Consider the following 55,509-nt stretch of genomic DNA (forward strand, 5'->3'; position numbering starts at 1 on the left):
GTTGAGGACTGGCACCGCCTCGGCGTACAGCTCGACCTCGCGCACGGTGTCAGCGGCGTCGAGTTCGAAGCGGTGGTGGGCACCGCGGCTGGCCAGTCGACGCAGGATCAGATCGGGTGCGGCGGTGAGGAGGACAGCCAGGTCGGGCAGGGTGACGCCCGCGTTGATGGCGAGGATGAAGTCCAGGGGGACACCGTCCAGGCGCTGGAGGACCAGTGAGGAGGGCAGGTAGCGGTCGCAGAGCACCGTATTGCCCTGTGCCAGCGCCGGGCCGACCTCGACCGCCAAGTGGTGGCGGCGGTCGGAGGCGACGAGGAGGGCAAGGGCGTGGCCGTGGATCTCGTTGGCGTTGGCACGGGTGAAGGTGCCGATGAGGCCGGTGGACGGCTCGGTGGTCGGGTGGACGGCGTGCCCGGCTGCGCGGAGGGCGGCGGTGGTGGTGTCCCGTGCCGTGCTCTTGCCCACTGCGCCGGGGCCGTCGAGGGTGATGAAGACCATCAGACTGCCACCGCTTCCAGCGCGCGTCCGCCGGCCTGCCGCGTCCGCTCGTACTGCTGCCGGGAGAGGTCGGCAAGGTGCTGGCGGATCACCGGCAGCGGCGACGCGGAGAACTGGATGCCCACGGAGAAGTTGAACTCGTCCCGGCCGCGCATCGCCTCGTCCGCGCCCTGCCCGCTGAGGTCGACGGTGCCGTACCGCATCATCTCGGCCGGGTCGTAGCCGTCTGCCAGCAGCCGGTCCCACACCGGGGAGCCGGGGTAGGGCCGGAACTCGAACACGGAGGCGCGGAGACTGGCGTCGGGCATGGAGTCGGCGAGGTCCCAGAGCCGGTGGATGTGGTCCACCGTGGCTTGCAGATCCTCGGCCCGCTCCCCGGGATAGCCGAGGATGAAGTACGACTTCACCGAGATCCCGCGCTCCATCAGGCGACGGGCGACGCCGATGGTCATCTCCGGAGTGATCCTCTTGTCCATCGTCTTGAGGACGCGGGCGGACCCGGACTCGACGCCAAGGGCGACCTCTTCCAGGCCGTTGGTGCGCAGGGTGTCGAGCATGGTGTCCGGAAGGCGGTCGAGGATGTTGATCCGGCCGGTCGCGTCCCACACGAAGCGCTCGCCGACCTTCTCCGCCTTGAACACCGCCGAGTGCTCCTCGATCACCCGACGGACGCCGAGGAAGAGGTCGTCGACGAAGCGGAAAGCGGTGCATCCGTGGAGGTCGTGGAGCTGGTAGAGCTCGGCGAGGATGTTGCGCGGGTCGCGGGTGCGGATGATGAGGTTCGGGTTCTTCGACGCCGCCGCGCCGCAGAACCCGCACTCGTACGGGCAGCCGCGCGAGCCCACGATGTTCGCCCGGCGCCGGCCGCCCGACGTCATGTAGGGGTCCTGCGGCATGAACCTCCGGTCCACGAACGGCAGCTCGCTGATGTTCGGGGACATCCAGCGGACGTTGTCGCGTGGGTCGCAGATGCCGATGCCGGTGGTGCCGAGCAGCCGGTCACGCCACTGCACCCCCGGTAGCTCCCGGCGGATCTGGTGGTCTTGCAGGAGGGCGGCCACCCGCGTCTCGCCCTCGCCGAGGATGAGAGCGTGGAGGTTGGAGAAGCGCGGGTCGGACAGCACCAAGTCCGGTACCGCCTGCGCGTGGTGGCCTCCGGCCATGACACGGATCGAGGAGTCCAGGGCAGCGGCGATCCGCGCCGACAAGTCGTAGGTGGGGGCGAGGAGGTTGAAACCGACCCATCGGGGCTGGAGTTGGTTGAGGAGAGCAGCGACCTCCTGGACGCCGAGACCGTACGCCTCGGCGTCCAGGACGCCCACGTTCATCCCCGCCACCTGCTCCGCGTACGTGGCGATGTAGGCGAGGCCGAGGACCGGGAGGGTGTAGTCGTTGGTGCGCGGCGTCAGGGCGTAGTCGCGGAGCGGAGCGTTGACGAAGACGGCGTCGAGGACGCGGGTGGGATCGCCGCCACTGATCAGGTCATGCGGATTGTCCGGCTGGGCAAGGAGCATGAATCCCCCAGGCGAGTGTGAGAGAGGTCAGGGTGTGGAGCTGCCGCGCGCTGCCGGCGCTCGCCTCCCACTCCGCCCCGAACACCTTGTCGTCCTCCGGCCACTGCACTCCGGGCGCGGCCTTGCGGGCCCAGGTGCGCACGGCGAGGTCACTGTGCGGGTAGACGGAGTAGTCGCCGGTGTAGTCGGCGGCGGCCGCGCGGGCGGACCAGGGGCCGATGCCGGAGACGGTGGTGAGGGCAGTGACGAGCTCGGCGGCGGGCAGGTCGTGCCAGCCGTCTCCGCGCTCGGCGTAGTCGGTAGCCGCGGAGCGGAGCTTCTTACGGTTGAAGGCGACGCCCACGGCGTCGAAGGAGTCGTCAGAGAGCTGGAGGACGACGGCCGGAGAGGGGACGGTGTGCACCGTCCCGGCGGCCGAGGCGTAGCTGATGCCGTAGGAGGTGGTCCAGCGGCGGTACTTCGTCTTCGCGCTGCCGGCCTGCACCACCTGCCGCAGGATCGCGGTGGTGATGGCGTCCCAGAGGTCGGGGTTGGTCAGGCGGCGGACGGGCCCCCGCTCCGTGAGGGCGGTGCGGAGTTCGGCCGGGGTCTTCGCCGGGAGGTCTTCGGGGTGTGCCTCGGACATGGCAGGCTTCCGGTCCTCCGCGCCGTCGAGGCAGCGGAGGTCGAGGACCCCGGCGTTCCAGGATGCGAGCCAGACGCCGGGGCCGGAGCGGACGACGCGGACGAGGCCGTGGCCGGGCCGCTCTTCCCAGGCGGGGTGGTCGGTAAGTAGCACGGTGACGCTCCTGACGTCCGGTGGCGGGATGTCAGGATCGTACGGTGGGGCGGCACAAGATCACTCCCACGGTGAGTAGTTGGCAGGATGCTCACCGTAGAGAGGTGCAGGTGCCCGGTTCGCCAGGGATTTCGGCCAAGTCCAGACCGCCTCGACCCCCAGCTCACCTGATCCGGCCAGCCCCGCACGGTCCGGCGCGGCTCCTGCTCGGGTCGCCACGGTGGCCGTGATCAGCGGCGGGGCGGTCGCGGCGTCGGGCGCAACCGGAACCGTGGCAACGGCTGAATCTCGCCGTCCCCAATTCGGTTAGGCGGCCGTGCTGCTAGCCGCGCGGAGCCACCTCCTTAGGCGGTGGGACCGGTGGCCGGGAGCTGCTGTTCCACCTCATCGAACTCCCCGTCTGCGGCGCCGGCCTGGAACGCCTCCCACTCGGCGGGGGTGTAGACGAGGAACGGGGCGTCGTGGTCCGCGCCGTGGCGCATCACCACGTTGCCGGTGCCGTCCTCCGGGAACGCCACCTGCGGCCCCTCGGTGTCACCGGGTGCGCCGTACCAGGTGACACAGCTCAGCTCCTCCCGTGTGTACTTGGGCTTCGCCACCGGCGCGCCCTCGGCCGGGGTGTTCTCCGACATCTCGCCCTCCTTCAACTCGACGGTGGCCGACTATCGGCCGCCCTCCAGAAGGTGGTGGCTGGCGAAGCCGTCGTCACCCGCCGAATCCTCCCAGACGACGGCCCGGCCGCGGTCAGGGGTTGCGCTGAGCTGATCGTTCGCGCTCGCAGTGGCTCCGGCGCGTCAACCGCCCTTCTCCAACTGGTCGAGCAGGTCAAGGACGAGGGCGTGGTGTTCGGTGGTGAGGCCGAGGGAGCGCAGGGCCCGCGCGACGGCCACCGGCTCCCGGTCGGTTACGGCGGCGGCGAACGCCCGCTGTTGACGGATGGTGGCCCAGGTCGACAGGTACTCGGGGGCGAGCTTCGCGCTGCGGCGGGCACCGACGCGGCGCCCGTCGACCTTCGCCGTCGCGGCCGCGTTGGGCGCGAGGCAGGGGGTGCAGCTGACGGTCGAGCACCCCGGCCTCTCCACGTCGGTGCCGAGGATGAGGAAGCCGCAGCGGGTCCGCTCGTCCTTCGCCGCGTGCGTCGCCGCGTGCCTGCTCGGCGCGATCACTCGCTTCGGCCACTCCTTCAACGCCTCGGTCCGCTGCCGGTTCAGCCGGGCGATGCCCGGGGAGTCGGTGTATATCGGGCAGGTGCAGTCGGGTGGGTGGCCGAGCCTCATCAGGCGGATTCTCCATGTGGCGGGCTGGTTCCCCAGTTGGGGAACCAGGGTCCGGGGCGGGTCAGGGGGGATCGGGAGGTGGGAAGCCGTAGTCGGGCAGGGCGTCCAAGCGGACCAGGCAGTAGAGGGTGAGGCCGTTCGGGGTGTAGGTGCGGCGGTAGAGGAACGCGGTGTCGCTGCCGGGCGGGACCGTCACCCCCTCCACCACGATCGCCTCGCCGGTGAGGATGGCACGGAGGACGAGGTCGGCCCCCTTCTCCACATCGTCGGAGCACGGGTTCGCCGGCCTTCGGTGCCTGCCCACTGCCGCACCCCCTTCTGTTACCTCGTCACGGCCGCAGCGACCGACCGGGCGGTGGGGTGGCGGCCGGGCGACCGTCCGGCTCAGCGCCCGTTGGAGGTGGGGCGGACGGCGGACGGGGTGTCGAACGCCTCCGCCACGCTCAGCCACCGCTCGGTGGGCTCGTGCTGGAGGAAGTCGGCGGTGCGGCGGGCGGCCGCGCGCGGGTCGAGACGGGCGCGGGTGGGCCCGGTGGGCAGGTACCCGCCGGACGGCTGCGCGGGCGGCGTCTTCCAGTGGGTGCCGGCCTGGCGTCTGGGCAGCGGATGCTCAGCCGCGGCGGTCTCGTCCTCGGGGGTGGCGCTTGCGGTCTGATTGGTCGTCACGGCGTCCTCATCTCGGTGTACGGCGGGCGGTGCCAGGGGCGGTGGTGCAGGGGGATGGGCTCGCGGGGCGGGCGGGGGACGGCGGCAGGCGGGGCGAGGAATATGGAGCCGCCCGCCCAGATGCGGGGCGCGGGCTCGGCGGTGGGCCGCGTCGGGGCGTCGGGGATCAGGAGGCCCGGGTCCTCCTGCACCCGACTCCGTGCCCTGCGCCGGGCCGGGGCGGGCGGCGGGTCCGAGCGGGCCGGGGCGGGCGGCGTGGCCGAGCGGTCCGGGGCGGGCGCGGCGGGGCGCTGCGGCACCGGCGGGCGCTGGTCCGCCATCCCGGTCCAGGCGCCCGGCCGCCACACCCGGCCCACCTCCTCGGTCACGACGCCACCGCCCGGTCCAGGTCGGGGGCGCCGAGGTCGACCATCGGCACCGTGCTGGTCACCACCTGCACTCGGTGGCGGCGGGCGTAGGAGGCGAGGGCCAGCGAGACCTTTGGCTCCGCATGCCCGGCGTGCCGGGCGGTGGCGGCCAGGTGGTGCAGCAGCGGCGGGGTGATCCGCATCCGGCCCTGCAGAAGCCGGAGGCGGTCCGGGCCGTGCTCGGCCACCAGCCGAGCTGCGTTGACGAAGTCCGGCTTCTCCACCAGGCGGGTCATGGTGAGCACGGGGCCGGTGCCCGAGCAGATGACGACGCCGTGGGCGGAGGCGCGTTGGATGTCGAACGGGGAGGTGAGGACGGCGGGGTGCTCGGGGTCGGTGGCGTCGATCAGCTCCGCCAGGGCCCGGTGCGCCGGGTCGACATTGTCGGAGAAGACGAGGGCGAGGTTGCCGGTGCGCAGGTGCTCGGAGCCGTTGAGGGCGGAGGTGACGTCGGCGTACTGCCCGCGCTGCGCGATGAAGTCGACATGGAGGCGCGGCTGCTGGCCGCCGGGCTGCTGGGCCAGCTGCCGGTAGCGGGAGGTGCCGCCCGGGCCGAACACCTGGTTGCTCCAGTCGGCGAGGCCGGCGTAGTAGGGGTGGTGGACGACCACGGCCCGCCGGGCACCGCCCGCCTCCGCCTCCTGGAGGACGTGGACGATGCCCGGCTGTCCCTCGACCGGGCGAAACTCCTTCGGCATGAAAGTGGACCACCCCGCGACCCTGGTGCCCAGTCCTCCGGCGGCGATGACCACGGCGGTGCTGCGCTGCGTCTTCATCAGATCGTCTCCGTCGACGAGTTGGTGGGGAGTACGGTGCCGGGATGCATACGCGAGTGACCGGCGTGGCCGTGAACAGTGATGGGCAGCTGCTGCTGCTGAACCAGGACACCGAGGGCGAGCGGACGTGGTCGCTGCCCGGTGGGAAGGTTGAGGACGGAGAGACCCTGGAAGAGGCACTCCGGCGGGAGATTCTGGAGGAAACCGGCCTGGAGGCGGAGGTCGGCACCCTCCTGTACGTCTGCGACGTCGTGGCGGCGCATGTCGTCCACATCTCCTTCGAGATCAAGGTGGTCGGGGGTCAGATCGGGCAGGTGAAGGAGGGCGCGGACACCCGCCCGATCCGTGGCGTGGAGTGGGTGGCGCTGGGCGAGCTGCCCGCCCTCGGCTTCACCGAGAAGTTCGTGCAGCTGGCTCGCGACGGGTGGCCGGGTGCCGGTTCCTACATGGGCCCGAAGTCGGCCATCGGCCTCTGACCGCTGCTACTCCTCGCTCTCACCAGCCCCGGCTTCGGGGCTGGTGAGAGCGGTGACGAGGGCACGGTCGAGGTAGCCGAGGGGGAAGCCGGTGGGGTCCAGGGAGTTGACCCACTCCCCGACGCGCGCCGCCAGTTCCCACGCCCCGATCTCGTCCGCCGCCCTGATACTCGGGTCACGCACCAGACGGACGCCGACACCGCGTGAGGCGCCGAGGAGGAAGCGCGAGCGGTCCTCCGCCACCGCCTCCCGCGTCGCGGGGGTGTTCCAGGCGGCGCCGACCAGGTGGCGGCGCAGCGGGAGTTCGAGACCGGCGGTCTCCCCCGAGTCCGGACCGTCCTGGCACCACACCTGCACGTTGCCGACCAGGTGGTGGATGTCCCCGGGCTCGCGGCCTGGCTCGACCACTGGGCTGGCGTCGCCGAAGCGGTAGTCGGAGTTGTAGACGGCGGTCGAGGCCGCCGCGGCTTCCAGAACCTCGGCCCGGGTGGGGAGTCGGGCGCCATGCCAGGCGGCAAGGGCGGCGGCGCCGAGCCAGGTGACCCAGTAAGCCGGGTGGTGCTCGTACCCCGGGGTCGGCCGCCAGCGGCCGTCCGGGTCGCGGTGGAGGCGGCCGCCGCGCTGCATCCTCATCGGGATGACGAAGAGGTTGACGCCGTCGCGGCCGTTGTCCATCCCCGCCTCGCTGAGGATGTTCAGGAGTTCGGCCATCTCCTCGTTGCTGACCAGGTGGGTGCGCCACGCCACCGTGCTGCCCTCCACCGCCGGGCGGTAGGTGGCGGGGCCCGGCCGCCGCTCCTGACCCTGCGCTGTCCCGCCCCGGGGGCGGGGAGCCGACGCGGCGGGCTCGCGCACCTCGTACAGCTCGTCGCCGGTGAGCCAGTGGCGGACGGTGTTGACCACTTGGCGCTCCACCACGTTGCCTGCGCGGGCCAGGGTCTCGGCGACGTGGTGGGGGACGAGGGCGGCGGTGCGCGCGTCCAGCTCGGCGACCAGCTCGCTCTTCTGCTGCCCGGTGGCGAAGGTGATGTCCGCGCCGCGAGCGCCGGCCTGCGCCCGTCCGGCCGGAGCGGGCTGGGTGCTCAGGGGGATGTCGAGGTAATCGGCGAGCTTGGCGCGCACCGCCTCGGGGGCCAGGACGTGGCGCTCGTAGGCGAGGTGGGCGTAGGGGCGGCCGATGCCGCCGACGTCCTTCCTGATCGCGTGCGCCAGGAGGAGGGAGTTCAGGGCGATGAGCCGGCCGAGGGCGACGGCGGGCTCCGGCTCGTCCTCGGGCAGCAGCTCAGCCCAGGGCGCCCACTGAGCGGACTTCCGTGCCGCGCCGCTCAGCATCTCGTAGCGGCTGGCGTAGTGCCAGCGCTCGAAGAGGTTGCCGCGCGCGAAGCTGCTGGCGATGCCGAGGGGGGCGCGGGAGAGGACGAGGAGCGGGGAGTTAGGGAGGAGGTTGGCGACGGCGCCGGTAGCGAACCAGAGGTTCGTCTCCTTCACCATGTGGCGCCGGCCGGGGTCGTAGAGGTCGGCGAGGGCACAGGCGAGGTGGTGGGCGGGGAGGCCGGGGAGGTCGGCGTCGGCCGGGCCGGGCAGGCGGCGGTTGTTGGGGGAGAGCGGGTGGTGTCCGCCTAACTGCTGCCGAAACGGCTCGTTGTGCTGGGGCAGGTGGGGGCGCAGGGTGTCGCTGACCCAGTTGCTCCCGACCCTCTCGAAGGTGCCGAGGGTGAGGAGCGGGGCTGCCTGCGCCTCGAACAGGGCAGCGACGTGCTCGGCGATGTCCACGGCGCTGCGCGCCGGATCTTCCCAGTCCTGATCGGTGTCGCTCCACGTCTGCGTACTCACCCTGGTCTCCAATTCTCGTCCCGTGCTGGTGGGTTGACGGTTCGCCCCGGGTGCCACCTTCCTCGCCCTTGGAGGCTGGCACCCGGGGAGCCGGTGGTGCCGCCGCCCGGGTCCGCGTGGGACGTGCGGGCCGGCCGGCGGCAGTGCCGCACCCTGTGAGCCACTCAGCTGGCCCCGGGCACGGCGGTCTACGACGGGCCCGCCCCGTCATCCCCGCCTGCCCTGCACGCGGTCTGCCGGTCGCGTGCGGGTGGTCGGCGGGGGCGGGCCCGTGGGTGGCTACCTGGGGCGCGAGGGGAGGCGCGCGCCGGGGGGCGTGCCCCGGCGGCCGGGGAGGGGCCGGGGCGTTGGTGGTGGTCTAGGCGGCCGCCGCGCTCTTGCGCCGGTCGTGCAGCCCGCGGCGTGCGGCGCGGAGGGCGGAGGCGAGGTTGCGAGGGTGGGTGAGGGCGCCGGTGCCGTCCGGCTCGACCAGCCAGCGGCGCCCGTTCACCGGTCCCTTCCCCGGCGGCGGGCTGCTCAGGACCGGGAAGACTCCCTGGACGGGTGCGCCGGTCAGGAGCTGGGAGCCGTTCATCTCCCAGAAGGCGGTGGAGGAGGGGACCAGGAAGTCCACGCAGCTGCCCAACTCGTCGGAAATCGCGGGGCCGATCGGCCCGATCTCCTGCACCACCTGGTGCAGCTGACCGAGGGCGGCGGTGCCGAGGCGGTGGTTGGTGATCCGCACGACGTAGAACGTGACCCCCACCCGGATGTCCGCCAGCTCGTAGCGGGTCCAGGCGGCGAGCACGGAGCGGTGGTCGTGGTTGGCCCGAGCCAGCCAGTGTGCACCGAGGACGTACGGTGGGGGAGCACCGCGCCTCACGGACATCTGGCTCTCGCTGCCCGTGCTTGCGGCTCTGGCGTGCTTCGCCATCTTCCCCGCTCCTCCCGTCCGTACGTCCTCGGTGCTGTCCCCCGTGGGTGGGTGGCCGCACCGGTTCGGCCACCCACCCCGGCACCTGCGCCGCCCCGGAAAGGGGCGCTGAGTGAGGCGCCTGGGTGCCGCCGGACCCGCGCTTGCTGTCCATCTGATTGCGAGGCCGGCGGTCTGTGCTCGGGCCGCACGCCGTTGTGCGGCCCGCTGGCCCCCCGCCCCCTCCGTTGGCCCGATGTCACGGAAGGGGCCGGAGTTGTGCCGGGGGCGGGGGTGCCGGGTTGCCCGCCCCCGGGATCGCAGGGCGGGGATTGGTTCCGGCGGCACCCCGTGTTCCGTAGCAGGGGTGCCGCCGGAGGTCTATGCGGCGGCGGTTATCGGCCGGGCACCGATGGTGCCGACGGTGACGGCCGGGCGGGCGTCCGCGATGCGGGCGGCGAGCGCGACGGTGTTCACCGGCCGCACCGGTTCCGGATCTGAGGAGCTGCCAGCCGCGGTGCTTTCCTCCTCCTGGTCCTTGTCGACGGGGCGCAGCGCGGCGATGTCCATCTCGAACCAGGAGATCCGAGTGCCGGCCTCCCAGTCCCGCTCGCTCCCGTGGTCGGCGGCCAGGCGGGAGATGATGAGCAGCCCCCGGCCGCCCTCCCATGCCAACCTTTTCCCCTGCACCCGCACGGCCGGGAGGGCCGGGTCCGTCACCTCCACCCGCAACCGTCCGCCGTCCGCGACGGCGACCCAGATCCCGAGGTCGTGCCCCTGCCGCTTCCGGCAGCCGTGGAGATAGCCGTTGGTGACCAGCTCGGACAGCATCAGCTCCAGGTTCTCTCCCTCCTCCTCCGTGAGGCCGAGGGAGAGGACGAGGAGCGGGACAACGGTCCGGCGGACCATCCCAACTGCCTCGGGAGAAGCGGGAATTGTGAAGTCGATGAGGGGCATGACAGTTCCTCCGGGTGTGCCGCTACGGACGGCATTGGGGGTGGTTCCGGGGAAGCGGCCGTGGCGGTCGCACGCATGTCAGGGCCCGGCCGAGAGCGACACGGCGGCGAGCTGGTCTGACGGTGAATCAAGATCACTGTGAGCAGGCAACGCTGGCGAACTGTCTCCGCAACCACCAACTCGTTGCGTGCAGTTCGTTACACACAGCATGGCCTCTGGTGCGATCCAGCGCAACCACTTCCGCCATCTGTGCAAGCTTGCACAGTCGTACGCAATGTCGAGGCATATGCCGTTCGAGGGCGGTAGCGCGCACCGCCAGCGGACAGGCACACTGTGCTGACGATCGACACAGGAGGGGCGAAGGTGGCATTCCAGCGGACCGTGAGGCGCATCCAGCTGGGCAACGAGTTCCGTCGCATCCGCGAGGAGCGCGGGCTTCTGCCCGAGGACGTGGCCAAGGCCCTGCCGAACTGGAGCGTCTACAAGATCAGCCGTGCCGAGAATGCGAAGGGCGCGGTCAAGGTCGAGCACGCCGCCGAACTCCTCGACTTCCTCGGGGTGGACGACGGCCAAAAGGCTGGCCTTCTCGACATCGCGAAGAACGCCCCGAAACAGGGCTGGTGGCTGCCGTACACCGGCGTGGTCGACGAGCAGACCGTCGACCTGGCCTCGCTGGAGAGTGAAGCGTCGGTGATCAAGACCTACCAGCCGTTCTTCATCCCGGGGTTGTTCCAGACGCCCGACTATGCGCGGGCGATCTTTACCGAGCTGGGCGGGTTCTCCGATGAGGAGGCACAGCGCCGGGTCGATGTGCGGATGGCCCGGCAGGCCGTCCTGACGCGCCCGAAGCCGCCGGAGATCTGGGCCGTGATCCACGAGGCCGCGCTGAGCGTCAAGGGTGGCGGCCCAGACGTCATGCGAGCGCAGATGGACCGGCTGATGCAGGTCGCCCGCTTCCCCAACGTCAACATCCAGATCATGCCGTCAGGCTGCGCGCTGAACCCGGCGATGAACGGCGCGCTGACCATCCTCGGATTTCCCTACGACCCTCCGCTCGACGTCGCCCTCGTCGTTGCGCAGCAGACCGAAGTGTGGATTGAAGAGCGGCAGGCGGTAGCGGAGTTCCACGGGACTTTCCAGAAGATCACGGCCGAGGCCCTTCCTCTGGACAACTCACTCGCATTCATCACCGAGAAGAGAGACAAGATCAAGTGAGCACCTACTACCCAAACATTGCCGAACTCGGCGTCACCATGCGGAAGTCGAGCTACAGCAACCAGGGCGCCGACTGCGTCGAGACCGCCGGCCTGGCCGGGGAGGTGGTTGTGGCGGACAGCAAGAACCCGACTGGCCCGGGCCACCGTCACCAGCCGCAGGCGTGGGCGGCGTTCGCCCGGGCAGTCGGCACCGGCACCCTGACCCCCGTCACGGCTTGACCCACAGTTCCGGCACTTCCGTAGCGTGCCGGCCTGCCAAGCTCATTCATGGGTTCCGAGCCGGGGCCCGGTAAATCCGCACACGCCTGTGGCCCCGTCACTTCCGTAGGGTGCCGGGGCCACAGCTGTGCGGTTGTTGATCGTACGCATCGGCCCCGACCCGGCGCTACGGAAGATTCCATACGATTCGCCGGAGGCAGCGCACCTAGAGCGGTGGTGGGTCTGGTGTTTCCGGTGAGGCGGTGTACACCGGATCTGTCGCTCCGCGGTATGCCGTACTTCGCGACTTCTCCGCACCCCGAGACCCAGCACAGGGTGTTACGTCTTGCTGGGGCCCGGAGCCCTGTTGCGCTACGGCCCTCGTGAGCACCTGCTCGGCGCGGTCGAGCGTCAGCCGCATCGCGCCGAACCGCCCCACTGCGTATCCCGCCAGATGCCCGTGCAGGTGTAGCTGCTCGACTGCCTGAACCCCAGCGTCAGCGTCCGGTGTGTCGGCCGGCGGGACCAGGGCGTGCAACTCCTCCTGCCACTCCCACCCGAGCTCGCGGAGTACGGCGCGGGCCTCCTCTTGCTCCCAGCCGCTTCGAGCGACCAGACCGTGCCGCGGGTCGGCGTAGAAGACGATGTTCGGGTTCGGCATCATCACGCGGAGCCTCCGGCGGTAGTCGTGGTTGACCGGCCAGCGGGGGCAGCAGCTGGGGCCTCGCCCCAGGCAGCGAGCTGGAAGCGCGCGGGGCGGTCTTCGTGCCGTCCAAGGCGGCATTCGTCGCCAGCCTTGCCGAGGGCCTTGTTCATGCGGCTGAGGAACCGGTCGTACTGCTCGTGCCACACGACGGTGGAGCCTGCGTCGGCGTAAGCGTCGTCCCGGGCGAAGGCCAAGGCGGCGATCTCGTATCCCAGGCCCTCGTGCCTATTCCAACAGGGAGGGATCACGTCCTGCGGCTGCCAGGCGTACCCCTCGTTCAGCCAGCGGCACACCGCGTCCAGCCACTCGGGCATCGGCTTGATCAGCTCGGCCGGCAGCGCGCCGAGGTCCCACGGCGGGGGGCCGTCGACCACGGACTCCTCCGTGCTCCGCTCCGCGATGTACTCCAAGATCAGCGCGGGCGGCTCGGGGAAGGGCTTGAACTGCGAGAGCAGGTTCGTCATGCAGCCGCCCCCTGTACAGCCCATGCAGTGGCGTGCGCCTTGATCTGTTGCCTCTTCGCCGTGGCCTGTCGAAGTCGCTCTGCCTCGTTCGCGGCCCGGAGCTGGCGGACGTTGCCCTCGATCTCCGCCCATTCGTCCCAAGTCCACATACCGTTAAGGCGGGTGATCACCGGTGGGAGGTTGTCCGCGAGCACCAGGGCGTGGCCTTCTGGCAGAGACTTGATCTCGTCGCCGCGCAGGACAGGCTCCAGGGCCATGTGCGTGGCGGTCGAGTGGCTGCCGCGGTCGCCGCCGCTGGTGGTCTTCGTGGTGCGTTCCCGTTCGACCTGCCCGCACAGGTCGGACATGTCTTTGAGGAAGGCGGGGTCCTTGGCTCCGCCGAAGACCACGACGTTGTTGGTGAACGCCGCCAGCTCGTTCGCGGTGTCCTCGCCGAAGCGGGCGCGGGCCGATGCCCAGCCCTGGAGACCGTAGATCACCGTGATGCCCCGACCCCGGCCATCTGCTACCCGCTGGCGAAGGCTGGGGATCGGCGCGATATTCGGTGCCTCGTCCAGAGCGGCGAGGAGAGCCGGGTCGAGCCGCCCGGCCGGGGACGCGAGTGCGTGGGCCTCGGCGACGTCGAGCAGGTCCTCCGTGATCGCGGTAGTCAGCGAAGCGACGCTGTTCACCTCCGAGTCCTTGCCGAGGAGGTAGATCGTGCCCCCTGCGTCAAGGAACTCGGTGAAGTCGGTAGGCACTTCACCGTCCCCTTGCAGGGCGCGGATCACCGATTGGTGCATGAGGGGTTCGAGGGCTGCGTCGAGCGTCGAGGCGGTGTTGCCGACGGTGCGGCTGTCGCCCGAGGTGGCGGTGCGGAGCATGTCCGCCCAGCCGGGGCCGGCGCCGGGGTGGGCGTTGAGGATGCCGACCGGCGCCGGGTCGGTCAGCTTGCGTGCCCACTTGAGCACCTGGTCCAGACTGGCGCCGTCGAGAGCTGCGGCGTGGAAGTACGCCGCGAGGATCTTGGACGCCTGTCCCTTGTAGAAGGCGGCGCCTTCGCTGGACTGCGCTGCTGCCCCCGGGGCCCGGGAGCCGGCCACGAACGCCTTGCCTCGCATCATGGCGACCTCTGTCTCGTCGGCGCCGGTGATCGGAGTCCACCGGAAGCGCGGGAGTGAGGGAGCGATGTTCTGCGGGTCGAAGACCATGACCGGTCGGCCGTCGCGTCGTCGTGCGTCGAGGGTCAACTCGACCAGGTCCGGCTTGGTTGAGGTGGCGAGGACCGGACCGGCCCACTTGCGGATGGTCGGGGCGAAGAAGCGCGTTGTCTTCCCGCTGCCCATGGGACCGATGACCCGGCATGCCTTGTCGGCGCGGGACCACAGCTCGATTCCTTTCGGGCGCTGCGAGGTCCCCAGCGAGTAGCCGAAGTCGTAGGGATCAAGGGGGTTGCGCATGACGTGCTCCGGAATGGGGGGAGGGACGGGTCAGGAGGTGGCGGAACGTTTTTCCGAGAGGTTCGCCGCCGCCGTGCGGCTCGGGTGGTCCTCGCCGCGGGTGAGGGACGGGCGGATCTCCGTGGCCTTGAGGACGGCTGCGGCCGACAACTGCCGCTTGAGCAGAGCCTTGTCCGCGAACCCGGCGTGGCGGGCGACCCGCTTCATCAGCAGCCAGACGGTGGCCATCGCCACCGCGCACACGGCGGTGAGGGCGTACAGGGCCAGCGACGTCCCGGCCGGCAGGAAGTTCACGACGCGGCCCTCAGCGCAGCACGCACGGCGAGGTAGCGCATGCGCCGGCCGCAGAGCTGAGACAACGCTGCGTCAGGTCCGGCACAACGCGGCGGTGCCGTGTGGAACGCACTGTGGAGGTCTTCCGCTGCGCGCCAGATGTGGGCGACAGCAGTGCGGACGCAGCCACCGGCGGCGGAGTAGTCGCCGTGGTCGAGCGCGGTGGCGAGCGCCTTCGTGCGCCGGGCGAGTTCGAGTGCGTCGGCGTGCAGCTGGTCGATGTGCTGTCGGACTGCGTGTTCGTCGGTGGGGAGCGTGGTCTCGGCGGTGGTGCTGGTCATGGAGGGACGTTCCGAATCTGTGCGGGCTTGGTCGACGGCAGCGAGGTGACGGGCGGCGTTCACGCGGCGTCCGGTTGGGTGCTGGTGAAGTCGGTCATCGAGCCGGAGGAGAAGCAGAGGTGCTGCTCGGCTTCGACCAGGAGGTGTTGAACAGCGGGGTAGATGACTTCCCCAACCACCCACAGAGCGATCCCGCGGCGCAGGCGCGTGATGTGGTCGGCCGTCCACGACGGCAGCCCCAGCCTCTCGACCGTCGCTTCCGCCTCGGCCTTCTTCTGGCTGTAGATCACGATGGTGTCCGCCATCTTCAGCGCGGCTTGAGTCTCTGGGCTGTCGTCGATGTCGGACAGGTGATGGACGAGACCGACGAAGCTCAGCCCGTAGCCACGGGCGAACTTGAGGAATTTCTCCAGCAGGGCGGCGAGTTGGGGAACCCCGAGGATGTGCCACGCCTCTTCGCAGATGAGGATGCGCTTGCGCTGGGTGTAACGGCGGCAGCCCGATTCGCGGTTCGGCCCGAGTTCCCAGGCGCCGGAGCCGGCATCGACCACCACGCGTTCGTGTCGGCTCGGCTCCGCCCCGCATTCGCACAGCGGCCGCAGCCAGACCTCTTCGAGGAACACGGCGATCACCGCGACGAGGATGGTCATGGCGACGCCGCCGGACGGGACCTTCGTCAGGTCGAAGACGATCATGTCGGCGTTGAGGTCCACACCGAGACTGGTGGGTCCGTCGAGCATCCCGGTCAGGTCGCCGGTCGCGTCCTCCTCGCTCCCGCAGAGCCGGTCCAGGACGTAGGACGCCTCCAAGCCGTCCCCGAGGAGTTCGTCCCGCGTCCGCTGTTTCGCCGTCGCGTCGGATTCCTCCGGCGCCCGGAGTGCTGCGGCGACGTCTGCGAGCACGGCGATTCGGCCCAGGTCGCCGGCCCGCTGGTGGGCCCTGCGGATCGCGATGCGCAGGGCGGAGCCTGCGAACTCGTCCAGCGTTCGGCCGAGGCCGAGTTCAACGATCGTCCGGACGAGTTCGACCTGCCTCCGGCCCGCGATGGCTGGGTCCATCGGGTTGATGCAGGAGGCACCAGGCCCGCCGCCCGGACTGAACTTCACCGGGGACTTGCCGGTCAGCGAGCGGCCAAGCGCGGCCCACTCGCCTTCCTCCCGCTCCTTCTGCTCCTTCGTGTCGAGGACTACCACTTGCCGTCCGAGCCGGATCTGCCGGGCCGCGTAGGTCTTGGCGAACGCCGACTTCCCCCTGCCCGTGTCCCCCATCACGATCATGTTCCCGCCGGGCAGACCGTCGCCGAATGCGCTGAACGGGCAGTAGATGAATGCCTTTCCGCTGTACAGCTCACGGCCGATGATCGCGCCCGCACTGCCCAGGGTCGGCGGTGCCACGGGAAGGTACAGGGCCTGACTAGTGGTCGTCTCGGTGTAGAGCGGACGGCGGACCGTCTCGTACATCGGGGAGAACGGGGTGAGTTCGAGGAGGTCAGTCACTTGATGCCCCCCGCGAAGGGCAGGGTCGTGGCGAAGGCGCGCGCGTGTTCGAGGTCAAGCCACTCGATCCGCAGGAGTGCGTTGCGGGCCCGGGAAGCGGTCGTGCGCTTCGTGCGCTCCAGCTCCTCGGCGCTGCGAGCGGAGATGGTGATGTAGCCGACGACTCCGGCGCCGGCCGCTCCCGAGGAGGCCAGGGCCATGCCGCGCGAACCCGTGGCGCTCGCCGCGATCTGGTCGCGGGGGTCGATGTTCTTACCCCGCTGGCGGTCCCGGTTCATCTCCGCCTGGTTGTTCGTGTCCTCCGCGAGCATCCGCTCCACGGCCTTGTCGTTCGGCTCAAGCTGCTGGGTGATGGAGATGGTCCGGATCACATCGGGCATCCCGATCAGCAGCGGCGATAGGAAGTCCGGTCCGACCGGTGTGGTCGGCCACCCGGTGACGGCGGCCGTCGCGTGGAACCAGCTCTCGGTGGAGCCCGCGGCTCGGGTGGCCACATGCGATCCCTCGCGGACGTCGACATTGCGGGGGAACGCGTGGGCCTGCCGGATGTCGGTGTCCCAGATGGCGTGGTCCGGGTCGTAGCTGTTGCGGATAAAGGCCGTCAGCCGCCCTTCATCCAGAGGCGCGATCACAGAGAGGTCGGCGTCCTCCGCGCGGGACCACAGTTCGTCCAGGTACGCGGCCATCGCTGCGGCGACCCCCTCGTCACCTGTCCCTCGCGCTGAGCCTTCGGCGGCCAGGTCCTTGGTGAACTTCGCGTGGATGGTGATGTAGTACCGGTGCTCCTCGGCGCTGGTCGACACCGCGTTGGCCAGCACGTCGTACGAGTCCTTGAGCCACTGCGGCGCGGTAGCCGTCGCTGCCGACTCGTCGCGCTGGGAGACGAAACGCCGGTGGGCGTACGGGTCGGACTTCATTTGCCGGGCGAGGACCTGAATCCTCTTCACCGGGTGCTCCTCGACGTTGCCGAAGGCGTCCAGCAACTCCCCCCAGCGCTCCAGCGCGACGACCTGTTCGGCGACGTCCTTGCCGCCGAGACCGGGGGAGGCGACCTCCACGGCTGCCGTGACGCAGCCGGCCTCTGGCTGGAGGACGACGATGGCCTGCTGCCCGCGGACCGTGACCGGAACCCACGTCATGCCCGCAATGCCTTCGGGCTCTGTGAGGGCGGCGTCCGGCGGCGTGCCGTCGCGGCGCACGCCGGCTTCGACGGCCGGGGACACCCAGACACCGCCGGTGCGGGCAAGTGCCTTGCGGTGGTAGCGGGTGATCCGCCACCAGCGGAAGAGGGTTCGTCGCTGCGAGGTGCCCTTCGGCCGGTACGGGGCGTACACGATCACGAGGACGAGCAGGATCGGCACGACGAGGCCAGCCGCTGCGAGGGCCGTCACCTTGTTGAAGAGCAAGCCCAGCAGGATGCCGGTCCCGGCACCAGCGCCGAGGACGACCTGCTCGCCGAGGTCACGGCGACCGACCAGGCCCGTCGGGCGGTGCTTTCCGAACTGATATGTACGAGTCGACATGGGTCACTGATCCTTGCTGCGGGTCGGCCCAGTGGGAGCCTGGCCACCCGGCAGCCGCGCTGGCGGCGTGAGGGCGGGTCCGGAGCCCGAGTTGGTTGCTGGCGAGGGGGGAGAGGAAGGCGCCACCGGGGGACGCGGTGTCGGTGTGGACACCGGAGCTGGAGCCGGAGAGGGCGTCACCGGGGAGCGCGGTGCCGGTGTGGACGGCGAAGCCGGAGGGGGCGCCACCGGGGCCGGGGACTGAGGCGGAAGTGGCCGTGCGGCGCTCGGCGGCGCACCTGTCTTGGCGGGCTGTGCGGCGCTCGGCTTCCCGGCGGGAGTGCCGTCCGGGGACCGGTCCGGTGTTGAGCCGATGATCGGGCCGGAGGGCGTTCCGTCCGGGCGGGCCGTGGCCGGGGCGTTGGGAGTGGCGTGGTTGCCGGCGGCGGACCAGTCCGGTGTTGAGCCGACGACCGGGTTGGAGGCTGTTCCGTCCGGCTGGGCCGTGGCCGGAGCATCCGATCCTCCCGGGTCCTGCTGCCCCTGGGACGGGGACGGGCTGCCGTCGTTCGACGCTCCGGGGCCCTGCATGCCAGGAGAGCTGGCGGCCTTGTTCTTCGCGAGGTCGAGGCCAGCCTTGGCCACCGCCGCCCCAACGGCGACCGGTCCGGCCGCAGCTGTTCCACCGCCCAGCTTTGCCCCCGCTGCCTTGCCGCCAGCCGCCTTGGAGCCGCCACCGACCAAGGCGTCCTGCACGTGCGAGTTGATCGCCCGGTTCGCATGCTGGCCGGGACCGTCGATCGCGGCGGCAGGCCCCGAGGACTGAGCCGCCTTCCGGTCGTCGTGGAGCTGGGCCATCTCATCGCCGAAGGCGGGCACCCATTTGTAGAGCGTGGCGCTCGCGAAAACGGCGAGCAAGAGGATCAGCGCACCGACCAGCGTCTTCGAGACCGTGTCGGACATGCTGCCCGAGGTATCGCTGAGGACCGCGCCGCCGAGGCCCAGCAGCGCGAAGAGCACAGGCTTGCTCAGGCCGATCGCGAAGATACCGCCGAACCACTTCTTGCTCTTGCCCCACAGGTCCCTGTCCACGAGCCCCGCGTTCACGATGGGCCCGAGAGCGACAGCCACATAGATCGCAGCGCCGCGCATCAGCAACTCGATCCACATCAGCAACGCGCCGAGCATCATGATCAAGTTGACCACCAGGAGCTGCCCCACACCGTCTGTGGGATTCGCCGCCATCACCGTGAGCAGGTTCGCCAGGAACGGCTTGAAGTTCGACGTCGCGTAGGGCTCGAAGATGGCTGTGACCTCGTCAATGGCCTTCATCAGCAGCGCAAGTGCGCCCGGCGTCATCGCGTTGACCACGAACTGGAGGAGCAGGAAGCCGATCGCCTCGGAGACCGCTGTGGTCACGGCGACACCGCGGACCGCCCGCTTGGCGACGGCTACGAGCCACAGCGCGACCGTGAGCAAGCTGGAGGCTGCGAAGATGATCGCGTACTGCTGCAAGAAGCCGGCCGATGTGAGGTCGATCTTCGTGGTGCTCTGGATCAGGTCCAGCATCTGCCGGAGGAACCAGATGTTGGCCTCCGTCAGCTTCTGCAGCAGGAAGCCGAGCGGGTCCTTGACGAAGTCGATCGCGGCCTTCGCCTCACACACCATCGGGATGTAGCAGAAGATGGAGTCCGCCCTCGCGGCCTGGACGAGGAAGAACCCCATGACCACGTTGACCACGGCGATGGTCTGGAGCCTGCGCTGCCAGCGGCCCGGAGCGCTCCGCTCGACCTGTAGCAGGCCGGGGGCGTCGTCACGAAGTCGCAGGCGCATTGCTGGCACCTCCCACGTCCGCGAAGCTGTCGGCGGAGTCCGCCTGCTGCATGGCAGGCGGTGCCGGAACGAGCGGCGCCGACGGGGTGACGGCCGTCGTCTTCCACGTGCCGTCGACCCAGACGAGGTCCACGGTCATCCGGAGGAAGGCGACCTGTGGGCGCTGGGCCTCGTCCGCGCCCGCGACCCCGCCCACCGACGCGGTCCACAGCTCGATGCTCGCGGCCTGGTCGGAGCAGGAGATGGTGCGGGTCGCCAAGGCCGCTGTCCGCGTGATCAGCTCGCTGCCGTCTGCCGCCTTGCCGTCCGTTCCGACCCCGCGGTTCTCCGCGACCAGACTGGCCGTCGAGTCCGTGTCAGAGGTGACCGAATCCAGCACGCTCGGTGCTGCGGTGGCCGCCAGCATCCGGTGCCGCCAGTCAGCGTCGGTGAAGAACCGCGGATCGCCGTAGAGCATGACGGCGCTGACCGCAGCGGCGCGGGCTCCCTGCTCGGTCCGCTCGTACGGGGCAGGGAAACCGTCCTGCGCGGTGGTGCCGGTCACGACCGGATCGTCCGCAGCGGCCGGCACGTAGCTGGAGAAGTCTGCGGGGGCATTGGACGCCTCGCGCACGTCGATCGGGGCGACGAGCCCGACAGCGGTCGAACTGTCGCTGAGCTTCCAGTCGTTGGACTCCCAGACCAGGGTGACCGTCACCGACTGGTACCCCACCACCGGGGTCGCGTGCCCGGCGGCGCTGCCGCGGACCGTCGTCGTCCACAGCCGGACCATGGCCCCCTGGCCGTCGTATCCCAGGAGATGGGCGGACAGGACACCGGTGCGGGCAATGGCCTGGTCGGCGGAAACCGTCGGGTTGTCACCCTGGAGCGCACCGACCGCTTGAGCGGCAGACAGGTCGGCCTTCTTCTCCGCTGCGTCGACGGCGTCCCTGGCGGTCATGGCCGCCACGGCTCGGTACCGCACCTCCTTGTTGGTGATGAAGTTGCTACTTCCGCTGACCACGGTGTAGTTCGCTGCTGCGGCCTTCGCACCGTCCTGGGTGTGCGGGTAGCCCACGGGGACACCGTCTACCTCGTGACCGCGCTCTCCGCTCGCCTGCACAGCCGGCCGGGTGTGCGACGAACCCGAGGCGGCAGGCGCGGAAGGGCCACCGGTGGCGAGGCTGACTATCACCCCCGCCACGGTGACGGCTGCGGCTCCGCCAGCTGCGACGCTCCAGAGCTTCGCGGACGGCCTGCGCGGTCCGGCCACCGCAGAAGAATCGTTTCTCCTGGGAGATCGAGGGGTCATGGGTCACACACCCATGCCGTAGGTGATGGCGAAGATGGTGCCGAAGGACGCCACGAGGAAGATGACGGTCAGGCCGCCGACCATCATGCCCTTGCCACGCGAGCTCTCCATGGTGGAGTGGCCTTCGCCGAACCAGCCCTTGCTCTTGCCGACACCCGCGAGGAACGCTCCGCCCCCGATGACGAGGACGATGGCGGCGAGCACACCGAGGAGCACCTTCGCCGTGCCACCGAGCTTCGAGAAAGGGCCCCAATCCGGGGTCACGCCGGACACGATGTCAGCACCTGCGGCGAGGTTCGCGTGGAGGGAAGGGTCGGCAGCGGCAGACAGGAGGTGGTGCATGTTAAATCCCTTCGGGTAGGTTAAGCAGTGGAATCCGACGCCTGTGATGATTTAGGCGATATGTCGCATTGCGACGATGGTGTTGATCGGGCCCGCAGAGCCGGTCCACTGGGCGAGCGGAGTGATCCGAACGACGGCTCCGGTGTGCGGCGCCTCGATCACCTCGTTGTCGCCGATGTACATCCCGACGTGGCCGGGGGCCGACGCACTGCCGTCTGACCCCGGGGTGAACAACAGATCGCCAGGCGCAAGTTGGGAAACGCTGGCCACGGCAGTACCGGAGTTGACCTGGTCGTAAGTCGTCCGCGGGAGGTTCACACCCGCCGCGGCCCAGGCCATCTTGGTCAGCGAGGAGCAGTCGCAGCCGTCCGCCCCGGTATACGGCGAGACGCAGTTGCCGCCCCACTGGTACCAGGTGCCCAGGGCGGTCTTGGCGGCGGCGACAGCCCGAGCGGCGCCGGCAGTGCCAGGGGCGATCGGCTGGATGCCGTCCGCCCACTTCGCCGCCAGATCACGGATGTTCTGCACGTAGTCGCGGGTCTCGGGAAACGGGGGAACGCCGCCGTACTTGATCACGGCGCCGCCGCCGGCGTTGTAGGCGGCGAGCATGTTCTCCGTGGAGTCCCCCGGCACGCCTTTGACTTCGTCGGCCAGGACGCAGTCGTACTTGGCCTGTGCCGCGATGGCATCGGCCGGGTCGAAGACGTCCTTGACGCCGTCGCCGTCCCCGTCCACGCCGTACTGGGCCCAGGTCGCGGGCATGAACTGCGCGAGGCCTTGGGCGCCGACCGGCGACACGGCCTTGGCGTTGAAGTTGGACTCGGTGTAGAGCTGAGCGGCCAGCAGCGATGCCGTGACCTGCGGGCACTCGCCCGCGTGCTTGTTGATCAGGTCGCGGACCCAGCTAGGAACGGGAGCGTCCGTTGCGATTCCGCCGCCCGGACCGGCCTCCTGGGCGGAGGCGGTGTCGGCCCCGCCGAAGGTCGTCAGCAACGCGACGCCCGAGATGGCCAGCGCGGTGAGGAATCCCAGGCCCGCGTGTACGCCCTTGTTCATCGAGCCTCGTCACGCCCAGGGCAACGCGGTGACGCGCCAGCCCTGGGGGGTGTGCTCCAGTCGGAGAGCGAGCTGTTCGCTGCTGCGCTGCTCCGGTCCGGAGTTCGGGGTTGTGATCAGGGTGTAGAGCACGCGAACCAGAGCGGAGGTCTGCGTTGGGCCCGGAGCGCCGTCGGGAGCCACGGCTGAGGTGATCTCGACCGTCTGCCGAGCCTTCTCGGCTCGGAGGGCCGCCCACGCCGCGTCCTGGCCGGGGCGCTGCTGGTTGAGGATGGCCACCAGGTCGCCGGATGCGAACTGGGAGGCGCGGGCCCCGGAGTCGACGAACGAGCTGTCCTGGCCGTCGCGAGCGTCGTGCTCGGCGTAGGCCGTGGTGAACGCCCGCGCGGTTTGCTCGACGTCCGCCGGCAGGGTGGTGCTCGGTGGTGCGGCCGGACTCTCTGCGGCCGGGACCGTGGGCGCCTCCGTGGCGCTCACCGAGACGGTGTTTGGCTGTGCGGCGGAGGGGCGGGAAGCGCCCGGTCCGCTGGCGCAGCCGGCGGAGAGCGCGGCCAGCGTGCTGACGACGCCCACGGCAGCGGATATGCGTGTGAAACGGCTGGATCTGGGCATGTGGAATCGACAATCTTGGTGCGGGGGGATTTCGAGAGATCGGGTGTTGCGGCCCAGGGGGAGAGGGCCGCAACACCCCTTCGTAGAGGAGGGGGATTGCCTCTGCGGGCTTTATCGGCGGCTCGCCGCCGTAGAATTCGCGGGCCAGGGCGGCGGCTCTGTGCCGCACCTTCCGCGAGCTGTTTACCGGACTCGTCGGTTGACCTTCATCCAGGTCAGATGCCGATTCCAGTACCAGTCAATGTGGTGCGCGAAAGCGGTCACTCATATCAAGGCCATCAGCCCCTCTCGGGAAAAGGAGGAGCCCAGGGGCCGGGCTCCGGCGGGCCGAGTGCCTTGTGGCGTTGGCCGTGCCTAAATCCTCACAGAGGTCTGCGGACAACTCGAATCAGCAAAAAAGCCGGAACCTAATTCCAGGAATTAGGTTCCGGCTTCTTGGGCGAGGTCCCGTTTCACGCGTCCTGGCGAAGGTGCTCGATAGCCACCCCGAGCCAGGACGCGGCGGGCCCGGCGACCAGCAGCGGGGCGCACACGCTGTACGAGAGGACGAGGTCGCCGGGCCCTGCCGTGAGGCCGGTCAGGAGGCAATGGTCGAACGGCAGCCAGTCCGGCGAGTCCGACGGCCTCAGCCGCAGCCCCGCGGTGGTCAGGACGAGGCGGGCTGGGGTGTGGTCACGCCACTGCGGCTCGGCGGCAGCCTCGGCCTCTCGGCGCCGTCGGGCGTCGTGCGGGTTCGGCACCCACTGCCGGCCGAACGTCGGGTGGTTCTCGAAGTACCCGGCCGATCGCGGATACACGATGTCGGTCCCGTAGAACCGGGCGGCCCAACACGACACGTCCGCAAGGGCTGCCTCGCCGTCAGCGAGCGGGACGTCCACCACCTCGACCGGCGCCAGCTGGCCGCCGTTCCGGAGATGGGCCGCGAGCGCGGACGCCGCCTGCTCGCCTTCGGTGCGGGCGGGCCCCTCGGCGCGGTTCTGCCGACGTCGCCACATGGTCTGTCCTTCCTGGTCAACGGGTCCGTGCGGTCGCTGCGGTGGGGACCGCAGCGACCGCACGGCACCAACGAGATGAGATCACCAAAGGGCCTTGGAGGCACCGGTGTGCGCCGCCGTGCGCTGGTCCACCTCGTCCTTCAACCGGGCCAGGAGTGCCCCCAGCCGATCATTGCTGATCGGCTGGTGTGCGCGGACGGCCTCCTTGATCGCGTCACGGCTGATCCTGCCGCTCTCCTGGTAGGCGGCCATCGCCACCGGCAGCAGGTCCTCAAGCCACTCGTCGTCGGCGGCTTCCCGGTCCTGTGGGTGGTCGGCGTCGTCCGGGACGGACGGCGCCTGGCCGTGCGCGCAGTCGCGGACCGGCTCGGAATCCAGCGTCTCGGCAACCGCGTGGGACGGCAGCGACTCCTCGCCGGGCGGGAGTCCGGCGCCGTCCGGGACGGACGGCTCGCCGCCGTCCGCGTAGCGGTGGACCGGCTCCGACACCGGGGCCTCAGCAGCAGCCGGGGAGGCTGCCGGCCCGTCCCTGTCCGCGACGTCGGTGGGCTGCCCACCCGTCAGGACCTGCCCGTCGTTCGCTTGGTCCGCCGTTTCGGACGGGTGCACTCCCGGACCGTCCGCAGCTGGCTCGCCGAAGTGGCCGCTTCCGGACTTCCGCAGGTCAACGACCATGGGGACAGCAGCGGACGGCGCGGACGGGCCGGCCGCCGTTCCGGCCGCCGGCCCGGACTCCGCCGGGCGCAACTCCGGCGTCCCCTCGCCGCCCGCAGACAGCTGGACGGCATCGCGGACCAGTCCGGGACCGCCGTCCGCGCCGTCCCGGACGGACAACTCGGCGGTCCGCGCCATCAGGATGTAGAGGTGGACCGAGCCAGCCAGTGCCAACGGCCCGAGCGTCGAAAGCACTCCGACGACCCCGTCCGCGAGGTGCATTGCAGAGCGTCCGGACTGCGGACCGTGGTTCATCGTGACGGCGTGCAAGGCGTTCACCCCCAGGCTCGCCGCAGTGGCCGTCAGGAAGAGCACCCAGACGTACGCTCGCGCACTCAGCGACTGGTGGCGAAGCAGCAGGATTGCCCGCACGCTGTAGCCAATGAAGCCGTCGATGAACACCGGGAACAGGTAACTCATGGTCTCGCTCGCGTGGATCGCGACGGCGACTTGACGCAACGCGTCGAAGGAGAACGCGAAGCCGGCCGCACCGAGCACAATGATCGCGGCGCGGTCCCAGGCCGTCATGCCCTCCTGGGTGCTCGCGATCCGCTGACCGTCGGTCGTCGGTTCTATGTGCGCGTGGGACATCAGAGCTTGCCCCCGTCGCGCGGGGTGATGAACGACCAGGCCGGGGTCTGCGAGAGCAGTTGCCCGAGTTGTTCGAGGGAGGTCACCTCGTGCACGCGCTGGCTGGGGCAGCTCATGCACGACACCCGCAGGGTGATGGAATCTGTGCCGTCCTGGTCGGAGTAGTACAGCTCCAGGTGCTGGCCGCCGACGGTGTCGAGCGAGGCGAACGCCTGGAGGTGCTCTTCGAAGGACAGGAGCCCCAGGGTCTGCCACTCCAGCGTGGCCGCCTCAGCGCCGAGGAGTCGGCGGGCGTACCGGGCTGCTGCATAGGTGGACCGGGGGCCCCACGTGCGGAAGGCATCTTCCCGAGCGGTGGTCCGCCGCTTCTCGCCAGCCGTGAGCTGTTCGGCCGCGGAGAGCATGATCGGGTGGGGCATCGGAGGGCCTTCCATGAGGTTTCTGGTGGGGTTCGTGTTGCGGTCGCCGTGGTCGTTGGCGAGACGGAGCAGGACGTCCGCGTGGCACGGCACGTCGAGCGGGCAGGTACACATGAGGTCGAGGCCGCGGAGCGCGCGGGCGAACTCGTCGGCGTAGAACCGGCCGACCGGGCCCCGGAGCGTGGCGGCGAACAGGTCCACCGCCTCCTCCGCATCCATCCGCGGACCAGCCTGTGTAGGGCTGCGATCCCCGGCCGCGAAGGGGTTCGCGTACGGGCTGAGGGGCCCCACATATGCACAGGCTGTGGACGAGGCTGCGGCGTCCGGCGCCGCTCCGCGCAGGCGAGCAGGCATCAGGCCACCCTCCCGCCGCGCCGACGGTCCGCGCCGATCATCGGTACGAGGCTGGTCACCATCTCGGCCAGGCGGCTTGCCACCCGGTCCCCGACGAAGTCGGTCAAGTCCGGCCCGGTCTCGTCCCGGGCAGGGAGGTTGGATGTGATGACCGTCGGCAGGCAGTGGACGTACCTGTAGTTGACGAGCCTGTACGTCACCTCCTCCACCCACTCCGACGCCTTCGCTGTGCCGAGGTCGTCCAGCAGCAGGTACTGCACTTCGCTGAGCCGCCGTAGCTCCCGCTCCGCAGCGCCCATGACCTGGGAGGGCCGCAGGCGGCCGTACATGTCGGCGCTGTTCACGGTGATCACCTCGAACCGCTCCGGGCCGCCGGCCGCGATCCTCCGCAGCGCGCCGTACGCCTGGTGAGTCTTGCCGGTCCCGGTCTGGCCGGTGAGGAGCAGGGCGCCAGCGGCGGCGTTGTCGGTGAGAGCGCGATCGGCCCAGGCCGTAACCCCTGGAAGGGTCGCTTCGGCGTCGAGGTACCGGGGAGGTGTCGCGGCGCTCCAGCGTTTCAGCGCGTACTCGGAGCGGGCCCGGCGGTGCCACTGCCGGTCGCCCGGGTTGGCCTCCCGCGAGTCGTCTATCGCTTCCGGTACGACCTGTAGCCCCCTCGCTGCGAGTATCCGCTCGATGGCCCGCAGGGATGCGGCGCTGCCCGCGCGCTTCGGCTGGGCCATGATCAAAATCCGTTCTGGTAGGCGCTGGGCTGGGCGGTGTTCTGGAACGGAACCCACGTCCCGGGCTGCCGCCGCAGCGGGACGACGTTGGTCTGTCCTGCCGGCACCAGGGCCTGGTCAGGGAGATCCGCCCAGATGCGGAGCAGGTAGCGGGCGGACAGCGGCGGGCGGTCGGCGTTCCAGCGCCGGGCGACCATCTCGACCAGCCGTTCGCGCCCCCAACGGGCCGCGAGGGCTGTTACCCGATCCCACTCCGCTTCGGTCAGCCGCCAGCCGACGACCATCCCGGCACCGGTCATCGCCGCCACCAGCTCCTTGGAGCCCGCCGGGACCTCGACCGAATCCTGACCGGCTGGAACTTCCCGGAGGTTTGAATCAGGAAAGCTAGCTTGCTTTTGGGTGGTGGTAATACTCCCGTAGGGAGTATTACCACCACGCGCACGCGAGGAAGTAACTTCTGGCTCTCCGCGAAGAGGCTTCCACTTTGAGGGAGCCGCAGGGGATTTCCGGGAAGCTCCTTCTTGGAAGCTCTTGCCGGTTTGCGGAACACCGGGGCCGGAAGTGGGAAGTTTCGGCCCGGCCTGCGCCTCAGCGCTGCCGGCCCGGCCGACGAGGAGAATCGAGTAGCTACTGGGATTGGACGCGCCACCTCCGCGTTCGCGGCTGAGTTCCCCGAGCGATGCCAGGTCACTCAGGCACGTCGTGATCGAGCGGACCGTGAGCCCGGTCAGTCGCGATATCTCCTCCAGGGTCAGGGCCACCCGGCCCTGATTGTCCGCCTCTCGGGCGAGAGCGAGCAGGACGAGCCGCGAACCCCTGCACGACTTGGACTCCGACCAGACCAGGTCCGTCGCTATTTCGCTCATTCGGACTCCCCGTCGAATATCGCTATGAGCCGCGTCGGTGTGAGACCGAAGGACTGGTCGTCTTCCGGGATGTACCCGTTCTGGTGTGGCTCCGGGGTGAGATAGAGCTCACCGGTCGGGAGGTAGAAGTCGTGGGCGAGCCGCCAGTCCGCGACGCCGCCGAGCGTCTGGCGGATCAGCCGCGCCGCATGTTCTTCCGCATCGCGGTCGAGGGACATGCGATTGAAATCCGACTCGAAAAGGTACGTGGCGGCCCGTCGCTCCGGGAAGATCCGGACGAGCACCGCAGTGCGCGCAATGTCGCCGATTGCGTCCCCGAGGCTTTTCCGCGTCGAGGCTGTAAGGTCGTTCTGAGGCATGGGGAGGCTCCCGGAAAGCAAGGGATTCCTTGCTGGAAGAATCGTTTCTGCTCCGCCGTCAGGCGGCGTGGGTGCGTCGAGCCGACAGCGCGGCCAGTTCGGTCCGGCGCTTCTGCCGGTAGGTCCGCGCGAGCTTCAGTAGGTACTCGTGGGTGATCCCTAGACCCCTCGCCACGGCAGCGGCGTCCATCGCGGGGTCCGTTGCGAACCGGGCGATCACCTCGTTGCGCTCGGCCCTGCTCAACGCTGCGGTAGAGCCCCGCAGAGCCCGCGCAACGGCCACCTTGTCCGCGCGCCGCTGCCAACCGGACCGCAGAGCCGAGCGCTCCGAGGCGATCAGACCTCCGCGAATCCCGAACTCCTCGTCATCCCGCAGGGACTCGATCAGGCATCGGGCAGCCGTCGTCAGCGGGCAGGCCGCGCACAGATTCAGCGGCCCGGCCAGGGAAGCGCCCAGCCGTTCCACCGTCTCCACCGGCTCAGACTGCGGACCGTCCCCGCGGGGGAAGAATATGTTGGTATCCCGCCCGGCACACCGGGCGTCCTCGGCCCAGTGCTTTCCCCGAGCCTTCTCGGATTCCCTGATAAGGGGGCCCCAATCGCCCCGCAAAGCCGCCTCGGAGAGGTCGGATATTGTGGTTCTCATTTCGCCTCATGGTGCTAGCTGCACGCAGCGCCGTATCCGGACCGGTGCGAGAAGAGGAATCGAGAGCCGTTGAAACTCTCGGCAAGGGGTGGAGGCGTAAGCTAGGCAGCTTTGCTGTCGACCGAGACTTCGGTAACAGGCTTCGCGAAGTTGTAGATGCGCGAATCGCCAGGGACAGAGAACTCGACGTCGAGGATCTTCCCCAACGTCTCCCACTTCTCGTGGTCCCAGTCCGGTGAGGCGTCGAGCTGTGCGCTCACCCACTCATCAATCGACGCGTCGAGGTCGTCTGCGTCGGCCACGGCCGCCCTCACGCTTCGAGCCGGACGAACACGGCCGGTGCAGGCTCCAGCAAGAGGAGTGACGTGTACGTACAGTGCACAGCCGTCCCCCTGCGATGGGTAGCCGCTTCGGGGCCGCGCTCACGCTCGGCCGACGGTGCGTCCTGGCTGCCACACGAGGCGGAGAGGAGGCTGCTGCGCCTGATGACGTGGTCGAGCCGCCACTGGCAGAGGCCAGCTACTGGGGAAGGGGTTCCCTTCGGCATGGCAAGCATGCGATACTCCATGGTTGCTAGAAACGCGCGCAGCAGGCCACTCGCCAAAGATGTTCTGCCGCCGCGTTGTAGTGAATCGGTGCCCCTCGGGTGCCGACCCGGCGTCCAGGAGTTGGTAGCTCCTGGACGCCTGGCACCATAGAGAAGGCGGACCCGACTAGCGGGTGCGATACAAAAACGTACACTAGTTACGTGGATGTATCAAGGTTGACTACAGTTGCCCTGTCACCGCCCCGACCTGCCCGATCGTCCCCTTGCTGGAGTTCATGTGTCCCCACGTCAGTTCGACGGCAGGCGCGTACGTTCTGTCCGGCGGGGCATGGACCTTAGCCAGGGTGAGTTGGGCGCCAAGGTGGGCGTCAGCAGTGCCGCTGTAGCACGGTGGGAGAACGGCGACGACCACCCCAAGGGTGAGAAGCTCCCCGCGATTGCAGCCGCGCTCGGTCAGCCGCTCGATGATCTGTTCCCTCACGACGGGCCGCCGGACCTCCAGCTCCTGCGATGCGACGCCGGTCTGAGCGTGGCGCAGGCCGCTGCGATCATCGGCGCGAGTCGCGTGCCGGTGAGCAACGCGGAGTCCGGTCGGCGCCGGCTGAACGACGCCTATGTGCCACCGCTCGCAAAGGCATATCGGGTGACCGAAGCGGTCTTGCTGGCCGCCCAGGACTGCTCGTTCGGGATTCGCTCAGGGGCCTCGCCTGACCAGCAGGCGTCGGCGCCCCGCACGATCGGCGAGAAGATCAACTACCTCCTGGAGCACGGGTACGTGGGCCAGGAGGTGCCCTCTGACGAGGAGATCGCGCGGGTCGTAAATGATCACGCGGGCGGACCGGTCGTTACCGTCGAGGACATCGTCGCCCTACGTACGGGCGCCACAACCGATGCCCCCGAGGTAGTGCGCGCCGGCCTGGCCGAGGCACTCCAGGTCGATGCTGCCCTCTTCCAGGATGACGCCGAGGTCAGCCAGTCGGCGCGCGAGTTCCTGGAGGCGATCCGCTTCCTCGGCTCGATCCAACGAGGGCAGATTCTCGGTCTGGCTGCGCGCGGCCAAAGCGAGGGCCTGTCCGCCGAGATGATGGCCAAGATCAACGATCTCGTCGGAGAGCTGAAGCACAAGCTGCCAGAGGCGCAGGACGGGGACTGACGCCACCGGCCATCGGTCCTCGCGGGCCTCGACCTGCGAGACGGTTCCGCTCCTCGGGTTTCCGAGTCTGACGCGGACCGTCGACCACACATGGACCTGCCGGCATGAGCCGTGCCACAACCCCGCCGACAACAGTGAAGGGACTGCGGCGTTGCCCCGTGGGGGCAACGCCGCAGTCCCTTCACGCTGTACCTGACCTCGGAACCCCTAGGCGCCGGCCTACGACGCGGCGAGATCCACGCCGAGCAGGTCGGAGAGCGTGGCCACCGTCCGCGCGGGGTCCACGTTGTGCACCCCTGCGAGGCCAAGCTGCTCAGCTGCCTTGACATACGCCTCGGTGTCGTCGACGAAGATGCACTCCTCGGCCGGCAGGTCCATGAGCTTGAGCGTGATCTCGAAGAGCTCCCGGTCAGGCTTGCGCATCAGGTGGTGCTCGGAAATCACCACGACGTCGTACAGCCGCTCAAGCTCGTAGCCGTCGTACAGGTCCCAGGGCGAGAGGCCCACCGAGTTGGACAGGATGCCCACCTTGATCCCGGCCCGCCTCGCCGCAGCAGCCGCGTCGATCAGCCGCGGCTCGGGGCGAAGGTCGCCAAAGATGCGGCCCATAAGGCCGTCGGGGGACACGCCCAGCATCTGGCCGGCGAAGGTGTTCCATTCGGTCTGGGAGACCACGCCGCGCTCAAGGTCGCTGGTGATCCGGACACCTTCCTCGTCCTTGTACAGGGCCGTGAGGCACGCGCCCTGCGGAAGGCCCTCCCGCTGCTCAAAAGCGAGCACCGCGGGCAGCAGCGGCGTGGTGAGCACTCCGCCGAAATCGAGGATGAGGCCGGTGCGGTTGGACATGCGGGAACTCCATTACTGAGATTTCGGACGCCCATCCAGACCGGACAGCGTCGTGTCCCCGGCTACATATGGTGACGACAGTAGCTGTGCGTCGCAGGCCAGGGGGCACCTGTGGGCAGATCAAGACCAATCAGTCCGCACACCCACGATACCAAACCAGTTCATGCAGCGGATGGTGCTAAATCTCACCTTCCGGCCTGCTATTCAAGATCACTATCCTGCGACTCCGCGCCGGGAATGATCCTGCGAACTCATCGATGGCTACCGATCCGCCTCGAACTCCACTCTCGGTGCGGATGCGAGAAGCAACTGTGCCTGACCATCGGTGATATCCGAATAGGCCGCGCTGACGCGTGCGAGCCACGCCGCTTCACTGTCGGTATCAACGAAGGGCTTCTCGCGCAGGGGGGCAGAGGCGGCCACACTTGCTGGCGCGGTGTCAACGGCTCTGAGCGCGGCCTTGATCCAGTATGCCTCTGCGGCCGGCTCGGGATCGGAATGTGAGGCAGTGACATCCTCTGCGGCAAATATCAGGTCTTGTGGAGCGTAATAGCGCAGCTTCTCGCAAGCGTCAGCAATGTCCTGCGTCCACCGGTCGAGGCGGACGTCGATGGGGACGCGCACGTGCATAAGTTCCGTGAGACGCTTCCCAGGCGGATACAGGCTCGTACCTGGAAATGCCTCCGCCAGGTCGAACCAGAGTGGATAGATCCTGTTCAAGGTGCGCCACGTCTTCCACCGAGCCGCTGCCGCACGGGTGGTGGGAATGCTCGCGCCTGCGGCGACGATCAGGAAAAGCAGGTCCATCCATATAGATTCGGCGTCTACGAAAAACCGCACTGTGGAAGGGCTCAAAGGGAAGGCCACCGCGACCCACAGGAGGGCGGGGCGGGCCACTGAATGGACCAGCCCCATCCACATCGCAAACGCCATCATGCCCAGCCCGATGCGCATACTCGTACACTCGGCCTGTCGCGCTGCCCTCGTCCACTGGTACCCGCAAACCGTGGCCGTGACAAGCGGGAAGAAGTAGAAGACGGTCATGTAGACCGCGACTCCCCATTGTCCAGCATGGTCGATGAGGAAATCCTGGCTCTGCGTCCTGCGTTCCACGACGGTGAAAAATAGAACCGTGAGCAGAATGACGCCCACAGCCCCTGCCTTATAGGATGCGCGGGCGATCCAGCGGGACGCCGCTACGTGACGGGGCACAACTGCCTCCGTGCTCTTCCCGTAGCTGCTAGCGACGTAGGTCAGGGCCGCGATGGTTGCCGCAGTACTGGCGAAGTGCCTCAGCAGGGCGTCCAGGTCCACCACGGGGATTCGATGCATGGCGTCCATTACTGCCGGTGTATAGAGCCACAGGGCTACACCGAATCCTGCATAGCCACCCCAGAGCGCCCGGCGGTGAGAGTCGCCGTAGCGAACTGCGGGGAATCGCCATACGGCGATTGCGGTCATCACTACCGCGGTCAGGTATTTAAAGTAGTCGTCCATGTAACCAGGAGCTTCTGAGCAGGCTGCAATTTTCCCGATCCCGAAGGTCGGCTGACCGCAGCCTTAATTGCGATTGGGTGGACTGTGGAGTAAGTTATAGGAACGGAGAAAGCGCCTCAATGGCCGCCTTCCGCCTGCGGTTAGCGTTTGCGCCGGGGCGGAGCGACTGGATGGGCAAGCGAGGACTCCAGGAGGCTGACCATGTCATCTCCCGCGATGGACTGACGGCGCGCCAATCGCTTGATCAGTGAAGCCGAAAGTTCGGCCTGCTTCTCCTCCGGGCTGTCAAAGTCCACGCGCCCTTGGACCAGGGTGGATGGGAAGCGGCGGATGACTTCCTGGCGGATGCGTTCAGGGACGTATCGCTCGATCTCGGCAGCAGTCAGGGTTGTCCCGTGGTCGAGCCATTCGTGTGCAAGCTCGTGCAGGATAATGTGCTCGGTTTGATTTCTGCTTGAACGGCGGCGATAGAGAATGAGCGTGAACTCCGGCGCCTTGACCCGGAGGCCACATGCCGTGCCCAACCCTCCATCGGGGTCATCCAGTGGCACTAGCCGAATCTGGCGACCCAGCGCTCCCTCCATATTTCGCACCAGCGCCTCAACGCTGAAAGGCGCGGGAGTAGGGAGGTCGGCGAGCAACCTCTCGCATTCCTTCACGAGCGCGCGCTGTGAAGGGTCTCTGCGCCAACGCATAATCGCTCCATTGAAATGCTGGTGTTCACCGCCAGCCCCACCCCGATACTCGTAGCGAGGTGCCAGTAGTTAGGAGCCTGTGCTTGAGGTGCGCGGTGGCCGGTCCATCGGCGGCCATGTGCTCGGTTTATCGTACAAGGAGGAAGTGCGATACGTCCGGTTCGGGTGTGTTGCGAAGGTCACGCTACTGAGCGTGACGATTTCAAGATCGTAATTGCTCGGTGGCGTTGTAATTGATCTTCAACGCCTCTAGTCGTCGCCTTGCACCCGGCCAGCGTGCCCGAACTGGGACAACGGGGCAGCGACGGCTTCGCCACGGATGCGGGCGGGAGAATGCCGGCGGCGGCTCAGCTTGGCAGGACGGCGGGGCTTGGAAAGCTGGGCCTGTTCGCCGGTTTCCGCCGACTGCTGGGTGCCGGGCAGGACGGCGTCGAGACCAGGCCGAAGGAAAAGTTCGAGACGGGCTGCTGCCTCCGGCCGGGCGCGTGCGTGGCAAGGCCACCCGAAACAGGCGCCGGAGGGGTACGGGGTCCGCTCGATAACGCTCCTGCACCGAGTGCAGGTGGCCATCTGCGGTGCCTCGCCGTGGTGCTGCACCGTTCTATCCCGTTCGTGCTCGTGGTCCTAGTCTTCTGTCGACCGTAAGGGTGCGTGACCTACGAGCGAGACCGGCCGCGAGGTGAGGTCAACCACGTCGGGCAAGGCAACCGCGGTGGCCTCCGTCGTCGTTCAAAACGCCCCTGTGGACAAGCGGCGGTGACGACACTTCTCGGGTGCCGTCACCGCCGCTTGCCCGTGGAGCCCAATTCGTTCAGGGGCAGGACCGCTACTTCCACACGGGGATGATCCTCTTGGGGTTCGGAATCTTGTTCCCCTTCTGGCCAGGCAGAACCTGGACGGCGGCAAAGATCTCGAACAACACCTGACGCTTCTGCGAAAGGTCATACTCGCCGTTGACCCACCTCTTGGCCACTACATCAGGTGCCTCGTTTTGCGTCGCTGCTGCCAACTCGAACTTGGCTCGCTCGCTGCGCAACTTCTTGATTTGCCTCTCCAAGGGAGGTGCCAATCGGTAGAACATCGCGTCGGGAACTTCGTCGTCCTGCCACTGCCGTTCCAACTCGGCGAGCTTGTCCGCCTTCTGCTGGAGCTTCTTCTCGTCAGGCCATGCAGCCTTGACCGGAATGAAAGTAGCCTCGGCCCTCTTCAGTTTCGCCAGCACCAGGCGCTGGAGCTGCTGGTCGACCATTGGGCCCGAGATCGCGTTGCGCGAGCACGTCGCGCAGGTGTAGACGTACGGGCTCCGCTTGCTCCTCGTGGCCTTTGACCCGCTCATGGCCGCGTTGCAGACTCGCGTCGTGATTGCCCCGTCCTTCTCCTCCTCTATTCGATACTGGCAGCGGAGAAGAGTGGAGCCCAGGTACTTGACGGTCTTCGGAATGCCGGTGATCCTTGGCGTGCCCGAGCCCCGGGCGAGGTAGGTGCTCCCCGGGCCGAAGGTGGCGCACACCGCACGCCACTTCTCCGGTGTGGTCACGGTTTTCCAAATGCCCACGATCGGCTCGCCGTCGTCATCCAGCGCGAGTTCGCCGCAGTTCGCGCGATATCCACATACGCGTGGAGCGGTCATCATCTGCGTGAGTGTTTGCGGAACGAGATCGTTCCCACGAGTGCCCGTCAACCCTCGCCGCTTCGATTCGTCACAGAGGGTCTGCACCGCTTTGCCCTTGATGCGTTCATCAATGGCCCATCCCAGAAAGTCTGACTCGGCCGTCCGAAGATTCTCCCGGTCTTCCTCCCAGCCGAACGGCCTCGGGCCGCTGTGGGGCAGACCATCGAGAATCCGGTCCTGGTGCCAGTCGCGGATTCGGCGCTTCTTCTTCATGGACTCGGCCTTGTTGACCACCGCCATGATGCCGGTCTTGATGATCTCGCTTTCCTCGGTGAGATCCATCGGACCCGACGGGGTGTAGAAGCGCCGGCTCGGGTCGAGTGTGAGCGCCTCTACGAAGTCCTCCCAGTCCCGGTCCGTGCGCTGCACGCGGTCCTGGTCGACGCAGATGATCCCGTGTACCGGGTAGCCGTCCGGGGTCTGCCCCCGGCGGAGGTCCCGAAGGATCGCCTGGAAGTCGGGCCGGACGACGTCGCGCTTCGAGGCCGACAGGTCGTTGTCGGTGTACCGGTGGACGATCACGGCGCCGTGGCGAGCCGCATTCCTGTCGTTGCGGCGGTGCTGGTTGGCGACACCTTTGCCAGCCGACCACGCAGACGTGGCTGCCTTCTTCTTGTTGTGCTGACGCCAGTCGTCCGAGATGCGGGAGTACGCGATCAAGAAGGGCGTGTCCGGGTGCAGTCGGGCAAGTTCCTCAGGCGGAGCGAGCCCGGCGGGCCTGCCGCGCAGCTCAAGATCGTCCGGCCCGGCTTCCTCGGGGGGGATGTTGCTTCTGGCGTGTTGGTAACGGGCTGTGCTCAAAGTCTTACTCCTGGCGTGGCCGCTCGAAAGCAGCGCCGGGCGGTCTGGATCATGCGACGATGACGGTATGAACCGACTCGCGAACGCGACGTCGCCGTACCTGCTCCAGCACGCCTCCAATCCGGTGGATTGGTGGCCATGGGGAGAGGAGGCGATCAATGAAGCGAAGCGACGGGACGTACCCATCCTCTTGAGTGTGGGGTATGCGTCCTGTCACTTATGCTTCTACTAATTTACTGGTGCTAATGCCGGGCGTCGAGGAAGTCGGAAGCCACTTCCCACTCGCGCGACGTTGGAGCACATGTGTGACCGGAGCCGGCTTCTCGAAGGCCGCTCCGAGCTGCAGTTCCCGGCCTCGCTCCAGAATCCGCTGCTGCCTGGGCCTTGTGACGTTCTTTCCTGACCACCCGGGGGAAATTTCGGTCGGGCGCCGGGGTCGGGGGCTACTTGTTACGGGCGTCGGTGGAGGGCGGTCAGGACGGACTGGTGGGTGATCCAGCCGGTCAGGTGGGTGCGGGCGGGGTCGAGGACGGGGAGTCCGGCTCCTTCGGTGGCGACGAGTGCGTCGAGGGCCTCGGACAGGTTGGTGTCGGCGGTGATCGGGCCCGGCCGGTGGGTGATGTAGGCGATGGTGGTGGTGTCGTGGGTGCCGTCGGCGAGGGTCTCGGCAGCGGCGCGGGCGGTGGCGATGCCGAGGTAACTTCCGTCGGCGGTGAGGACGGGCAGGACGCCGTGCGGGGAGGCGGCGAGGATGTCGGCGGCCTTGGACAGCGGTTGGTTCTCGTCCAGGGTCTTGGGCAGGGGTTCCATCGCTGTGGCGACGGTCAGACCGGCGAAGGGCGAGCCGGCCGGCTTCTCGTCGAGGTCGATGCCGCGGCGGCGGAGCTTGAGGCTGTAGATGGTGTCGCGGGACAGTGCTCGGCTGACGCCGGTGGCCAGGACGATGGCGGTCATCAGGGGCAGGATGATCGTGTATTCGCCGGTGAGTTCGAAGAGGATGATGACGGCGGTGATGGGTGCGCGGGCTGCGCCGGCGAAGACGGCGCCCATGCCGATGAGGCCGTAGGCGCCGACGGGCCCGACTGCGCCGGGGAACAGGTGTCCGGCGGTCAGGCCGAAGGCGGAGCCGAGCATGGCGCCCATGAAGAGGGACGGGGCGAAGACGCCGCCGGAGCCGCCGATGCCGATGGTGAGGCTGGTCGCGGCGATCTTGGCGACTAGCAGGAGCAGCAGGAAGCCGATGACGTACGTGCCGTTGACGGCGTTCTCCAGCACGGGGTAGCCGACGCCGTACATCTGCGGCAGCACCAGGAGGAGCAGGCCGAGGAGGAGTCCGCCGACGGCGGGGCGGGCCCATTCGGGGCCGCGCCAGGCCCAGTCGCAGGCGTCCTCGATCCAGTAGAGGATGCGGGTGAAGCCGACGCCGACCGCTCCGGCGATCACGCCCAGCAGCGCGAACAGCAGGTACTGGGAGAGGTGGTGGACGCCGAGGGCGGGCAGTTGGAGGAAGGGGGTGTCGCCGAAGGCGGCGCGGCCGATGACCGAGGAGGTGACGGAGGAGAGGACGACCATGCCGAAGGCTTCGGCGGTGAAGTCGCGCAGGATCAGTTCCATCGCGAAGAACACCCCGGCCAGGGGTGCGTTGAAGGTGGCGGCGATGCCGCCGGCCGCGCCGCAGGCGACCAGCACCTTCATCCGGTCCTCGGGCACCCTGACCACGCGTCCGAGGGTGGAGCCGAGCGCGGATCCGATCTGGACGATCGGGCCCTCGCGGCCCACCGAACCGCCGCCGCCGATGCACAGTGCCGAGGCCAGCGATTTCACCAGGGCGACCTGCGGGGCTATCCGCCCGCCGCGCCGGGCGACGGCGTACATCACCTCGGGCACGCCGTGCCCGCGGGCCTCCTTGGCGAAGCGCTGCACCAGCGGCCCGTAGAGGAGTCCGGCGACGACCGGGGTGAGCAGGACGAACCAGCGTCCGAGCCAGGGGACGTGCGGGTTGGCGGCGTGCCCGGCGGCGGCGTAGTCGGCGTGGCCGGACAGCAGCAGGGTAAAGGTCTTGATCATCCAGCGGAAGGCGATAGCGCCCAGGCCGGCCCCGGCGCCGACCAGCAGGGCCAGGACGAGCAGGCCGCCCTTGGAGGCACGTAGAGCGGTGGGGAGGGCGGCGACTCCGCGCCGCACGAGCGGGGTGTCGCGGGACTGACGGCTTGAGGGTATGGCTTCGACTCCAGTCACCCTTGCAGTATGCAAGGAATGTCTTTGCTCAGTGCAATAGTCTCTTTCTGCGAGATGCCGTCCCACCTGATGGTCGGATCGACGGAGCGCTGCGGCCAGGGCCGTGCCCGCCGCCGATCCCCGCAGTCGCCGCTCCCGGTGGGGGCGACGAGTCGTTGGGCGGGCCGCCGGTCGCCGAGCTGCGGCAGGCGTGCGAACCGCGAGCGCGGCGGGTCGCCCGGGAGGGGTAGAAATGACTCATGCCCGATGACCCCCGCACGCCTGCCGCCCCCGATCCGTCCCTGCCCGGGGCCGAGGAGGATCTCGTCACGGCGGTGCTGACCGCCTCGCGCGTCCTGGTGGCGATCTCGGCGCGGTCGCTGGGCGAGGTGGAGGAGTCGCTGACGCTTCCTCAGTTCAGGATGCTGGTGGTGCTTCAGACGCGCGGCGCGCTGAGCTTGTCCCGACTCGCGGAGCACCTGGCCGTGAACCCCTCCACCGCGCTGCGGATGATCGAGCGCCTGGTGGCCGCCGGCATGGTCGCCCGCGAAGCGAGCGCGAGCGACCGGCGCGAGGTGCGCATCGATCTCACCGAGGAAGGCGTGCGCACTGTGGTGGACGCCACCGACCGGCGGCGCGCGGAGATCGCCAGGGTCGTCTCCGCGATGCCGCAGGACCAGCGCTCAGGTCTGGTCAGCGCGCTGCGCGCGTTCGCCACCGCGGGCGATGAGCCGACGGCACCGGCCAAGCACCTGGATCTGCTCGGCTGGTGAGGCCGACAGGCACCCGCCGAGACGATCCGGGGGTGCCGGCTCCAGCTACCGGGGGCGCTCAGGTTCAGCCGGGCGACACGGCGATTCCGAGCGAGTCGGCGCCCATGGGCTTCGGGGCGCCCTTCTCGTAGAAGACGTCGAGGTCGGTGATGACGAAGCCGGCGGTGGTCAGCAGGTCGACGATCGGCCGGTTGAGATGGCAGCCGTCGAAAAGGCGCTGCTCCAGCGGATCGAGGCGCTGCTGCCAGCGGCGCACGCTCTCATCCTCGGCCGGGGCCAGGCCGTGTTCGATGAAGTGCAGTGTCCCGCCGGGCTTGAGGACGCGCCGCACCTCGTGCAGGGCAGCCTCGGCGTCGGGGATGGTGCACAGCGTCCAGGTCGACAGCGCGGCGTCGAAACTGTCGTCAGCGAAGGGCAGCACCTGGCCATCCAGGCCGCTGCGCTCCACGCGAACGGGCGTCGCCGCCAGACGCTTTCCCGCCAGCTTCCACCCCACGTCGGAGGGCTCCACCGCGTCAACCCGCATGACGCTCTCCGGATAGAACAGGACGTTCAGGCCCGAGCCGAACCCGATCTCCAGGACATCGCCCTCCAGGCCCTCACAGACCCGGCGCCGCAGATGCTCGGCCTCCTTCATCCCGCACGCCACGTTGATGATCCGCGGGACGACCTGTTTGGCGTAGAACCCCATCGCAACCTCCAGCCCTCATGAACCAGTCTGGCACCGAGCCACCGTCTGGGCCGCGCAGCGGCTCGGGCCCCGGGGCGGCGGTAGGTTCCGTGCCGTCAACGGTCTCCGAGTGCGGCTTCCTCACGGTCGAGGTCGTGTTGCAGGCTTCGGCGGGTGGCGTCACTGATCTGGTGGTCGTCGTAGAGGCGGTGCAGTTCGGTGCTCTGGACGGCGATCACCTCGTGGCGCAGTTCCCGGTAGGCGGCGTCCACCGTGCTGCCGTCCGGGCCGTCGACGCTGTGGTCGAGGCGGGCGTTCAGCGCGCGCCGGACCCGGTCGAGGACGGCCTCGGGCATGGCCTCCAGGGAGGCGAGGTCTTCGACGTGGGTCAGCGCGGCACGGTTGAGGGCGTCGCGGGCGCCCGCCTCCTCACGGGCGGTGTGCTCGGGCTCCAGGGCCAGCCCGGAGCGGTTGACCACGGCCGCCAGACTCAGCCCCTGGACGACCAGGGTGAACACCACCACCGCCGTGGTCAGCACCAGCACCAGCGGGCGCCCCGCCAGCGCGGTGCCGTTGCCCGCCACGAGCGGGATCGACAGGGCCGCGGCCAACGGCATCACGCCCCGGGTGCCCGCCCAGGTCACCACCCCGGCCACCCGCCAGGACAGCCTGCCCCGGGAGGGCTTGACCGCCCGGGTCAGCGGCAGCGTCGACAGCACCCGCACGGCGATCAGCACGACGGCCAGGGCCAGGGCCTGCAACGGCCACCAGCCGCTGCCCGCAGGCAGACCCCGCACCAGCGCGGGCAGCTCCAGACCGACGATGCTGAAGACGACGCTCTCCAGGATGAACACCACCACCGCGTAGACGGCGTGCAGCTGGAGGCGGATGTGGGCGTCGGTGAGGCGGTGGCCGGTGCGGCCGAGCAGGACGCCGGCGACGACGACCGAGGTGATGCCGGAGGTGTGCGCGCCCTCCGCCACCACGTAGGCCGCGTACGGGGTGACCAGGGCGATCACCGTCTCCAGCACCGGGTCCGTGGTGCGGCGGCGGACCAGCCACACCAGCCCGGCGACGGCGGCGCCGATCACGCTGCCACCGCCGGCGAGCAGCACGAACTCACCGCCCGCCGCGGGCAGGCTCACCGCCGCGCCGGTGGCCACGGCGATGCCGACGGCGACCTTGAACAGCACCAGCGAGGTCGCGTCGTTGAACAGGCTCTCCGCCTGCACCAGCACCTGGACCCGGCCCGGCAGGGCCAGGCGCCGTCCGAGCGCGGTGACCGCCACCGGGTCGGTGGAGGCCAGGATCGCGCCGAGCACGAAGGCCATCGCGGGCGGCAGACCCGTGACCGCGACCGCCACGAAGCCCACCGCCGCCGCCGAAACGAAGACCAGGCCGAAGGCGAGGATCGTCACCGGCTTCCACACCGTGCGCAGGTCGCGGAGCGACAGCTCCTCGGCGGAGGCGTACAGCAGCGGCGGCAGCACCACTAGGCCGATTGTCTGCGGCGGGATGTGCAGCGCGGGCACCCCGGGTATCAGCGCCACACCGAGGCCGGCCAGGACCAGCAGCGAGGGCGCGGGTACACGCCAGCGGCGGGCGAAGGTGGCCACGGCGGTGGCCAGAACCACCAGGAAGAGGACGATCCCCACGGCGCGCATCTGCGAAAGACCCCATCACGACGATCGGGGTCGCTGCCGCTGACCGCTGCAGTCCATCCCCCACGCCGACCAGGCTTCCCGGCACACCAAAAGCAATTTTATCGGGATTCTAGCGGCCGCAGACAGACCACCGGCCGGCCCGACCGGACCGACGCTGCAAACAGCCGCTCCGCCTTCACAGCCCGAAGGCATGCCTCGCGAACGCTGGCGCGCCTTCGCGTCGGGCGAGCGGGGTTGTCGGAGACCGGGCTCGGTTCGGACTCGACTACGCCGGGCCCCTCGGAAGCTGGGTCGGACGGTCCGGATCGTGCGACGATGCCGGTATGAACCGACTCGCGAACGCGACGTCGCCGTACCTGCTCCAGCACGCTTCCAATCCGGTGGATTGGTGGCCATGGGGAGAGGAGGCGATGAATGAAGCTAAGCGACGGGACGTCCCCATCATGTTGTCGGTGGGGTATGCGTCCTGTCACTTATGCTTTTAATAATTTACTGGTGGCAGTGACTAGCACTGTATGCATAAGCCCGCGGACATCTCCAATATTGGGGATCGCCGGTCTCGTGCAGTTCGGCGTCATGGGCAAGGACCGAACTGCCGATCCCTCCAGGACCTGATCAACATGGTCAGTGAACTGCGCAAGCGCGAGATCGGCTTCGCCTCGCCGCACGAGAACCTGGACACCACCACCTGACATCCTCGACCTCTACACCTTCACCCCCTTGCGCCGCATACGACAGGCGCTCGTCGACTGACTCCGGATCGCGGCACCGGGAGCCGACCGGTGCGAAGCGCCGAAGGTGCAGCTGGTAGAAGCCCCGCCCGGCTGCCCTTCGTCGTCCCCGCCGGGCGCGGCGAGAGGGTTAGTGTTCGCCGGAAAGGATCTGCCGGACCGCGCGCGGCGTAGTAGCCCAGCACATAGCCGGCTGCGGGATCGGCCCACCACCAGCCCAGCGTGTTGTTGAGGACCAGCCGCGAGGAGGCCTTCGATGAGCGTGACCCGTCCCTCGGTCTTGAGCACCGGAGTGTCCAGCGCTGCGCCGGTGCGGGCCTTGCCCGCCGCCAGGGCGAACTTGACGGCCGCGGTTACGACGGTCCAGCCCATGCCCAACCGGGAGTGCACTGCTGGCGGCAACCAATTCCTCGACACGCCGGGCATCGTCAGCGTAGTGACGCGGCAATGACGTGATCCCCTCATGCCGGGATGGCTCCGACGCTGCGCCCCCGCCTTGCATGCCTGCTCGACCGCCTGGCCATGAGCGAGGGGATGACGGCGCGATCCCCAGTGAACCCGGTTCCGCAGTGAGGCGGCCGACAGGGCGCCTTCGGAAGCTGAGACTACGTCAGGAGGCGAGAGCCTGACGGGTGGACGAGGGTGTGCCGGTGGCCCTGGTGAATGCACCGGCCGCCTGGGTGTTGCCCGCAGACGGCTCAGCCCTATGGTGGCGGACAGAAAGGAGCGTGGTGGTGCGCGGGTTCGGTCAGTTGGAAGCCGAGATCATGGAGCGGTTGTGGGACTGGGGGCGGCCGGCCACGGTGCGGGAGGTGGTGGACGACCTCAATCTCACCCGTCCGGTGGCCTACACCACGGTCAACACGGTGGCCGACGTGCTCTTCCAGAAGGGGTGGCTGCGGCGATACAAAGCGGGACGCGCGTGGATCTATGAGCCGGTGTGCTCGCGCGAGGCGTACACGGCGTCGCTCATGCGCGAAGTGCTGGCGGAGAGCTCGGACCAGCAGGCGGCGCTGATGCTGTTCGTCGAAGGGATGGACGAGGGCCAGGCCCGCGTGCTGCGCGAGCTGCTGGAGCGGGACACCGGCAGGCACGCGTGACGGTCCTTCCACTGCTTGCCCTCTACCTGGCCCTCGCGGGCTGGGGCGCACCCTGGCTGCTGGCCAGCTCCTCCTGGGCGGTGCGGGCGCCGCGTACGGCGATGGTGACGTGGGCCGCGCTGGTCCTCTCCTTCGCTGCGGCGGTGGTGATGGTGGTCCACGCCGTCTCGGAGCCCGGCCATCTGCGTGAGCGGCCCGGTCGCTGGCTGGCCTGGGCATCGGCCGCCTCCCCGGCCGAGGGCGCAGCGGGGCACGACCAGGCGCTGCTTCTAGGCTCGCTCGCCGTGATGGCGGTGGCCTCCGTCGTCGGCGCAGGCTGGGTCCGGGCTGCGCGGATCCGGGCCCGGCATCGCGCGGTGCTCGCTGTGGCGAGCCGCCAGGATGCCGAGAACGACTGGTGCGTGGTGGAGGACAACCGCCCGGCTGTCTGGTGCGTGCCGGGCTGCGGGGGCCAGGTGGTGCTCACCCGTGGGGCGTTGCAGCGACTCGCGCCCGCTCACCGGGAAGCCGTCGTCGCCCATGAGCGGGCCCATCTGGCGGGTCGGCACCATCTGTGTGTGGGCGCCGCGAAGGCACTGGGCAGCGCTTTCAGTTGGCTTCCGCTCGCACGGCGGATGGCGCAGCAGGTGCCGGTCCTGGCCGAGATGGCTGCCGACGACGCGGCGCTGCGTCATTGCACACCCCGTGTCCTGGCGGAGGCGCTGTGCATCGTGGCCGGCGGCGGGACTCCGAGCGGCACGCTGGCCGCCGGATCCCAGGCGGCGGTGCAGCGGGTACACCGCCTGCTCCAGCCCACCGGCCCGCTGCCGTTCGCCGTCCGCGGCGCCTGGTGGGCGGCGCTTGCGGTGCTGCCGGTGGTGCCGGTTCTGCTCGCCTGTGGACCGTGAAGATCGGGTGGGGGTGGTTGCGTACCCCCACCCCCCATCTACTAAGTTACCTAGAGAGTGAGGTGGCGACAGTGCGCCTGCCAGAGCCTGCCCGCGCCCGCGGGGGACGCGTCACGCAGAAGGAGCTAGCTGCCCGATGGGAAGCCACCGAAAGCCGAGCCCCCCGAGCCGTGTCCGCGTCGCCGTCATGACCACCGCCGCAGCCGGCACGGTGATCCTAAGTTCGGCCACCGGTGCGCACGCCGAGCCCACACCCACGGTGGCGTCGGTCAAGGACCAGGTCGACAAGCTCAACAACGACGCTGAGGTCGCGACCGAGAAGTACGACGCTCTCAAGGCGAAGCGGGAGCAGCTCCAGGCCAGTGCCAGCCAGATGCAGGACCGGGTCGCCAGCGGCCAGGACAAGATGAACCAGCTGCAGACCCTGCTGGGCTCTGTCGCCTCCGCTCAGTACCGCAACGGCGGGATCGACCCCTCTGTCCAGTTGATGCTCAGTGCCAACCCCGACACCTACCTGCAGCAAGCCTCCGCCGAGAACCAGGTGACCGACACCACAACTGGCCTGCTCAAGCAGCTGCAGTCCGAGCAGCGCCGCATGGACCAGGACCGTGCCGAGGCGGCCGCCACCCTCGCCGAACTCGACACCAGCACCACCGCGCTGGCAGCTTCGAAGAAGGACATCCAGGACAAGCTCGCGCAGGCGCAGGCGCTGCTCAACAAGCTCAGCGCCGCCGACCGGGCGAAGGTCAACGGCCAGGACGCCGCCACCACCCGCGCTTCGCGCTCCGCGGACCGGCCGACCTACAACGGCCCGGCCACCGGCCGCGCCGCCGACGCGGTGCGGTTCGCCTACGCCCAGCTCGGCAAGCCGTACAGGTGGGGTGCCACCGGGCCTGACTCGTTCGACTGTTCGGGGCTGACCGGCGCCGCCTGGGCCGCGGCCGGCGTCTCGCTGCCCCGCGTCTCCCAGGACCAGTGGAACGCGGGCCAGCACGTGGCCCGGGCCGACCTGCAGCCCGGTGACCTGGTGTTCTTCTTCGGAGACCTCCACCACGTCGGCATGTACATCGGCAACGGCCAGATGATCCACGCCCCGCGCACGGGCGAAAATGTGATGATCTTGGATATGAGCGCCATGGACGGTTCCTACATGGGCGCCGTACGCCCCTGACGTCCGCTCGGGCAGTGCGACGAGGTCAGCTGGGCCGGTACCGCGACGTCGGTGCGATCTACTGCCTGATCCCGCATGTGCGGGCCGCCGACCAGACCGCTGTCGACCGCCAGGAGTCGACCTGCAGGGAGCTGGCGCACGGGGTCGGTGTACGGATCGGCGCGCGCCAGGTGTACGTGGACAACAGGGCCGCGGCCTGGCTCGAAGAGCGGAGCAGGCCGGCCTGGACGGCCATGCTGCATGCCGCACGCTTGGCCGAGTTCGGGCGCCTGTTCCTCTACGCGCCGGACCGGCTGCGGGTTTTGGGTCGGAGCTTCTGCGAACTGCTGGACGTCGCTGACGAGTTCGGCATCCTTCTGCACGGGATCGGCGACGGCCGGGACCTCAACGACCCGGCCGAACGGCAACTGATCCGCGAAGAGATCGCCCGGGCCGGCCGATCGGTGTCCTCGGCCTCGCTCGCCGCACGCTCAGCACACGCGAAGGCGGCGGCGGACGGCAAACCGCATGGCGGCGGGCGCCGCCCCTACGGCTACGAGGCGACCACGTACCGGCTCATCGAGGCGGAAGCCGCCACCGTCCGGGAGATCTACCGCCGATTCCTCGACGGATGGTCGCTGCGCGCGATCGCTCTGGACCTCAACGGGCGCAGTGTGCCGACCGTCGGTGGCGGTAAGTGGTCCACCTCCGGTATCGCCCGGATTCTCGACGCGCCGCGCTACGCAGGGCTGTGCGTCTTCCGAGGCGAGGTCGCGCGCACCGAGGACGGCACCGGCTACCTGATGGGCGCCTGGGAGCCGTGCGTGAGCATCGCCCAGTAGGAGCAGGTGCGGGAACTGCGCCAGACCCTGGCCCAGGCTGCCGCCGCCGCGAGTCGGCCGCGCCAGTCGTACCCGCTCACCGGGCTGGTGCAGTGCACGGCATGCGGCCATCACATGGTCGGCGAGGTGATCGGCGACTACCGCACCTACGCCTGCGGGTCCAAGAGCGGTGCAGTGCAGGGCCGGTGCACACGGCACATCGCGGCCCAATCGCTGGAGGCGTTCGTCGAGGAGGCGGCGATTCGGATCCTGGAGGCCATTGGCCCTGGCGGACTGGCCGTGGCTCCTGTCGCTGTTCCCGGATTCGCGGCTCTCCCCGGTGATGGACCGAGCGACCGGGCGACCCAGTTGGCGATCGCGGTGCGCCCGGTCGACGCGTTGGACGGTGTGGTCACAGGACCCATGGCCCGGTTCGCCTGGCGCCGTCTCTCGCTCGAGCGCAAGGCCGCCGCACTGAGCGTGCTGTTTCGCGTCATCAGGATCGGCCCCTCGTCGACTGCTCGAAGTGTCTTCGACCCCACCCGCATCGACGCGGTGCCGCACCCCTTCCACGGCGCCGCCGAGCAGCGCTGAAGGGTCAGCGGGCACTGCGGAAGAATGGCGGAATCGGCACCAGGCGGATCAGGACCGGACCAGGCGGGCGATGGCCGCCGACGCCTCCTCGACCTTGGCCTTGGCTCCGTCGCCGCCCTGTTCTATCGCGGCGGTCACGCAGCAGTTGAGGTGCTCGTCGAGCAGGGCGAGCGAGAAGGACTTCAGCGCGCTGGTCGCTGCCGAGACCTGGGTGAGGACGTCGATGCAGTAGGTGTCCTCCTCCACCATCCGCTGCAATCCGCGGATCTGACCCTCGATCCGGCGCAGGCGCTTCAACACGTCGTCCTTGTGGCCGCTGTAGCTTGCCATCTCTGTTGTCCCTTCTGGCCGTTCGGATCGCCGAGGCAGCAGCCCGGTCGGTGCGACGCGACGCCGGTGCGCCCGCCGACTCACGTCGGACGGGCGCCCCGGCTCCTTCTCCCCGTCTACGCGGCGGCCTTAAAGCCGCGCAGCCGCAGGCTGTTACTGACGACGAAGACCGAGGAGAAGGCCATCGCGGCGCCGGCGATCATCGGGTTGAGCAGGCCCGCGGCTGCCAGCGGTAGCGCGGCGACGTTGTAGCCGAAGGCCCAGAACAGGTTGCCCTTGATGGTGCCCAGGGTCCGGCGGGAGAGCCGGATCGCGTCGGCCGCCACCCGCAGGTCGCCGCGCACCAGGGTCAGGTCGGCCGCCTCGATCGCAGCGTCCGTACCGGTGCCCATGGCCAGGCCCAGGTCGGCCTGGGCGAGTGCGGCCGCGTCGTTGACGCCGTCGCCGACCATCGCCACGCTGCGGCCCTCGGCCTGCAGGGCCTTGATGACGGCGACCTTGTCCTCGGGCATTACCTCGGCGATCACGTCCTCGGGGGCGATGCCGACCTCGCGGGCGACGCTCTCGGCCACAGCCAGGTTGTCGCCGGTCAGCAGCACCGGCCGCAGGCCCAGGGCGCGCAGTCGGGTGATCGCTTCGGCGCTGGTGGGCTTGACGGTGTCCGCGACAGCCAGCACCGCGCGGGCCGCGCCGTCCCAGCCGACCGCGATCGCCGTGTGGCCGGCGACCTCGGCAGCGGCCTTGGCCTCGGCGAGGGCGGAGTCCAGCGGCTGTGCCCAGTCGGCCAGCAGGCTCTCGCGGCCGGCCAGCACCGCGTGGCCGTCCACCACGCCCTGCACTCCACGGCCCGGGATGTTCTCGAAGCCCTCGACCGCCGACAGCTCGCCGAACCGCTCCAGGGCAGCTGCGGCGATCGCCTGGGCGATCGGGTGCTCGGAGGAATGCTCCAGCGCGCCGGCAAGACGCAGCGCCTCCTCCTCCGACACACCGTCAGCGGTGTGCACCGCGATCAGTCCCATCGTGCCGGTGGTGACGGTGCCGGTCTTGTCCAGCACGATGGTGTCCACCTTGCGGGTGGTCTCCAGCACCTCGGGGCCCTTGATCAGTATGCCCAGCTGGGCACCGCGCCCGGTTCCGACCATCAGCGCGGTCGGGGTCGCCAGGCCCAGCGCGCAGGGGCAGGCGATGATCAGCACAGCAACGGCGGCGGTGAAGGCCGCGGTGGCGCTGCCGCCCGCGAGCAACCAGCCCGCCAGGGTGCCAAGCGCGAGCAGGATGACGACGGGGACGAAGACCGCGGAGATGCGGTCGGCCAAGCGCTGGGCGGCGGCCTTGCCGTTCTGGGCGTCCTCGACCAGCTTCGCCATCCGGGCCAGCTGGGTGTCCGCCCCGACCCGGCTCGCCTCGACCACCAGGCGGCCGCCGGCGTTGAGCGTCGCGCCGGTGACGCTGTCGCCCGGGCCGACCTCGACCGGCACGGACTCACCTGTCAGCATCGAGGCGTCCACGGCCGAGTTGCCCACGACCACCACGCCGTCGGTGGCGATCTTCTCCCCGGGCCGGACCACGAACCGGTCCCCGACAGCCAGCTCGGCGACCGGGATGCGGACCTCACGTCCGCCACGCAGCACCGCGACGTCCTTGGCGCCCAAGTCCAGCAGGGCGTGCAGGGCCGCGCCGGCCCGCCGCTTGGAACGGACCTCCAGCCAGCGGCCGAGCAGGATGAACGCGGTGACCCCGGCCGCCGCCTCCAGGTAAAGCGTCGAGGAGGCGCTCGCCCGGTCGGTGGTGAAGTCGAAGCCGTGCTTCATCCCCGGCATGCCCGCATCCCCGAAGAACAGCGCCCACACCGACCAGCCGAACGCGGCCAACGTGCCCAGCGAGACCAGGGTGTCCATGGTCGCGGCGCCGTGCTTCAGGTTGGTCCAGGCGGCCTTGTGGAACGGCCACCCGCCGTAGGCCACCACCGGGGCGGCCAGCGTGAGGGAGAACCACTGCCAGTTGCGAAACTGCAGCGCGGGCACCATGGCCAGCAGGACGACCGGTACCGCCAGTGCCACCGATATCAGCAGCCGCTGCCGCAGTACGGCCAGACCCTCGCCCCCACTCTCCACTGCGCCGGCCCGGCCGGCCGCGTCCGGGTCGGCCGACTGCTCCTGGCGAACCGGCTCGGGGACCTGCGCGGTGTAGCCGGTGTTCTCCACCGTGGTGATCAGGTCCTCGACCTGGACACCCTCGTGGAAGGTGACCTTGGCCTTCTCGGTGGCGTAGTTGACCGTCGCCTCCACGCCGTCCATGCGGTTGAGCTTCTTCTCGATCCGAGCCGCGCAGGAGGCGCAGGTCATGCCGCCGATCGCGAGTTCGACTTCGGTGACGGGTGGAGCGGTGGTCATCATGCCTCCGTAGGTAGAGCCCGATGAGGAAGGTTTCGGGGGCGGGTACCGGCCCGGCCTCCGTTGGGTGGCCGGGCGGTCCGGCGGGTCAGGCGCGGCCGACCAGCTCGTAGCCGGCGTCGTCGACCGCGCCGCGGACGGCCGCGTCGTCGAGCGCATAGGTCGAGCCGACCGTGACCCGGCCGGTGGCGACGTCGACCTCGACGCCGGTAACGCCGTCGAGCGCGGTCACCGCCTTGGTCACGGCCTCCTTGCAGTGGCCACAGGTCATGCCCTGCACCTCGTAGACGGTGGTCAGGGCGGCGGAGCCGGCCTCCGGAGCCTGGGTGGTGGAGCAGGTGCCTTCAGTGCCGCAGCAGGACATCGCGGGTTCCTCCGATAACGAGTGACTCATACCCTCGGGGGGTAACTGGTTCCCCTGTATACCCCCCCGGGGTACTGTCTGCAAGTAGAGACCATCCGGGCGGCGACACGCGGGTGATCCGGGGAGGGCGACGGCCCACAGCGGTGCCCCAGAGTGGGTACGCGGCGGTGGCCGGCGCTACACGACGACGGAGGAAGCAGGACCGATGCACGCCATTCTTCACGCGCTGTCCATCACGGGATCGATGACCTGGGAGATCACCTGGGCCCTGATCCTCGGCTTCGCCCTGTCAGCCATTGTGCAGGCGGTCGTGCGCAGATCCACGATCGTGCGGCTGCTGGGCGACGACCGTCCCCGCACGCTGGCGGTGGCCTCCGCGCTGGGCATGGCGTCCTCGTCCTGCTCCTACGCCGCCGTCGCGCTCGCCCGCTCGCTCTTCCGCAAGGGCGCGAACTTCACCGCCGCGATGGCCTTCGAGATCGCCTCCACCAACCTGGTCGTCGAGCTCGGCGTGATCCTGGCACTGCTGATGGGCTGGCAGTTCACAGCGGCGGAGTTCGTCGGGGGGCCGATCATGATCGTGCTGCTCGCGGTCCTGTTCCGACTCTTCCTGCGGTCCAAGCTGCTGCGCGAGGCACGCGAGCAGGCCGAGCACGGGGTCGCCGGGTCGATGGAGGGCCACGCCGCGATGGACATGTCCGTCCAGCGCGAGGGCTCCTTCGGCCGCCGGCTGTTCTCGGGCGAAGGCTTCACCTCGGTCGCGCACGTCTTCGTCATGGAGTGGGCCGCGATCCTGCGCGACCTGGTGATCGGCCTGCTGGTGGCCGGGGCCATCGCCGCCTGGGTGCCGGACTCCTTCTGGCACTCCTTCTTCTTCGCCGGCCACCCGGTGGCGTCCAAGATCTGGGGCCCGATCATCGGTCCGATCGTCGCGGTGATCTCCTTCGTCTGCTCGATCGGCAACGTGCCGCTGGCAGTGGTGCTCTGGAAGGGCGGGATCAGCTTCGGCGGGGTGGTCTCCTTCATCTTCGCCGACCTGCTGATCCTGCCGATCCTCAACATCTACCGGAAGTACTACGGCCTTAAGATGGCCGCCTTCATCGCCGCGACCTTCTACGCCGCGATGGTCGTCGCCGGCTACGTGGTGGAGTTCGCCTTCGGCGGCCTCGGCCTGATCCCCGACCAGGCCGACGCCAAGATCCCGATGGAGGGCGTGACCTGGAACTACACCACCTGGCTCAACATCGCCTTCCTGCTGCTGACCGCCGCGCTGATCATCCGCTTCTGGCGCACCGGAGGCCCGGCGATGCTGCGCATGATGGGCGGATCACCCGACACCGCCCACACCGGACACGACCATCGCGCAGCGCCTGAACAGCACGCAGGGCACGACCAACACGACGGGCATGCGGGGCACGACCACGGCGCCGACACGGAGCAAGGCCCTGGGCATGCCACCCACCATCACACGGTTCATGGCCCAGCAGACGAGCCCGGGACCGGGGACACGCACCACCACTGATCCGTCGCGCCGAACCGCAGGGCCGCCGCGAGGACCTACCCGGAGCGCACCGGTGCCGACTCGTGATGGGCTGCGAGGCGGCCGGTGCACCGGATCGGAGATCGCCCGACGGCCGACTCCTATTCGAGATGCCCGTGCGTGGACATCGTACGGATGTCCGCCCGGTAGCCCGTGCGGGGCGGATTCGCTGAGATCTGTGCTCCGGTCGCGTCCGCGGTGGCAGGCTGGGCGGCATGTCGCTCGTCTCTGCGCTGATCTACCGGCGCCGCAGTGCCCTGGTGGGTCGGCTCGTCCAGGAGGTCCTGGCGCTGTACGGCGTGGAGGTCCCGGCTGCCGTCGAGATCGGACCCGGCCTGAAGGTGTTCCACCGCGGGTTCGGCACGGTGGTCCACCCGTTCACCACCATCGGCGCGAACGTGACGATCTACAACGGGGTAACACTGGGCCGGGCCGACCCGTGGGTTCCGCAGGAGGCGAGCGCCATGGAACGCATCGTCATCGAGGACGGCGTCTGCCTGTGCGCCGGGGCGAAGGTCGTCTGCAAGCAGGGTGTGCTGACGATCGGTCGGGGCACGGTGCTGGGGGCCAACGCTGTCCTGACCACCTCGACCGGACCCGACGAGATCTGGGCCGGCGTCCCCGCGCGCAGGATCGGGCACCGCATCCCCCTCTCCGAGGCGGGAGCCACGGCGTGACGCCGCCCTCCGTATCGGTCGCGCGCGTTCGTCGTGGAGTTGGCCGCGACCCGCGCGAGCTGGGGCCCACTGCAGCTCGGTGGCCGCTGGCTGCGGCCGGACGCCGCCGCCACCGTCACCGCCCTTGCCGCGCTGACCGGCAGCACGCCGATGCTGGTGACCGGCGACAACCCGCGCGCCGCCGCCCGCCTCGCGGCCGAGGTCGGCATCACCGATGTCCGCGCCGGGCTGCTGCCCCAGGACAAGCTCAAGGCCGTCCAGGAGCAGGAGAAGGCCGGGCGCAAGGTGCTGGTGATCGGCGACGGTGTCAACGACGCCCCCGCGCTGGCCGCCGCGCACACCGGCATCGCGATGGGCCGGGCCGGTTCGGACCTCGCCCTGGAGACCGCCGACGCCGTCGTCGTCCGCGACGAACTCGCCACCGTCCCGACCGTGGTGGCGCTGTCCCGGGCGGCCCGGAGGCTGGTGGTGCAGAACCTGGTGATCGCCTCGGTGTTCATCACCGGCCTGGTCGTCTGGGACCTGGTCGGCCACCTGCCGCTGCCGCTCGGCGTCCTGGGCCACGAGGGCTCCACCGTGATCGTCGGCCTCAACGGCCTGCGGCTGCTGCGCGAGGTCGCCTGGAAGCGGGCCGGCGCGGAAGGCGCCAAGTGAGCAAGCGCAAAAGCCGAGCCGCCTCCGCGACGAAGGCGGGGGCGGCCCCCTGCACGGTCACGGTCTGCCGCGGCTGCTGCTGCGGCACCCCCAAGGTCCCCGGCCTCGACCACCGCGCCCAGCTCACCGACCTGCGCGCGTCCCTGGCCGGCGTCGCCAACGTCCGACCCACGGACTGCCTGGACGCCTGCGAGCAGGCCAACGTCATCGTCGTCCAGCCATCCGCCGAGGGGCGCAGGGCCGGCGGTCGCCCCGTCTGGCTGGGTTTGGTCAACGACCCCGACGCGGCGGCGGACATCACCGCCTGGGTCAAGGCCGGCGGCCCCGGCCTGGTCGACCCGCCCGACATCCTCGACCTCTACGCCTTCGCCCCGTCCCGCCGCATACGACAGGCGCTGGACGACTGAACTCCCTGCTCTGAGAGCCGCCGTCGCATCGCGCGGCGGCGGCCCTTAGCACGTCGTGGCGGCGGCACCGCTGCCCGGGGCGAGCAGGACCGGGGACACCCGCAGCGCCTTCAGCCACTGACAGCAAGTCAGCCTCGGCGGCGGGCAGCCGGATCCTGGGCGGCGACGTGCCGGGCGACCGCGTCGACACCGGGGCGGGCGTACCGCTCCAGCGACCGGACGCAGGCGTGCCGGCAGTGGGCCAGCTGGGCCAGCAGCGTCGGCGTGCTGGTGCCGTTCTCCGCGTCGTGGGTGGGTGAGCACGCGGTGCCACCAGCGGTGCAACATCCAGCCCTGCGGGTCGGCCCGCTGGCCGGGCCGGGCGAGCGGGTTGGCCCACCTGCAGCCGCACGACTGAGGCTTGCGGCGCGGCCGGTCAGCCGCGAAGGGGGGCTGCAGTCCGGGTCGGCGGCGTGCCGGGGAGGCGGCCCGCACGGACAGATCTGCGGCGGAATGCACCATAGGGGCCGTTCACGGCCTCAGCGCCGCTCAGGAAGCCCTGCGGACGGGGCTGCCCGGAACTGCGGGGGAAGGGCCTGGTCGACGCGGGCCGCGGCCTCCGGCTCGCACCGGCCGAGATCCTGACGGGTGGCCAGGAGCAGCGACAGGGTCCGCCCGGTTTCGTCGTCGACGGGAAAGGTGGCGTTGGGGTATCGCTGGGCGAACGCGACGATCACCTGGGCGTCGTGCGCGAGTTCGGGCCGGGCCGTGGCTCCGGTCTGGGGTGCGCAGTGATCGGCGATGTCGTGCATCGCGTCGTGCACGCGCTGCACGTCGGCGGCCGGGGCGTGCTGAGCGGACCTGTCGCCTGGGGGATCGTGACCGTGGCGCTTTGGCCGCTTGTGCTGCTGGGGCCGTCCAGCAGGGCCGCGCCGCCGAGGCAGAAGAGCACGGCAGCTGCGGCCGACAGCAGCAGTAGCGCCGAGAGTGTCTTGGAGGTTGTCACGCCGTTGGCGTCCAGCTCGCGCCGGCATCGGTGCTGCGGAAGGTGCGGGCGCTCTGGCCCTCCAGCACGCCCGCGTACAGGGTGCGACCGCTCGCATCGTAGGTGAGCGCACTGGTGTCCTTGGGCAGGTCGATCGGCCGCCAGGTGGCGCCGCCGTCGGAGCTGGCCTGTGCGCCGTCCATGCCGACGGCGATGAGCTGCCGGGTGTCGCTCGGGTTCCATGCGACGGCCATCGCTCCCACCGGGCCGCCCAGCGACTTCCAGGTGAGTCCGCCATCGCTGCTGGTCGCCAGTGCGGCGGACAGGTCGGGGGTGATCAGCCGGGCGGGGTCCTTGGGATCGACCAGGATGGTGCCCATGAACGTGCGACCCGCCTGGGCGTTGCGCACCTGCCAACTGCGGCCGCCATCGGTGGACGCCATTAGCCCGGACTTCGGCGAGGCGAGATAGACCGTCGTTCCGGTGCCGCCCAGCGCGTGCACGTCGGCCACCGCACCGGCGCCGGTGGCCTTGGTGAACGTGGCCCCTGCGTCGGTGGACCGGTACAGCCCCGGGTGTCCGCCCACCAGTACCGCGTCCGGGGTCGAGGCCCACCCCATCGCGTCCGCACCGTGGAGCGAGGGGACCTGTTGCCACTGGTGGCCGCCGTCGTGGGAGACCGCGACGGCGGCGTGACCCCCGACGAAGAGCGCGTCCCCTACCGCCTGGACGGTGTGCAGGTCACCGCCCACCTCGGGAGCCGCAGCCGAGGATCCCGCGGTCGTAGCGGACGAGCCGCTGCCTCGGGTGGCGAAGAACGCCCCGCCTGCGGCAACCGCCACCACGGCGACGGCCGCACCCGCCCACCAGGTCCGGCGCCACGCCCGTGCCCGTTCCACCGCCGCGCGCCGCTCCTGGACTGCGTTGTCGTGGCTCCCGGTCGACGAGGACCGAGTGGTCTTGGCCATGGAAGGGCACTCCTTGGGACACCTGAGGGGCCGAGTGGTCGGCAAGATCGCGGCGAACCCCGCCAAGAGGCCGGCCCGAACGGCGGATCGCCGTCCCGCCAAGAATACTAATTGCCTTCGTAGATGGTGCGTGTGGGGCTGGTTGGGGCAGCCCCGCGGCGGTCCTCCCCAGCGCCGTCACCCAGCGGGCGGCGGCTCTATCGCCGAGCGCTACCGCCCCGTGAACCCAGCAGGACCTGACCGCCCAGGTACCGCTCCACGCCGCTGCGCCGACCGAGCGCCTCGGCTGTGACCCGAAGCCTCCTCGGCGGCGTGGAGCGTACTCGCCAGACCGTGGTCCGCACGGCGGGCGCCGAAGCGCCGTGCCGACGCGCCGCCTACCGAAGGACGCTACCCCCAGGGGGTACAGTGATCCGGGTGAGCATCCTGACCGTGGCCCCAGTGAGCCGCCGGTCCGTGCCCCAGCGGCCCGGACCGGGGCGGGCAGCTGCCCGGTCGATGCCCGTTCGCGCGGGGCTCACCCGCGGGGCGGCCGGACTACTCGTACTGTTCGTGGCGCTTCTTGGACTGCTCGCCCATCACTCGCTCAGTGCCGAGATGGCGATGCCCCCGAAGGCTGTCGGCATCGGGAGCATGGCCGCCATGGCGGCGCCGGTGGAACCGTCCGCCGACGCGGCGATGCCCATGGTGCACACCGCGCAGCCCGCGACCTTGGGCGTGGTCCTGCACGCGTCCATGGACGACTCGTCATCGTGCAGCGGGCACCAGCACTGCGTGGGCACCCCCCAGCAGAACAAGCCGTTGACCCCGCACCTGCCGGCAGGTGCCGCTCCCATCAACGCACCTCAACCGGCCTGCCTGTCGGCCTCACACGGATTCCCCTC

58 protein-coding genes and 3 pseudogenes are annotated in these 55,509 nt (G+C 69.7%); 17 read left to right on the top strand and 44 right to left on the bottom strand.

The annotated features are described in order from the left end of the window. The 9 genes from tmk to ABD323_RS03170 form a co-directional block, all read right to left on the bottom strand. Positions 1-498 (bottom strand): dTMP kinase (gene tmk, locus ABD323_RS03130; RefSeq protein ID WP_344438791.1); only part of this gene is annotated, 498 nt, incomplete at its 3' end. Beyond that, entirely contained in the window at positions 498-2,012 is a 1,515-nt protein-coding gene (locus tag ABD323_RS03135; protein WP_344438794.1) for a B12-binding domain-containing radical SAM protein, read from the bottom strand. The genes ABD323_RS03135 and tmk, both read right to left, overlap by 1 nt. Then, complete coding sequence (locus ABD323_RS03140; protein ID WP_344438797.1) at positions 1,981-2,637, bottom strand: DNA glycosylase family protein; 657 nt, start codon at positions 2,635-2,637, stop codon at positions 1,981-1,983. Before ABD323_RS03140 ends, ABD323_RS03135 begins: the two co-directional genes overlap by 32 nt. 497 nt (positions 2,638-3,134) lie before the next feature. Then, on the bottom strand, positions 3,135-3,422 hold the full coding sequence (locus ABD323_RS03145) for a DUF397 domain-containing protein (protein ID WP_344438799.1): 288 nt from the start codon (positions 3,420-3,422) through the stop codon (positions 3,135-3,137). A gap of 162 nt (positions 3,423-3,584) precedes the next feature. Further along, positions 3,585-4,067 (bottom strand): hypothetical protein, encoded by a 483-nt coding sequence (locus ABD323_RS03150; RefSeq protein WP_344438801.1) that lies wholly within the window; start codon positions 4,065-4,067, stop codon positions 3,585-3,587. A gap of 61 nt (positions 4,068-4,128) precedes the next feature. Next, a complete protein-coding gene (locus ABD323_RS03155; protein WP_344438804.1) occupies positions 4,129-4,329 on the bottom strand; it encodes a hypothetical protein in 201 nt (66 codons plus the stop codon). Between the two features lie 122 nt (positions 4,330-4,451). Then, positions 4,452-4,733: a hypothetical protein gene (locus ABD323_RS03160; protein ID WP_344438806.1), complete on the bottom strand. Its 282-nt coding sequence runs from the start codon at positions 4,731-4,733 to the stop codon at positions 4,452-4,454. Beyond that, positions 4,730-5,101, bottom strand: a complete 372-nt coding sequence (locus ABD323_RS03165) for a hypothetical protein (RefSeq protein WP_344438808.1) — start codon at positions 5,099-5,101, stop codon at positions 4,730-4,732. Before ABD323_RS03165 ends, ABD323_RS03160 begins: the two co-directional genes overlap by 4 nt. Then, complete coding sequence (locus ABD323_RS03170) at positions 5,098-5,916, bottom strand: sugar phosphate nucleotidyltransferase (protein WP_344438810.1); 819 nt, start codon at positions 5,914-5,916, stop codon at positions 5,098-5,100. The genes ABD323_RS03165 and ABD323_RS03170 overlap by 4 nt, the downstream gene beginning before the upstream one ends. Positions 5,917-5,960: 44 nt before the next feature. On the opposite strand from ABD323_RS03170, the gene ABD323_RS03175 reads away from it, so the two are divergent. Continuing rightward, the gene (locus tag ABD323_RS03175) at positions 5,961-6,392 is read left to right on the top strand and encodes an NUDIX hydrolase (protein ID WP_344438812.1); all 432 of its coding nucleotides are present in this window, start codon (positions 5,961-5,963) and stop codon (positions 6,390-6,392) included. A 6-nt stretch (positions 6,393-6,398) separates the two neighbouring features. Here ABD323_RS03175 and ABD323_RS03180 read toward each other — a convergent pair whose 3' ends face one another. The 3 genes from ABD323_RS03180 to ABD323_RS03190 form a co-directional block, all read right to left on the bottom strand. Further along, positions 6,399-8,225: an SUMF1/EgtB/PvdO family nonheme iron enzyme gene (locus tag ABD323_RS03180; RefSeq protein ID WP_344438814.1), complete on the bottom strand. Its 1,827-nt coding sequence runs from the start codon at positions 8,223-8,225 to the stop codon at positions 6,399-6,401. A gap of 358 nt (positions 8,226-8,583) precedes the next feature. Then, a complete protein-coding gene (locus ABD323_RS03185; RefSeq protein ID WP_344438816.1) occupies positions 8,584-9,138 on the bottom strand; it encodes a hypothetical protein in 555 nt (184 codons plus the stop codon). A 360-nt stretch (positions 9,139-9,498) separates the two neighbouring features. Next, positions 9,499-10,074: an ATP-binding protein gene (locus tag ABD323_RS03190; protein ID WP_344438818.1), complete on the bottom strand. Its 576-nt coding sequence runs from the start codon at positions 10,072-10,074 to the stop codon at positions 9,499-9,501. 333 nt (positions 10,075-10,407) lie between these two features. Here ABD323_RS03190 and ABD323_RS03195 point away from each other — a divergent pair, with 333 nt between their 5' ends. Both ABD323_RS03195 and ABD323_RS03200 read left to right on the top strand, forming a co-directional pair. Next, positions 10,408-11,289, top strand: a complete 882-nt coding sequence (locus ABD323_RS03195; RefSeq protein WP_344438820.1) for a helix-turn-helix domain-containing protein — start codon at positions 10,408-10,410, stop codon at positions 11,287-11,289. Continuing rightward, positions 11,286-11,510, top strand: coding sequence for a DUF397 domain-containing protein (locus ABD323_RS03200; RefSeq protein WP_344438822.1), 225 nt, complete (start codon positions 11,286-11,288; stop codon positions 11,508-11,510). Before ABD323_RS03195 ends, ABD323_RS03200 begins: the two co-directional genes overlap by 4 nt. A 642-nt stretch (positions 11,511-12,152) precedes the next feature. Here the strand turns inward: ABD323_RS03200 and ABD323_RS03205 are convergent. The 19 genes from ABD323_RS03205 to ABD323_RS03295 form a co-directional block, all read right to left on the bottom strand. After that, complete coding sequence (locus ABD323_RS03205; RefSeq protein ID WP_344438824.1) at positions 12,153-12,659, bottom strand: hypothetical protein; 507 nt, start codon at positions 12,657-12,659, stop codon at positions 12,153-12,155. Next, positions 12,656-14,098 (bottom strand): type IV secretory system conjugative DNA transfer family protein, encoded by a 1,443-nt coding sequence (locus ABD323_RS03210; RefSeq protein WP_344438826.1) that lies wholly within the window; start codon positions 14,096-14,098, stop codon positions 12,656-12,658. The genes ABD323_RS03205 and ABD323_RS03210 overlap by 4 nt, the downstream gene beginning before the upstream one ends. Positions 14,099-14,128: 30 nt before the next feature. Beyond that, a complete protein-coding gene (locus tag ABD323_RS03215) occupies positions 14,129-14,392 on the bottom strand; it encodes a hypothetical protein (RefSeq protein WP_344438828.1) in 264 nt (87 codons plus the stop codon). Next, complete coding sequence (locus tag ABD323_RS03220) at positions 14,389-14,712, bottom strand: DUF6238 family protein (RefSeq protein ID WP_344438830.1); 324 nt, start codon at positions 14,710-14,712, stop codon at positions 14,389-14,391. Before ABD323_RS03220 ends, ABD323_RS03215 begins: the two co-directional genes overlap by 4 nt. 59 nt (positions 14,713-14,771) lie before the next feature. Then, the gene (locus ABD323_RS03225; protein WP_344438832.1) at positions 14,772-16,208 is read right to left on the bottom strand and encodes an ATP/GTP-binding protein; all 1,437 of its coding nucleotides are present in this window, start codon (positions 16,206-16,208) and stop codon (positions 14,772-14,774) included. Then, positions 16,205-17,731, bottom strand: coding sequence for an SCO6880 family protein (locus tag ABD323_RS03230; protein WP_344438835.1), 1,527 nt, complete (start codon positions 17,729-17,731; stop codon positions 16,205-16,207). Before ABD323_RS03230 ends, ABD323_RS03225 begins: the two co-directional genes overlap by 4 nt. Before the next feature lie 3 nt (positions 17,732-17,734). Next, positions 17,735-19,543, bottom strand: a complete 1,809-nt coding sequence (locus ABD323_RS03235; protein ID WP_344438837.1) for a hypothetical protein — start codon at positions 19,541-19,543, stop codon at positions 17,735-17,737. Further along, complete coding sequence (locus tag ABD323_RS03240) at positions 19,524-20,795, bottom strand: DUF8175 domain-containg protein (protein ID WP_344438840.1); 1,272 nt, start codon at positions 20,793-20,795, stop codon at positions 19,524-19,526. The genes ABD323_RS03235 and ABD323_RS03240 overlap by 20 nt, the downstream gene beginning before the upstream one ends. 42 nt (positions 20,796-20,837) lie before the next feature. Beyond that, a complete protein-coding gene (locus ABD323_RS03245) occupies positions 20,838-21,176 on the bottom strand; it encodes a hypothetical protein (protein ID WP_344438842.1) in 339 nt (112 codons plus the stop codon). Positions 21,177-21,227: 51 nt separating this feature from the next. Beyond that, on the bottom strand, positions 21,228-22,232 hold the full coding sequence (locus tag ABD323_RS03250) for a C40 family peptidase (RefSeq protein ID WP_344438845.1): 1,005 nt from the start codon (positions 22,230-22,232) through the stop codon (positions 21,228-21,230). A 9-nt stretch (positions 22,233-22,241) separates the two neighbouring features. Next, a complete protein-coding gene (locus tag ABD323_RS03255) occupies positions 22,242-22,805 on the bottom strand; it encodes a hypothetical protein (protein WP_344438847.1) in 564 nt (187 codons plus the stop codon). Between the two features lie 491 nt (positions 22,806-23,296). Next, the gene (locus tag ABD323_RS03260) at positions 23,297-23,839 is read right to left on the bottom strand and encodes a hypothetical protein (RefSeq protein ID WP_344438849.1); all 543 of its coding nucleotides are present in this window, start codon (positions 23,837-23,839) and stop codon (positions 23,297-23,299) included. Positions 23,840-23,920: 81 nt separating this feature from the next. Beyond that, complete coding sequence (locus tag ABD323_RS03265) at positions 23,921-25,144, bottom strand: DUF2637 domain-containing protein (RefSeq protein WP_344438851.1); 1,224 nt, start codon at positions 25,142-25,144, stop codon at positions 23,921-23,923. Continuing rightward, positions 25,144-25,917, bottom strand: a complete 774-nt coding sequence (locus ABD323_RS03270) for a DUF6195 family protein (protein ID WP_344438853.1) — start codon at positions 25,915-25,917, stop codon at positions 25,144-25,146. The genes ABD323_RS03265 and ABD323_RS03270 overlap by 1 nt, the downstream gene beginning before the upstream one ends. Next, entirely contained in the window at positions 25,917-26,639 is a 723-nt protein-coding gene (locus tag ABD323_RS03275) for an ATP-binding protein (RefSeq protein WP_344438856.1), read from the bottom strand. The genes ABD323_RS03270 and ABD323_RS03275 overlap by 1 nt, the downstream gene beginning before the upstream one ends. 2 nt (positions 26,640-26,641) lie before the next feature. Next, complete coding sequence (locus tag ABD323_RS03280) at positions 26,642-27,505, bottom strand: cyclic nucleotide-binding domain-containing protein (RefSeq protein WP_344438858.1); 864 nt, start codon at positions 27,503-27,505, stop codon at positions 26,642-26,644. After that, positions 27,502-27,864 carry a hypothetical protein gene (locus ABD323_RS03285; protein ID WP_344438860.1) on the bottom strand — a complete coding sequence of 121 codons (363 nt, stop codon included), beginning with the start codon at positions 27,862-27,864 and terminating at the stop codon, positions 27,502-27,504. Before ABD323_RS03285 ends, ABD323_RS03280 begins: the two co-directional genes overlap by 4 nt. Before the next feature lie 58 nt (positions 27,865-27,922). Continuing rightward, positions 27,923-28,510 carry a WhiB family transcriptional regulator gene (locus ABD323_RS03290; RefSeq protein WP_344438862.1) on the bottom strand — a complete coding sequence of 196 codons (588 nt, stop codon included), beginning with the start codon at positions 28,508-28,510 and terminating at the stop codon, positions 27,923-27,925. A gap of 101 nt (positions 28,511-28,611) precedes the next feature. Further along, positions 28,612-28,812 (bottom strand): hypothetical protein, encoded by a 201-nt coding sequence (locus tag ABD323_RS03295; protein ID WP_344438864.1) that lies wholly within the window; start codon positions 28,810-28,812, stop codon positions 28,612-28,614. 522 nt (positions 28,813-29,334) lie between these two features. Here ABD323_RS03295 and ABD323_RS03300 point away from each other — a divergent pair. Beyond that, positions 29,335-30,210, top strand: coding sequence for a helix-turn-helix domain-containing protein (locus ABD323_RS03300; protein WP_344438867.1), 876 nt, complete (start codon positions 29,335-29,337; stop codon positions 30,208-30,210). Between the two features lie 219 nt (positions 30,211-30,429). Here ABD323_RS03300 and ABD323_RS03305 read toward each other — a convergent pair whose 3' ends face one another. From ABD323_RS03305 to ABD323_RS03320, 4 genes are all read right to left on the bottom strand, one after another. Then, on the bottom strand, positions 30,430-31,056 hold the full coding sequence (locus ABD323_RS03305; protein ID WP_344438869.1) for an HAD-IA family hydrolase: 627 nt from the start codon (positions 31,054-31,056) through the stop codon (positions 30,430-30,432). Between the two features lie 261 nt (positions 31,057-31,317). Beyond that, on the bottom strand, positions 31,318-32,553 hold the full coding sequence (locus ABD323_RS03310; protein WP_344438871.1) for an MAB_1171c family putative transporter: 1,236 nt from the start codon (positions 32,551-32,553) through the stop codon (positions 31,318-31,320). A 140-nt stretch (positions 32,554-32,693) separates the two neighbouring features. Next, positions 32,694-33,248, bottom strand: coding sequence for a hypothetical protein (locus ABD323_RS03315; RefSeq protein ID WP_425555843.1), 555 nt, complete (start codon positions 33,246-33,248; stop codon positions 32,694-32,696). An 826-nt stretch (positions 33,249-34,074) separates the two neighbouring features. Continuing rightward, entirely contained in the window at positions 34,075-35,721 is a 1,647-nt protein-coding gene (locus tag ABD323_RS03320) for a recombinase family protein (RefSeq protein WP_344438875.1), read from the bottom strand. 67 nt (positions 35,722-35,788) lie between these two features. Here ABD323_RS03320 and ABD323_RS45885 point away from each other — a divergent pair. After that, positions 35,789-35,944 (top strand): annotated as a pseudogene (locus tag ABD323_RS45885) (DUF255 domain-containing protein); the annotation flags it as partial. Positions 35,945-36,171: 227 nt separating this feature from the next. On the opposite strand, the gene ABD323_RS03325 reads toward ABD323_RS45885, so the two are convergent. Beyond that, on the bottom strand, positions 36,172-37,788 hold the full coding sequence (locus ABD323_RS03325; protein WP_344439016.1) for a chloride channel protein: 1,617 nt from the start codon (positions 37,786-37,788) through the stop codon (positions 36,172-36,174). Between the two features lie 410 nt (positions 37,789-38,198). Between ABD323_RS03325 and ABD323_RS03330 the strand changes: the two genes are divergently transcribed. Continuing rightward, the gene (locus ABD323_RS03330) at positions 38,199-38,711 is read left to right on the top strand and encodes a MarR family winged helix-turn-helix transcriptional regulator (RefSeq protein WP_344438877.1); all 513 of its coding nucleotides are present in this window, start codon (positions 38,199-38,201) and stop codon (positions 38,709-38,711) included. A 64-nt stretch (positions 38,712-38,775) separates the two neighbouring features. Here the strand turns inward: ABD323_RS03330 and ABD323_RS03335 are convergent, their stop codons facing one another. Then, on the bottom strand, positions 38,776-39,402 hold the full coding sequence (locus tag ABD323_RS03335) for a class I SAM-dependent methyltransferase (protein ID WP_344438879.1): 627 nt from the start codon (positions 39,400-39,402) through the stop codon (positions 38,776-38,778). Positions 39,403-39,497: 95 nt separating this feature from the next. Further along, on the bottom strand, positions 39,498-41,045 hold the full coding sequence (locus ABD323_RS03340; protein WP_344438881.1) for a Na+/H+ antiporter: 1,548 nt from the start codon (positions 41,043-41,045) through the stop codon (positions 39,498-39,500). A gap of 323 nt (positions 41,046-41,368) precedes the next feature. On the opposite strand from ABD323_RS03340, the pseudogene ABD323_RS45890 reads away from it, so the two are divergent. The 7 genes and pseudogenes from ABD323_RS45890 to ABD323_RS03370 form a co-directional block, all read left to right on the top strand. Further along, positions 41,369-41,524, top strand: a pseudogene (locus tag ABD323_RS45890) (DUF255 domain-containing protein); the annotation flags it as partial. Between the two features lie 36 nt (positions 41,525-41,560). After that, complete coding sequence (locus ABD323_RS45895; protein WP_425555844.1) at positions 41,561-41,737, top strand: recombinase family protein; 177 nt, start codon at positions 41,561-41,563, stop codon at positions 41,735-41,737. 773 nt (positions 41,738-42,510) lie between these two features. Then, positions 42,511-42,876: a BlaI/MecI/CopY family transcriptional regulator gene (locus ABD323_RS03350; protein ID WP_344439018.1), complete on the top strand. Its 366-nt coding sequence runs from the start codon at positions 42,511-42,513 to the stop codon at positions 42,874-42,876. 101 nt (positions 42,877-42,977) lie between these two features. After that, on the top strand, positions 42,978-43,763 hold the full coding sequence (locus ABD323_RS03355) for a M56 family metallopeptidase (RefSeq protein WP_344438883.1): 786 nt from the start codon (positions 42,978-42,980) through the stop codon (positions 43,761-43,763). A gap of 187 nt (positions 43,764-43,950) precedes the next feature. Further along, complete coding sequence (locus tag ABD323_RS03360) at positions 43,951-44,934, top strand: C40 family peptidase (protein ID WP_344438885.1); 984 nt, start codon at positions 43,951-43,953, stop codon at positions 44,932-44,934. A 77-nt stretch (positions 44,935-45,011) separates the two neighbouring features. After that, on the top strand, positions 45,012-45,755 hold the full coding sequence (locus ABD323_RS03365; protein ID WP_344438887.1) for a recombinase family protein: 744 nt from the start codon (positions 45,012-45,014) through the stop codon (positions 45,753-45,755). A gap of 6 nt (positions 45,756-45,761) precedes the next feature. Next, the gene (locus ABD323_RS03370) at positions 45,762-46,328 is read left to right on the top strand and encodes a recombinase zinc ribbon domain-containing protein (RefSeq protein ID WP_344438890.1); all 567 of its coding nucleotides are present in this window, start codon (positions 45,762-45,764) and stop codon (positions 46,326-46,328) included. 48 nt (positions 46,329-46,376) lie between these two features. Here the strand turns inward: ABD323_RS03370 and ABD323_RS03375 are convergent, their stop codons facing one another. The 3 genes from ABD323_RS03375 to ABD323_RS03385 form a co-directional block, all read right to left on the bottom strand. Continuing rightward, the gene (locus tag ABD323_RS03375) at positions 46,377-46,658 is read right to left on the bottom strand and encodes a metal-sensitive transcriptional regulator (protein WP_344438892.1); all 282 of its coding nucleotides are present in this window, start codon (positions 46,656-46,658) and stop codon (positions 46,377-46,379) included. A 116-nt stretch (positions 46,659-46,774) separates the two neighbouring features. Then, on the bottom strand, positions 46,775-49,054 hold the full coding sequence (locus ABD323_RS03380; RefSeq protein ID WP_425555845.1) for a heavy metal translocating P-type ATPase: 2,280 nt from the start codon (positions 49,052-49,054) through the stop codon (positions 46,775-46,777). Positions 49,055-49,139: 85 nt separating this feature from the next. Continuing rightward, positions 49,140-49,445 carry a heavy-metal-associated domain-containing protein gene (locus ABD323_RS03385; RefSeq protein WP_344438895.1) on the bottom strand — a complete coding sequence of 102 codons (306 nt, stop codon included), beginning with the start codon at positions 49,443-49,445 and terminating at the stop codon, positions 49,140-49,142. Between the two features lie 175 nt (positions 49,446-49,620). On the opposite strand from ABD323_RS03385, the gene ABD323_RS03390 reads away from it, so the two are divergent. The 4 genes and pseudogenes from ABD323_RS03390 (at position 49,621) to ABD323_RS03405 (ending at position 52,693) form a co-directional block, all read left to right on the top strand. Then, entirely contained in the window at positions 49,621-50,937 is a 1,317-nt protein-coding gene (locus ABD323_RS03390) for a permease (protein WP_344438897.1), read from the top strand. A 233-nt stretch (positions 50,938-51,170) separates the two neighbouring features. Next, positions 51,171-51,632 (top strand): serine O-acetyltransferase, encoded by a 462-nt coding sequence (locus ABD323_RS03395; protein ID WP_344438901.1) that lies wholly within the window; start codon positions 51,171-51,173, stop codon positions 51,630-51,632. Positions 51,633-51,722: 90 nt separating this feature from the next. Next, positions 51,723-52,286: pseudogene (locus ABD323_RS03400) on the top strand (HAD-IC family P-type ATPase); the annotation flags it as partial. Continuing rightward, positions 52,283-52,693, top strand: coding sequence for a (2Fe-2S) ferredoxin domain-containing protein (locus ABD323_RS03405; protein ID WP_344438903.1), 411 nt, complete (start codon positions 52,283-52,285; stop codon positions 52,691-52,693). The pseudogene ABD323_RS03400 and the gene ABD323_RS03405, both read left to right, overlap by 4 nt. Before the next feature lie 518 nt (positions 52,694-53,211). On the opposite strand, the gene ABD323_RS03410 is transcribed toward ABD323_RS03405, so the two are convergent. From ABD323_RS03410 to ABD323_RS03420, 3 genes are all read right to left on the bottom strand, one after another. Beyond that, a complete protein-coding gene (locus tag ABD323_RS03410) occupies positions 53,212-53,505 on the bottom strand; it encodes a hypothetical protein (RefSeq protein ID WP_344438905.1) in 294 nt (97 codons plus the stop codon). A gap of 169 nt (positions 53,506-53,674) precedes the next feature. Further along, on the bottom strand, positions 53,675-54,625 hold the full coding sequence (locus tag ABD323_RS03415; RefSeq protein ID WP_344438908.1) for a WD40/YVTN/BNR-like repeat-containing protein: 951 nt from the start codon (positions 54,623-54,625) through the stop codon (positions 53,675-53,677). A gap of 578 nt (positions 54,626-55,203) precedes the next feature. Continuing rightward, positions 55,204-55,362 (bottom strand): hypothetical protein, encoded by a 159-nt coding sequence (locus tag ABD323_RS03420; RefSeq protein WP_344438910.1) that lies wholly within the window; start codon positions 55,360-55,362, stop codon positions 55,204-55,206. Between the last annotated feature and the right edge of the window lie 147 nt (positions 55,363-55,509).

Source organism: Kitasatospora nipponensis (assembly GCF_039528135.1).
GTDB classification, from domain to species: domain Bacteria; phylum Actinomycetota; class Actinomycetes; order Streptomycetales; family Streptomycetaceae; genus Kitasatospora; species Kitasatospora nipponensis.

Coding starts and splice junctions, on each gene's coding strand:
- ABD323_RS03325 (WP_344439016.1), bottom strand. CDS start 37,788: ATGATCAAGACCTTTACCCTGCTGCTGTCCGGCCACGCCGACTACGCC.
- ABD323_RS45895 (WP_425555844.1), top strand. CDS start 41,561: ATGCATAAGCCCGCGGACATCTCCAATATTGGGGATCGCCGGTCTCGT.
- ABD323_RS03265 (WP_344438851.1), bottom strand. CDS start 25,144: ATGTCCCACGCGCACATAGAACCGACGACCGACGGTCAGCGGATCGCG.
- ABD323_RS03275 (WP_344438856.1), bottom strand. CDS start 26,639: ATGGCCCAGCCGAAGCGCGCGGGCAGCGCCGCATCCCTGCGGGCCATC.
- ABD323_RS03310 (WP_344438871.1), bottom strand. CDS start 32,553: ATGGACGACTACTTTAAATACCTGACCGCGGTAGTGATGACCGCAATC.
- ABD323_RS03175 (WP_344438812.1), top strand. CDS start 5,961: ATGCATACGCGAGTGACCGGCGTGGCCGTGAACAGTGATGGGCAGCTG.
- ABD323_RS03150 (WP_344438801.1), bottom strand. CDS start 4,067: ATGAGGCTCGGCCACCCACCCGACTGCACCTGCCCGATATACACCGAC.
- ABD323_RS03270 (WP_344438853.1), bottom strand. CDS start 25,917: ATGCCTGCTCGCCTGCGCGGAGCGGCGCCGGACGCCGCAGCCTCGTCC.
- ABD323_RS03385 (WP_344438895.1), bottom strand. CDS start 49,445: ATGAGTCACTCGTTATCGGAGGAACCCGCGATGTCCTGCTGCGGCACT.
- ABD323_RS03420 (WP_344438910.1), bottom strand. CDS start 55,362: ATGGACGCGTGCAGGACCACGCCCAAGGTCGCGGGCTGCGCGGTGTGC.
- ABD323_RS03360 (WP_344438885.1), top strand. CDS start 43,951: ATGACCACCGCCGCAGCCGGCACGGTGATCCTAAGTTCGGCCACCGGT.
- ABD323_RS03260 (WP_344438849.1), bottom strand. CDS start 23,839: ATGTGGCGACGTCGGCAGAACCGCGCCGAGGGGCCCGCCCGCACCGAA.
- ABD323_RS03280 (WP_344438858.1), bottom strand. CDS start 27,505: ATGAGCGAAATAGCGACGGACCTGGTCTGGTCGGAGTCCAAGTCGTGC.
- ABD323_RS03390 (WP_344438897.1), top strand. CDS start 49,621: ATGCACGCCATTCTTCACGCGCTGTCCATCACGGGATCGATGACCTGG.
- ABD323_RS03210 (WP_344438826.1), bottom strand. CDS start 14,098: ATGCGCAACCCCCTTGATCCCTACGACTTCGGCTACTCGCTGGGGACC.
- ABD323_RS03415 (WP_344438908.1), bottom strand. CDS start 54,625: ATGGCCAAGACCACTCGGTCCTCGTCGACCGGGAGCCACGACAACGCA.
- ABD323_RS03140 (WP_344438797.1), bottom strand. CDS start 2,637: ATGTCCGAGGCACACCCCGAAGACCTCCCGGCGAAGACCCCGGCCGAA.
- ABD323_RS03340 (WP_344438881.1), bottom strand. CDS start 41,045: ATGCGCGCCGTGGGGATCGTCCTCTTCCTGGTGGTTCTGGCCACCGCC.
- ABD323_RS03245 (WP_344438842.1), bottom strand. CDS start 21,176: ATGCACCACCTCCTGTCTGCCGCTGCCGACCCTTCCCTCCACGCGAAC.
- ABD323_RS03395 (WP_344438901.1), top strand. CDS start 51,171: ATGTCGCTCGTCTCTGCGCTGATCTACCGGCGCCGCAGTGCCCTGGTG.
- ABD323_RS03205 (WP_344438824.1), bottom strand. CDS start 12,659: ATGACGAACCTGCTCTCGCAGTTCAAGCCCTTCCCCGAGCCGCCCGCG.
- ABD323_RS03190 (WP_344438818.1), bottom strand. CDS start 10,074: ATGCCCCTCATCGACTTCACAATTCCCGCTTCTCCCGAGGCAGTTGGG.
- ABD323_RS03380 (WP_425555845.1), bottom strand. CDS start 49,054: ATGATGACCACCGCTCCACCCGTCACCGAAGTCGAACTCGCGATCGGC.
- ABD323_RS03335 (WP_344438879.1), bottom strand. CDS start 39,402: ATGGGGTTCTACGCCAAACAGGTCGTCCCGCGGATCATCAACGTGGCG.
- ABD323_RS03290 (WP_344438862.1), bottom strand. CDS start 28,510: ATGAGAACCACAATATCCGACCTCTCCGAGGCGGCTTTGCGGGGCGAT.
- ABD323_RS03185 (WP_344438816.1), bottom strand. CDS start 9,138: ATGGCGAAGCACGCCAGAGCCGCAAGCACGGGCAGCGAGAGCCAGATG.
- ABD323_RS03375 (WP_344438892.1), bottom strand. CDS start 46,658: ATGGCAAGCTACAGCGGCCACAAGGACGACGTGTTGAAGCGCCTGCGC.
- ABD323_RS03170 (WP_344438810.1), bottom strand. CDS start 5,916: ATGAAGACGCAGCGCAGCACCGCCGTGGTCATCGCCGCCGGAGGACTG.
- ABD323_RS03220 (WP_344438830.1), bottom strand. CDS start 14,712: ATGACCAGCACCACCGCCGAGACCACGCTCCCCACCGACGAACACGCA.
- ABD323_RS03305 (WP_344438869.1), bottom strand. CDS start 31,056: ATGTCCAACCGCACCGGCCTCATCCTCGATTTCGGCGGAGTGCTCACC.
- ABD323_RS03235 (WP_344438837.1), bottom strand. CDS start 19,543: ATGCGCCTGCGACTTCGTGACGACGCCCCCGGCCTGCTACAGGTCGAG.
- ABD323_RS03230 (WP_344438835.1), bottom strand. CDS start 17,731: ATGTCGACTCGTACATATCAGTTCGGAAAGCACCGCCCGACGGGCCTG.
- ABD323_RS03355 (WP_344438883.1), top strand. CDS start 42,978: ATGGTGACGTGGGCCGCGCTGGTCCTCTCCTTCGCTGCGGCGGTGGTG.
- ABD323_RS03145 (WP_344438799.1), bottom strand. CDS start 3,422: ATGTCGGAGAACACCCCGGCCGAGGGCGCGCCGGTGGCGAAGCCCAAG.
- ABD323_RS03330 (WP_344438877.1), top strand. CDS start 38,199: ATGCCCGATGACCCCCGCACGCCTGCCGCCCCCGATCCGTCCCTGCCC.
- ABD323_RS03250 (WP_344438845.1), bottom strand. CDS start 22,232: ATGAACAAGGGCGTACACGCGGGCCTGGGATTCCTCACCGCGCTGGCC.
- ABD323_RS03135 (WP_344438794.1), bottom strand. CDS start 2,012: ATGCTCCTTGCCCAGCCGGACAATCCGCATGACCTGATCAGTGGCGGC.
- ABD323_RS03285 (WP_344438860.1), bottom strand. CDS start 27,864: ATGCCTCAGAACGACCTTACAGCCTCGACGCGGAAAAGCCTCGGGGAC.
- ABD323_RS03315 (WP_425555843.1), bottom strand. CDS start 33,248: ATGCGTTGGCGCAGAGACCCTTCACAGCGCGCGCTCGTGAAGGAATGC.